44 protein-coding genes and 5 pseudogenes (1 of these 49 only partly in view) are annotated in these 57,671 nt (G+C 68.8%); 27 read left to right on the top strand and 22 right to left on the bottom strand.

Annotated elements, in window-relative coordinates:
• A protein-coding gene (locus tag HEP85_RS42530; protein ID WP_369658084.1) for an arabinofuranosidase catalytic domain-containing protein crosses the window boundary here: on the top strand, positions 1–542 show its 3' portion. Its footprint begins 967 nt before the window's first position; only the last 542 of its 1,509 coding nucleotides appear in the window; its start codon lies beyond the left edge, outside the window; its stop codon occupies positions 540–542.
• 302 nt (positions 543–844) lie between these two features.
• Positions 845–1,498 carry a DsbA family oxidoreductase gene (locus tag HEP85_RS42525; RefSeq protein WP_168532789.1) on the top strand — a complete coding sequence of 218 codons (654 nt, stop codon included), beginning with the start codon at positions 845–847 and terminating at the stop codon, positions 1,496–1,498.
• Between the two features lie 80 nt (positions 1,499–1,578).
• Here the strand turns inward: HEP85_RS42525 and HEP85_RS42520 are convergent, their stop codons facing one another.
• The 5 genes from HEP85_RS42520 to HEP85_RS42500 form a co-directional block, all read right to left on the bottom strand.
• Entirely contained in the window at positions 1,579–2,274 is a 696-nt protein-coding gene (locus HEP85_RS42520; protein ID WP_329294324.1) for an HAD family phosphatase, read from the bottom strand.
• Positions 2,271–2,948: a 3,4-dihydroxy-2-butanone-4-phosphate synthase gene (gene ribB, locus HEP85_RS42515; protein ID WP_248002393.1), complete on the bottom strand. Its 678-nt coding sequence runs from the start codon at positions 2,946–2,948 to the stop codon at positions 2,271–2,273. The genes HEP85_RS42520 and ribB overlap by 4 nt, the downstream gene beginning before the upstream one ends.
• 164 nt (positions 2,949–3,112) lie before the next feature.
• The gene (locus tag HEP85_RS42510; protein WP_168532783.1) at positions 3,113–4,918 is read right to left on the bottom strand and encodes a TIGR03767 family metallophosphoesterase; all 1,806 of its coding nucleotides are present in this window, start codon (positions 4,916–4,918) and stop codon (positions 3,113–3,115) included.
• A 396-nt stretch (positions 4,919–5,314) separates the two neighbouring features.
• Complete coding sequence (locus tag HEP85_RS42505; RefSeq protein WP_168532781.1) at positions 5,315–6,520, bottom strand: Ig-like domain-containing protein; 1,206 nt, start codon at positions 6,518–6,520, stop codon at positions 5,315–5,317.
• Between the two features lie 284 nt (positions 6,521–6,804).
• A complete protein-coding gene (locus HEP85_RS42500; RefSeq protein ID WP_348772485.1) occupies positions 6,805–7,905 on the bottom strand; it encodes a sigma-70 family RNA polymerase sigma factor in 1,101 nt (366 codons plus the stop codon).
• A gap of 174 nt (positions 7,906–8,079) precedes the next feature.
• Between HEP85_RS42500 and HEP85_RS42495 the strand changes: the two genes are divergently transcribed.
• The 4 genes from HEP85_RS42495 (at position 8,080) to HEP85_RS42480 (ending at position 13,414) form a co-directional block, all read left to right on the top strand.
• Positions 8,080–8,799, top strand: coding sequence for an IS6 family transposase (locus HEP85_RS42495; RefSeq protein ID WP_365770306.1), 720 nt, complete (start codon positions 8,080–8,082; stop codon positions 8,797–8,799).
• Between the two features lie 674 nt (positions 8,800–9,473).
• A complete protein-coding gene (locus tag HEP85_RS42490) occupies positions 9,474–10,433 on the top strand; it encodes a hypothetical protein (RefSeq protein ID WP_168532779.1) in 960 nt (319 codons plus the stop codon).
• Between the two features lie 326 nt (positions 10,434–10,759).
• Positions 10,760–11,503, top strand: coding sequence for an SGNH/GDSL hydrolase family protein (locus HEP85_RS42485; protein WP_329295349.1), 744 nt, complete (start codon positions 10,760–10,762; stop codon positions 11,501–11,503).
• A gap of 888 nt (positions 11,504–12,391) precedes the next feature.
• Complete coding sequence (locus tag HEP85_RS42480; RefSeq protein WP_168532777.1) at positions 12,392–13,414, top strand: LLM class flavin-dependent oxidoreductase; 1,023 nt, start codon at positions 12,392–12,394, stop codon at positions 13,412–13,414.
• An 83-nt stretch (positions 13,415–13,497) separates the two neighbouring features.
• Here HEP85_RS42480 and HEP85_RS42475 read toward each other — a convergent pair.
• The 3 genes and pseudogenes from HEP85_RS42475 to HEP85_RS42465 all read right to left on the bottom strand — a co-directional run.
• Positions 13,498–14,676: pseudogene (locus tag HEP85_RS42475) on the bottom strand (transposase); the annotation flags it as partial.
• Complete coding sequence (locus HEP85_RS42470; protein ID WP_168532773.1) at positions 14,673–15,257, bottom strand: IS607 family transposase; 585 nt, start codon at positions 15,255–15,257, stop codon at positions 14,673–14,675. The gene HEP85_RS42470 and the pseudogene HEP85_RS42475, both read right to left, overlap by 4 nt.
• Positions 15,258–15,716: 459 nt before the next feature.
• Positions 15,717–17,156, bottom strand: coding sequence for an MFS transporter (locus HEP85_RS42465; RefSeq protein WP_248002392.1), 1,440 nt, complete (start codon positions 17,154–17,156; stop codon positions 15,717–15,719).
• 242 nt (positions 17,157–17,398) lie between these two features.
• Here HEP85_RS42465 and HEP85_RS42460 point away from each other — a divergent pair, with 242 nt between their 5' ends.
• From HEP85_RS42460 to HEP85_RS42435, 6 genes and pseudogenes are all read left to right on the top strand, one after another.
• A complete protein-coding gene (locus tag HEP85_RS42460; protein WP_248002391.1) occupies positions 17,399–18,433 on the top strand; it encodes a sigma-70 family RNA polymerase sigma factor in 1,035 nt (344 codons plus the stop codon).
• 301 nt (positions 18,434–18,734) lie between these two features.
• Positions 18,735–19,103: pseudogene (locus tag HEP85_RS42455) on the top strand (RNA-guided endonuclease TnpB family protein); the annotation flags it as partial.
• A 6-nt stretch (positions 19,104–19,109) separates the two neighbouring features.
• Positions 19,110–20,354, top strand: coding sequence for a helix-turn-helix domain-containing protein (locus tag HEP85_RS42450; protein ID WP_348772515.1), 1,245 nt, complete (start codon positions 19,110–19,112; stop codon positions 20,352–20,354).
• 419 nt (positions 20,355–20,773) lie between these two features.
• The gene (locus HEP85_RS42445; protein ID WP_168532771.1) at positions 20,774–23,107 is read left to right on the top strand and encodes a molybdopterin cofactor-binding domain-containing protein; all 2,334 of its coding nucleotides are present in this window, start codon (positions 20,774–20,776) and stop codon (positions 23,105–23,107) included.
• A 10-nt stretch (positions 23,108–23,117) separates the two neighbouring features.
• The gene (locus tag HEP85_RS42440) at positions 23,118–23,594 is read left to right on the top strand and encodes a (2Fe-2S)-binding protein (protein ID WP_168532769.1); all 477 of its coding nucleotides are present in this window, start codon (positions 23,118–23,120) and stop codon (positions 23,592–23,594) included.
• Between the two features lie 350 nt (positions 23,595–23,944).
• Entirely contained in the window at positions 23,945–25,147 is a 1,203-nt protein-coding gene (locus tag HEP85_RS42435) for an XdhC family protein (protein ID WP_168532767.1), read from the top strand.
• On the opposite strand, the pseudogene HEP85_RS42430 reads toward HEP85_RS42435, so the two are convergent.
• Positions 25,092–25,532 (bottom strand): annotated as a pseudogene (locus HEP85_RS42430) (transposase); the annotation flags it as partial. The gene HEP85_RS42435 and the pseudogene HEP85_RS42430 overlap by 56 nt on opposite strands.
• 70 nt (positions 25,533–25,602) lie before the next feature.
• Here HEP85_RS42430 and HEP85_RS42425 point away from each other — a divergent pair.
• Positions 25,603–26,322, top strand: coding sequence for an IS6 family transposase (locus HEP85_RS42425; RefSeq protein ID WP_365770306.1), 720 nt, complete (start codon positions 25,603–25,605; stop codon positions 26,320–26,322).
• Between the two features lie 114 nt (positions 26,323–26,436).
• On the opposite strand, the gene HEP85_RS42420 is transcribed toward HEP85_RS42425, so the two are convergent.
• From HEP85_RS42420 to HEP85_RS42400, 5 genes are all read right to left on the bottom strand, one after another.
• On the bottom strand, positions 26,437–27,807 hold the full coding sequence (locus HEP85_RS42420) for a carotenoid oxygenase family protein (protein WP_329294302.1): 1,371 nt from the start codon (positions 27,805–27,807) through the stop codon (positions 26,437–26,439).
• A 109-nt stretch (positions 27,808–27,916) separates the two neighbouring features.
• Complete coding sequence (locus tag HEP85_RS42415; protein ID WP_168532763.1) at positions 27,917–28,096, bottom strand: hypothetical protein; 180 nt, start codon at positions 28,094–28,096, stop codon at positions 27,917–27,919.
• Positions 28,093–28,794: an alpha/beta fold hydrolase gene (locus HEP85_RS42410; RefSeq protein WP_168532761.1), complete on the bottom strand. Its 702-nt coding sequence runs from the start codon at positions 28,792–28,794 to the stop codon at positions 28,093–28,095. The genes HEP85_RS42415 and HEP85_RS42410 overlap by 4 nt, the downstream gene beginning before the upstream one ends.
• Before the next feature lie 89 nt (positions 28,795–28,883).
• On the bottom strand, positions 28,884–29,456 hold the full coding sequence (locus tag HEP85_RS42405; protein WP_168532759.1) for a hypothetical protein: 573 nt from the start codon (positions 29,454–29,456) through the stop codon (positions 28,884–28,886).
• 320 nt (positions 29,457–29,776) lie between these two features.
• Positions 29,777–30,229 carry a hypothetical protein gene (locus HEP85_RS42400; RefSeq protein WP_168532757.1) on the bottom strand — a complete coding sequence of 151 codons (453 nt, stop codon included), beginning with the start codon at positions 30,227–30,229 and terminating at the stop codon, positions 29,777–29,779.
• Between the two features lie 104 nt (positions 30,230–30,333).
• On the opposite strand from HEP85_RS42400, the gene HEP85_RS42395 reads away from it, so the two are divergent.
• Both HEP85_RS42395 and HEP85_RS42390 read left to right on the top strand, forming a co-directional pair.
• Positions 30,334–31,692: a hypothetical protein gene (locus HEP85_RS42395; RefSeq protein WP_168532755.1), complete on the top strand. Its 1,359-nt coding sequence runs from the start codon at positions 30,334–30,336 to the stop codon at positions 31,690–31,692.
• Positions 31,693–31,900: 208 nt separating this feature from the next.
• Positions 31,901–32,422 (top strand): hypothetical protein, encoded by a 522-nt coding sequence (locus HEP85_RS42390; protein WP_168532753.1) that lies wholly within the window; start codon positions 31,901–31,903, stop codon positions 32,420–32,422.
• Between the two features lie 296 nt (positions 32,423–32,718).
• On the opposite strand, the gene HEP85_RS42385 is transcribed toward HEP85_RS42390, so the two are convergent.
• Entirely contained in the window at positions 32,719–33,582 is an 864-nt protein-coding gene (locus HEP85_RS42385; protein ID WP_168532751.1) for an SDR family NAD(P)-dependent oxidoreductase, read from the bottom strand.
• Between the two features lie 179 nt (positions 33,583–33,761).
• On the opposite strand from HEP85_RS42385, the gene HEP85_RS42380 reads away from it, so the two are divergent.
• Positions 33,762–34,631, top strand: coding sequence for a helix-turn-helix transcriptional regulator (locus HEP85_RS42380; protein ID WP_211118178.1), 870 nt, complete (start codon positions 33,762–33,764; stop codon positions 34,629–34,631).
• A 260-nt stretch (positions 34,632–34,891) separates the two neighbouring features.
• On the opposite strand, the gene tnpA is transcribed toward HEP85_RS42380, so the two are convergent.
• Positions 34,892–35,320 (bottom strand): IS200/IS605 family transposase, encoded by a 429-nt coding sequence (gene tnpA / locus HEP85_RS42375; protein WP_168531420.1) that lies wholly within the window; start codon positions 35,318–35,320, stop codon positions 34,892–34,894.
• A gap of 22 nt (positions 35,321–35,342) precedes the next feature.
• On the opposite strand from tnpA, the pseudogene HEP85_RS42370 reads away from it, so the two are divergent.
• Positions 35,343–36,590: pseudogene (locus HEP85_RS42370) on the top strand (RNA-guided endonuclease InsQ/TnpB family protein).
• Here HEP85_RS42370 and HEP85_RS42365 read toward each other — a convergent pair.
• On the bottom strand, positions 36,575–37,732 hold the full coding sequence (locus tag HEP85_RS42365; RefSeq protein ID WP_168532747.1) for an ATP-binding protein: 1,158 nt from the start codon (positions 37,730–37,732) through the stop codon (positions 36,575–36,577). The pseudogene HEP85_RS42370 and the gene HEP85_RS42365 sit on opposite strands and share 16 nt — an antisense overlap.
• 598 nt (positions 37,733–38,330) lie before the next feature.
• Here HEP85_RS42365 and HEP85_RS42360 point away from each other — a divergent pair.
• From HEP85_RS42360 to HEP85_RS42345, 4 genes are all read left to right on the top strand, one after another.
• Positions 38,331–39,812, top strand: coding sequence for a multicopper oxidase family protein (locus HEP85_RS42360; RefSeq protein WP_211118177.1), 1,482 nt, complete (start codon positions 38,331–38,333; stop codon positions 39,810–39,812).
• A gap of 168 nt (positions 39,813–39,980) precedes the next feature.
• Positions 39,981–41,210: a phosphodiester glycosidase family protein gene (locus tag HEP85_RS42355; RefSeq protein WP_329294294.1), complete on the top strand. Its 1,230-nt coding sequence runs from the start codon at positions 39,981–39,983 to the stop codon at positions 41,208–41,210.
• Between the two features lie 264 nt (positions 41,211–41,474).
• On the top strand, positions 41,475–42,011 hold the full coding sequence (locus HEP85_RS42350; protein WP_168532741.1) for a 2'-5' RNA ligase family protein: 537 nt from the start codon (positions 41,475–41,477) through the stop codon (positions 42,009–42,011).
• 379 nt (positions 42,012–42,390) lie between these two features.
• The gene (locus tag HEP85_RS42345; RefSeq protein WP_168532739.1) at positions 42,391–43,263 is read left to right on the top strand and encodes an acyl-CoA thioester hydrolase/BAAT C-terminal domain-containing protein; all 873 of its coding nucleotides are present in this window, start codon (positions 42,391–42,393) and stop codon (positions 43,261–43,263) included.
• A gap of 135 nt (positions 43,264–43,398) precedes the next feature.
• On the opposite strand, the gene HEP85_RS42340 is transcribed toward HEP85_RS42345, so the two are convergent.
• Positions 43,399–43,983, bottom strand: a complete 585-nt coding sequence (locus HEP85_RS42340) for a GNAT family N-acetyltransferase (protein WP_168532737.1) — start codon at positions 43,981–43,983, stop codon at positions 43,399–43,401.
• Between the two features lie 227 nt (positions 43,984–44,210).
• Here HEP85_RS42340 and HEP85_RS42335 point away from each other — a divergent pair, with 227 nt between their 5' ends.
• The 3 genes from HEP85_RS42335 to HEP85_RS42325 all read left to right on the top strand — a co-directional run bounded on the left by HEP85_RS42335 (position 44,211) and on the right by HEP85_RS42325 (position 46,733).
• Complete coding sequence (locus tag HEP85_RS42335) at positions 44,211–44,582, top strand: VOC family protein (protein ID WP_168534623.1); 372 nt, start codon at positions 44,211–44,213, stop codon at positions 44,580–44,582.
• 300 nt (positions 44,583–44,882) lie between these two features.
• Positions 44,883–45,770: a GNAT family N-acetyltransferase gene (locus HEP85_RS42330; RefSeq protein WP_168532735.1), complete on the top strand. Its 888-nt coding sequence runs from the start codon at positions 44,883–44,885 to the stop codon at positions 45,768–45,770.
• Between the two features lie 159 nt (positions 45,771–45,929).
• Entirely contained in the window at positions 45,930–46,733 is an 804-nt protein-coding gene (locus tag HEP85_RS42325; RefSeq protein ID WP_168532733.1) for an SDR family oxidoreductase, read from the top strand.
• Between the two features lie 73 nt (positions 46,734–46,806).
• On the opposite strand, the pseudogene HEP85_RS42320 reads toward HEP85_RS42325, so the two are convergent.
• Both HEP85_RS42320 and HEP85_RS42315 read right to left on the bottom strand, forming a co-directional pair.
• Positions 46,807–46,935 (bottom strand): annotated as a pseudogene (locus HEP85_RS42320) (MerR family transcriptional regulator); the annotation flags it as partial.
• A gap of 74 nt (positions 46,936–47,009) precedes the next feature.
• Positions 47,010–48,011, bottom strand: a complete 1,002-nt coding sequence (locus tag HEP85_RS42315) for a HEAT repeat domain-containing protein (RefSeq protein ID WP_248002389.1) — start codon at positions 48,009–48,011, stop codon at positions 47,010–47,012.
• 358 nt (positions 48,012–48,369) lie between these two features.
• On the opposite strand from HEP85_RS42315, the gene HEP85_RS42310 reads away from it, so the two are divergent.
• Positions 48,370–48,717 carry a DUF1330 domain-containing protein gene (locus tag HEP85_RS42310; protein ID WP_168532731.1) on the top strand — a complete coding sequence of 116 codons (348 nt, stop codon included), beginning with the start codon at positions 48,370–48,372 and terminating at the stop codon, positions 48,715–48,717.
• Between the two features lie 75 nt (positions 48,718–48,792).
• Here HEP85_RS42310 and HEP85_RS42305 read toward each other — a convergent pair whose 3' ends face one another.
• Both HEP85_RS42305 and HEP85_RS42300 read right to left on the bottom strand, forming a co-directional pair.
• Positions 48,793–49,707 carry a GNAT family N-acetyltransferase gene (locus HEP85_RS42305; protein ID WP_168532729.1) on the bottom strand — a complete coding sequence of 305 codons (915 nt, stop codon included), beginning with the start codon at positions 49,705–49,707 and terminating at the stop codon, positions 48,793–48,795.
• A 71-nt stretch (positions 49,708–49,778) separates the two neighbouring features.
• Complete coding sequence (locus tag HEP85_RS42300) at positions 49,779–50,549, bottom strand: transposase (RefSeq protein WP_168532727.1); 771 nt, start codon at positions 50,547–50,549, stop codon at positions 49,779–49,781.
• A 1,342-nt stretch (positions 50,550–51,891) separates the two neighbouring features.
• Here HEP85_RS42300 and HEP85_RS42295 point away from each other — a divergent pair.
• Both HEP85_RS42295 and HEP85_RS42290 read left to right on the top strand, forming a co-directional pair.
• Entirely contained in the window at positions 51,892–56,733 is a 4,842-nt protein-coding gene (locus HEP85_RS42295; RefSeq protein WP_369658083.1) for a ricin-type beta-trefoil lectin domain protein, read from the top strand.
• A 270-nt stretch (positions 56,734–57,003) separates the two neighbouring features.
• Positions 57,004–57,483: a DUF6193 family natural product biosynthesis protein gene (locus HEP85_RS42290; protein ID WP_168532725.1), complete on the top strand. Its 480-nt coding sequence runs from the start codon at positions 57,004–57,006 to the stop codon at positions 57,481–57,483.
• Positions 57,484–57,671 lie beyond the last annotated feature (188 nt).

Genomic DNA, 57,671 nt, shown 5'->3' with positions numbered 1-57,671 from the left:
TCCTGGGCACGGGCGGCGACAACAGCAACTGGAACATGGGCACCTTCTTCGAGGGCGTCATGGTCGCCGGATATCCCACCGACGCTGCCGAGAACGCCGTGCAGGCGAACATCGTCTCCGTCGGCTACTCGGGCCAGACCAACGTCCCGAACGGCCCGCAGGGCACCATCACCGGTCCGGGCGGCCAGTGCGTCGACGTCAGCGCGGACGACACCGGCGTGAACGGCGCCGCCGTCGGCCTGTGGAACTGCCAGTCCTACGCCGAGGACCAGCACTGGACGCACAACGCGGGCGGCTCCCTCGGCACCATCGGCCGCTGCCTCGACATCATCGGCAACGGCACCGCCAACGGCACCCAGGTCGAGCTCTGGGACTGCAACGGAGCCGGTGGTCAGATCTGGCAGCAACAGGCCGACGGCTCGCTCCTCAACCCGCAGTCGGGCCGCTGCCTCGACTCCCCCGACGGCGCCACCGCCAACGGCACCCGCCTACGCGTCTGGGACTGCAACGGATCCACCGCCCAGAAGTTCGCACTGGGCTGAGCAACGCCTGGCACGTCTGCTCCTCGCACGACGCCGGGACGCCCGGCCGGATGAGAACGGTCCGGCCAGGCGGTCCGGCGGGAACAGCCGGAGCCGTGGACGACCACGCTCACGCCTCCCCCGTACACCCCTCCGCCATGCCGTGCCGGTTGCTAGTAGACGATCGGTCGTCTACTGTTTGGTTGACCGTTACACCAAGCCGCCGCGCTTCGGGCGTGACCATCCGGATCAGGCGGGCCACGCGCGCCCCGGACGATCGTTCTCCGCGTCGGCGCGCCCCACGCAGACAGGAGATCCCACCCATGCGTGTCGAGATCTGGACCGATATCGCCTGCCCTTGGTGCTACGTCGGCCGTGCCCGTTTCGGCCAAGGGCTCGCCGCCTTCACGCACCGCGATCAGGTGGAAGTGGTGCACCGGTCGTACGAGCTCAATCCACAGGCCGAGAACGGTGCCGTGCCGATCATCGAGGCGGTCGCTGCCCAGTACGGGCGCACGCGCGAGCAACAGGTCGCCCGAGAGGAGCAGGCCGCGGACATGGCGAGATCCGTAGGACTGGAATTCCGCGTCGGAGGGAGGGTCTTCGGAAACACCTTCGACGTGCACCGGCTCCTCCATTTCGCCAGGACTCGCGGCGTGCAGGACGAGCTGACGGATCTCGCCTTCCAGGTGAACTTCGCGGAAGAGCGTTCGATCTATGACACGGAGACCCTGGTGGACCTGGCCGTCGCGGTCGGGCTGAGCGGAACGGAAGCTCGGGAGGTGCTCGGCGACCCGGACGCGTACGCCGAAGAGGTACGAGCCGACGAGCGCCTGGCCGCCGAGCTGGGCGCCGGCGGAGTGCCCTTCTTCGTCCTGGACCGGCGTTACGGCGTCAGCGGCGTCCAGTCGCCCGAGGGGTTCACCCGGGCGCTGGAACAGGCTTGGGCGGGTCGGCCCGCGGCGCAGAGGTCCTGACGGACGCCGCGCGACGCCGCGAGGGAGCCCGCCCCGCTACCGGTCGCCGTTCTCAAGGAGCGCCTGGGCGCCTGGCGTCGTCACCGAGCGCCTTCATTGATCAACAGCTCGGGCCGGGGCGCGAGCAGCCGGGTCAGCAGCGGCAGGGCCTCTGCCGCGCCGTGTGCCCGCGCCGCGGGCAGGTGGGCGATCTCGGCCGGCAGTGCCATGCCCCCGCGCGGGACGGCCAGGACACACATGCCGGCGGCGGCCGCGGACCGGATGCCGTTCGGCGAGTCCTCGACCGCCAGACAACCGGACGGCGGGACGCCGACCTCGGCCGCCGCGCGCAGGTACGGATCCGGCGCGGGTTTGACCCGGACCACGTCCTCGCCGCACACGACGGCACGCAGCCCCGCCAGCAGGCCCAGCCCTTCGAGGGCCGCCAGGACGAAGCGGCGCGGACTCGCCGTGGCCACCCCGACCGGCCCATGCCGTCCGGCTTCGAGGACCAGCTCCACCGCCCCGGGCAGCGCCCGCACACGTCCTGCCGCGCATTCGTCGACCATCGCGGCAGCACAGGCTTCGACCACCTCGGCGGCGCCTACCGCACCGCCGCACAGGCCGGCGACGTACGACGCCCAGCTCCCGTTGCCGTGCAGCGCGGCGGTGTCCTCGGCGCGCCAGTGGTGACCGTGTCGGGCCGCGAAGCCCGCGCACACCCGCGCCCAGGCGTCCCCGGTGTCGATCAGCGTGTCGTCCAGGTCGAAGACCGTCGCTCGGAGCACGCGGTTCACGCCGTCGCCGTGCCCGAGGGCCGCAGCCGGTTCGCCAACTGCTCGATCGAGACCAGCGTGAGACCGTGCTCGTCGGCGAAGGCACGCAGCCGGTCGGCGCCGGCGACCGAACCGTCGTCCTCGCAGACCTCGCTGATCACCGCGACGGGCGACAACCCGGCCAGGCGCAGCAGATCGACGCCGGCCTCGGTGTGTCCACGCCGTTCGGCGACGCCTCCGGGGCGGGCCCGCAGTGGAAACACATGCCCGGGACGGATCAGCCGGTCGGGCCGGGTGCCGGGGTCGGCCAGTGTCCGCACGGTCAGGGCGCGGTCGGCGGCGGAGATCCCGGAGCCGACCCCGACCGCATCCACGGAAACGGTGTAGGCGGTCGTTTCGATTGTCGTGTCGGCTGCCGTTCCGGTTGTCGTATCGACGCCCGGAGCGGACGGGACCATCAGTGGCAGTTCCAGCCGGTCGGCGACCTCGGGGGCCATGGGCGCGCAGATGAGCCCGCTGGTCCAGCGGACGAAGAAGCCCATGGTCTCGGCGGTCGCGAACTCGGCCGCCATGACCAGGTCACCTTCGTTCTCCCGGTCCACGTCGTCGACCACGATGACCGGTCGGCCGGCCCGCAGATCGTCGACGGCGACCGTGAGCAGGTCCAGCGACTGTCGCACCGATGCTGACGTCACAGCGTTCAACCCTTCCTCGGAAAGTCCTTGCTGCGGATGCATCGGCGACCGAACAAACAAGCTTGAGAAATCTGTACGCCAACAGGCGATTCGTCAGACAAGCCGCGGTGGACCCCGGAGGTCCTACGGCACGGCCGAGGTGCGTGAGACCTTGCCCGCAGGCGTCACGGGAGGACCTTCAGCAACTCGGTGTTGCGGTCGCCCGCTCCGCCCGCCCATCCCTCCTGGACGCCCGCCCGCATACTGTCGGCGAGTCCGGGGGCGTTGTAGGCGATCTCCCGGTACAGCGACGCGAGGCCGACCGCCGAGAGATCGTCGAAGTCCGGTGCCGTGCGGTGCGGGGCGGCCGACTCGACGAGCGTGGTGAACAGGGACAGCGTCCCGTCCTTGTTGTCGACCAGTTCGAACAGCCGGGCGTGGTGCGGATAGTCGACGTGCGAGGCGGTGTTGACCTCCCAGAAGGAGCGGGCGGCCGTCGCGTGCGGGTGGGGGGTGATCCGGTTGACGTGGCTGTGACCGTTGATCCACGCGACCACGTTCGGGAAGCGGCTGAGCAGGGCGATGACCTCGGCGCCGTCGTGGCGCGGTTCGTCCGTACGGGCGGCGTCGGGGCGGCGGGTCATGCTCGGGCTGTGGTGGTGGCTGAAGACCAGGATGTGGGCGTCGTCGGCTCCGGGACGGCGGACGAGGCGGCCGTCCGCGTCGTAGGACCGGGAGCTGTGCGCGGCCAGGGTCTGTTCCAGCCAGCGCATCTGGTCATCGCCGAGTGACCCCTCGTAGTGGCCGCTGCGATACGTCGTGTCGATGCTGATCCCGATGACGTTCTCCGCGACCTGGAACGTGTAGTACATGCGGTCGCCGTCGAGGTGGTCCGGTGTGTAGCCGTGGCCCACCGGCCCGGCACCGGCGCGGTCGGGATCGAGATGCGCGGCCAGATAGTCGTGCGGGGTGAACAGGCGGCGCCGCTCGTCCGGCGTCACCGTCCGCGCGGAGGTGGCGTGCCTTTTCAGGATCGCCGTGAGCACCTCGCTCTTGGGATCGTCACCCGAACCGAGCGCCTTGGCGTAGGCGGCCGCGTCCGTGTCGGGGACCGACAGCAGTTTGCGGGAACCGACGGCGAAGTCACCGAGCGCGGGCGACAGGCAGCCGCCGGGCAGGTCGTCGTGGTTGCCGACCGTGGAGTACCAGGGGATCCGCAGGCCCGGGCTGGTCAGGGGGCGGGTCGCGGCTTCGAGGAAGCCGGGTATCAGCGGCAGTCCGCGCCGCTTGTCGAAGTCGCGCAGCGCCGGGTCGCCCGGGTGCCAGTACAGCGGAATCCCGGAGTTCTGGACGCCTTCGTACGTCTTGGGGTCCCCAGTGTTGGGGGTGATCCGTCCGCCGTTCATCAGCGTGAGGAACCACTCCAGCTCGATGGCGGAGTTGTTGTCGATGTTGTCGCCCGTGGTCATCACGAACGCCGGTGGCAGTCCCGAGTGCGGGCCGGCGCCGAGCGCGTTGACCTTCTCCACGAGCGCGACGGCGCCCGCGACGGTCAGTGCCTCCTGGGCACGCCACGCGGTGGGCGTGCGAGAGCGCAGGAACTCCGTGCGCAGCGGGTTCTGCACATCGGCGATATGCAGGTCGGTGAACTGCACGAAGCACGCGAGCGGAGTACGCCGGTCCGCGCGCCCGGCGCGGGGTGGAGCGATCTCCTCCCGTACGACCATGGGCCAGCCCGGGCCGGACTCCAGCCGCCGGTAGGTGCCGGTGTGCGGGGCTCCGCCGAGGCGCGCCGTTGTCTCCAGGGTGGTCGTCGCGTGCGGCGCGGGCCGCTGAGCGACGGCGCGTACGGCGGGCTCCACGGCGTCGGGACGGCGTTGCCGGGGCAGGAACGCTCCGGCCGATCCTGCCGCTCCGGCCGCCGCGACGGCGCCCGAGGCGAAAAGAAAACGACGGCGGTTGATGGTGGACTCGGGTTCGATCCCGGTCATGGGGCAGCCCTCCGGTGCCTCCGAGTGACTCACTGAGCGGAACCACTCATTCAGGCCCCAGGGACACAGGCGTGGCTTCGTGGTGAACGCCGCAAAAACAGCAGTTCCGGACCCTCCGGACGATCTTCGCGCTCGGGATCACCGTTCGGGGTGTCCGGCGCCGTGGTCGTCGACCGCGGCCGGACGACGTGCGAGCGCCGCCCGTCCCCGGCCGTGGCGATCAGGATGCGGAACGCCGCCACCGCGTGGGCCCAGGGAGCAGGGCGAGGGCTTCCGCATCGCCGACGACCCCGGCGGCACGGTCCCCACGCCGGGCCGACCGCACCAGAGCCTTGTCTTCCCCAACGTTCTCGTGGACCCGGTGCGCCAGGAGGGGCTGCGTGTCCGGCCTCCGTGTCAGCGCGCGGAGCCCGCCTTCCACTGGTCCCACGACATGTTCCAGCCGTTGAGGCCGTTGTCCGGGGCGATGGTCCGGTCGTCGGAGTTCCGCACCACGACCACGTCGCCGACGAGGGAGTTGTCGAAGAACCAGGCGCCGTCCTGGTGGGAGTCGCCGCCGCCCTTGACATCGTTGAGTCCGACACAACCGTGGCTGATGTTGGAGTGCCCGAACACCGAGTCGGGGCCCCAGTAGTTGCCGTGGACGAACGTGCCCGAGGTGGACAGGCGCATGGCGTGCGGGACGTCGGGGATGTCGTACTGACCGGCGAACCCGACGGTGGCTCCGTCCATCCGGGTGCTGGTCAGCTTCTCCGATATCACCATCTGGCCGTTCCACGTGGTCGAGTTCGGGGCGCCCGCCGTGATGAGCAACGTCCTCAGGGGCTTGCCGTCCCGGACGACCGTCATCCGGTGCGCGGAGGCGTCCACGGTGGAGACCTGACCGCGGCCTACGGTGAAGCGGACCGTCCTGTCCTGTTCGCCGTACGCGCCCTTGGCACCCTTGACTCCGTCGAGGTGGATTCCGACGGTGATGACGGAGTGGGCCTTCCAGTACTGCCGCGGACGGAAGTCGAGGCGCCGCGGGCCGAACCAGTGGCCGACGACGGCCTGTCCACTGCTGGAGCTGACCTCGATGGCGGACTCCACGGCCTTCCTGTCGGTGATCGCCTTGTCGAAGGTGAACGAGACGGGCATCCCCACTCCGACCGTGGATCCGCCGCCCGGGGTGAACGTGCCGGTGAAGCGGTCGGACGCGGCGACCGTGGTGAACGCGATCTCCTTCGTCGCCTCGCGGCCCCCGGCCCCGGCGGCCACCACCGTCAACCGGTAGGCGGTGTCGTGGTCGAGGACGGCATCGGGCGCCCAGGTCCTGCCACTCGAGGAGACGGCACCATGGACGACGCGACCGTTCGCGGTGGCCAGGGACACCTTGGTGATCTTCCCGGCCGCGACCGTGACACGGCCGCCGCGCCTGACGGAGACATGCTTCTGTCCGTCGGCGGCGTTCAGGCGTATGTGCGGCGTGTCCGCGGCTCGGGCCGCGACAGGGGACGCCTGTGCACGACCGCTGTCGCCTTCGGGTCCGGTGCTGCAACCGGCCAGCAGGCAGGCCGACATCGACAGGACGGCAAGGGCCGCGGCCGGGCGGGTGTGGTGCATGGGGACTCCGTCTTTCGCGTCGAGTGGTGTGTCCCACCGAGTCGGCGAAGCCGATCCCGGCGCGAACGGCACGGTGCCGACGCGGTGCGGCACGGTGGCGCGAAGCCGCGCGCGAGGAATTCACGGTCGCGACCGGGACACGCATCCAACATGACGTGCGAATATCAGGAAGTTGTCAGGCCGCGGCAGGACCCGCACACGGTCCTGAAGAACGGTGCGGTGACCGAGGAGGGCCGGAGGTCACACGGATCCGGAGCCCCGCCGCCGTCCGCCGCGCACGGTCCTCACCGCGACGGCTGGGGAAAGACCACCCGGAGCCGCTGGACTCGTCCGTCACGGCGGAACATGAGCCAGGCCAGGGTCGACGGGCAGGGGTTGAGGGCGCCCACGGGGTTGGTGACGTCCATTTCCCAGATGGTGATGGAGCGACTGGCCACCACATGACGCACGTGCTGGCGTACTCCCGCTTCCAGGGTCTGTCGCATGACCGGGGTGGGATGGGTCCGTTCTCCCTGCGGGTTGAGTATGCCGACCAGTTCGGTCTCGGCGGGCCACAACTCGGATATCTCCCGGGGCAGGGGGCCGCGCTCGGACGCCCGCAGAGTCGCCACGGCCTCGTGCCGGCTCTCCTCGGTGAGCGAGGAGGCGTCGTCGTGCGCTTCGGTGGCGGTCGACAACAGCACCTGGGCCATTTTCGCCCTGGCCTGGTTGAGCCGGCTGCGCACCGTGCCGACCGGTACCTCGCACGCGGCGGCGATCTCCTGGTAGGAGGCGATGCCGCTGAAGTGCCGCAGCATCAGCACCAGGCGGAGCTGCTGCGGCAGTTCCTCCACCGCGTCCCAGATCCAGTCACGCATCGCGTGCTGCTCGATGAACCGCTCGGGGTGAGAGGGCTCGTGGTCGCGAAGGTGCACGTGGTCGAGGCCGTCGAGACCCGGTGTCTCCTTTGTCGCGCGCAGTCGCATGCGGGCGGCGTTGCGCACGACCGCCCTCAGCCACGCCCCCACGGCCGCGGGATCCCGCACGTCGCCGATGCGCCGCAGGGCGGTCAACGCCGCGTCCTGGACCGCGTCGTCGGCGTCGGGGCCGAAGCCGAGCAGACTCAGCGCCACCGCGCGCATCGGCGCCTGATGGCGGGCGAGCAGCAGCCCGAGGGCCGCGGTCTCACCGGCCTGGGCCCTGCGGGTGAGTTCCTCGTCCGTGGGCGGGTCGAGGGGTTGCATGTCCAGCTGCCTCCGTGACTGCCGGCCACCACCCGTGTGGTGCACGGGAGATGACGTCCTCGTCGCCAACTCGGTGATGCGCGCATCGTAGACCTCGCGTATCAGGTCAAGAGGGCCCTTGGCGGGGAAGATACGCCGGGGCGGCTTCGCTGCGTCCACCATGGTGAGTACCGCACCCGGGGCGGCGTGCGGGTCTGCGCACCGGGACAGGGCACGCACCGTGGTGACGACGTGGACAGCACTCCGAACACCTCCGTCGCCCACCGGACGGGCACTGTCACGTTGACTGACTGGGTGGGATGATCTTGTGGTTGATCGTGCTGGGAGGGGTCGTCCGTGGTGAGTGCGTCGCCGTCGTACAAGGGGCACCGGTACCCGGTCGAGGTGATTTCCCACTGTGTGTGGCTGTACTTCCGGTTCCCGCTCAGCTTCCGCGAGGTCGAGGAGCTGATGCTGGAGCGCGGTGTCCTCGTCTCCTACGAGACCGTGCGCCGCTGGTGCGCCAAGTTCGGCCAGACCTACGCGAATGGACTGCGCCGCCGCCGGCCCCAGCCCGGCGACAAATGGCACTTGGACGAGGTTTTCATCAAGATCAACGGCGAGTTGAAGTACCTGTGGCGGGCCGTCGACCAGGACGGCAACGTCCTGGACATCCTCGTGCAGGACCGCTGGAATACTGCCGCGGCCAGGCGGTTCTTCCGCCGCCTGATGAAGAAGGCCCGTACGGTGCCCCGGGTGGTCGTCACGGACAGGCTCCGCTCCTACGGCGCCGCCCAACGCGAGGTCATGCCCTCGGTCGAGCACCGGCAGTCGAAGTACCTGAACAACCGGGCGGAGAACAGCCACCAGCCCACCCGCCAGAGGGAACACGCGATGAAAGGCTTCCGCAGCGTCGGCGCGGCCCAGCGCTTCCTGTCCGCCTTCAGCGGCATCTCACCCCACTTCCGACCCCACCGCCACCTGATGACCGCCACCCAGCACCGCGCCGAAATGACCATCCGCTTCGCCATCTGGGACCAGATCACCGGCGCTGCCGGCCGGCCCACCACGGCCTGAACACCGCCCGGACGGCCGGCCCACCATGCCCCGACGCACCGTCAGACCACCCACACACCCAACAACGTGACAGCGCCCTGGCCGGCGCATCACCGTCGTCGTCGGCAGCGGTCCGGCGTCCTGACGGTGGAGCGGTCGGTCGCAAGGCGGCGCGCGGCTCATGTCACGCCGGTTCGCCGCAGCGAGCATCGCGGCCGCCTGGTCGCCAGACGCGCCTCAAGCTCTTCGGCGTCGGCGTCCCGATGGCCGCCGGTGCTCCGCGGACGGGCGCCGGACGCGTCGGTGAAACGGCTGGTTCCTAAGCGACCGTGAGCACGATCTTGCCCTGGATGTGCCCTCGGGCGGCGCGTTCGTTCGTGCGCTGCTCGGGCATCCGCGAGCGCAAACGTGCTGTCGATCGAGACGTCCCGCCTGTTCGCGGGGCAAGGCCGCGCGTGTCACGGCGACCGCATGGCGACGCCAAGTTCCTTGTCGACGGCAGCGCTTGGAGCCATCTGGGGGGCAGGTACGCGCCCAATGTGACGCGCGTAAATTCTTGCCGCCGACTGCTTGCCGACCGCCTCGGAATAATCCAGCATTGAATTTGTCAGGAGCACGCCGATTTAACCCATCGGCGGACTCTCATCTCGTACCCCTGACCGGCACCAACACCTCCCCCCGCGCAGGAGGACCGTGTGCGGATCACGACATCCAGCACCGCGAGACGCGCCAGGCTCACCGCCATGGCGTCCGGCTTCTTCACGACGGCGGCCCGCACGATGGCCGCCGCCCCGACCGCCTCTTCGGCGAAGACCTCGCCGTCGGCCGCAGCCAGCCTCACCAAGTCCCCCGCCACCTCGACCGCCGATTGGCGCTACGACACCAGGGCCAAGACCACAGCCGCCGACGTCACGACGCACAGGGCCGCGCAGGATGACGGCGAGGCCGCCGGCGCGCCGGAGCTCGGCAGGCACGGCTGCGCCCAACCCGCCTCGGCCGGTGATGTCATCGGCATGCCAGGCACCTGGGCGGTTGACCCTAGGGGCAGCTCGCTCGCGGTGAGCGCCGGCACCAACGGCTCGCACCCGGAACCCGCCACACTCACGTCCACCTCCACCTCCGCCTCCCACGACGACACGGTCACCGGCAAGCGCGTGAGCGGCACCTTCACGACGCCGCGCAATCGCGGCACCGCCTCGCGCATCGACGGCAGTCGGCGCCGCTGCGCCGGCTTCGACGTCCGCAGCAGCTTCCACTCCTCGCCGACCGCGGGCCACCGCATCCCGGGCCACCCGAGGGGGTACCGCGAGACCGGTTCCAGCGCTCACACCGGACCCGCCTGCCAAGCCGGCTGCCCCGCCGACGACTGCGGCACCGTCCGCCGCGGCAGCGCCGGCATCCCCCACCCCGGCATCGTCCACCGCCGCGACGGCGCCGACACGGACATCACCCCGGACAACGGCGCGATGGTCCGCGCCCTTCCCCAGCCCGATGTCCGTGCCGAGCCGGGCGACTTCGGCGGTTCCCTGTCCGACGACACCAACACGGTCGGCTCGAATTCCTGCACGGTCGACCCGACCTCCGATGACAGCCGCAACTGCACCGGGGACGGTACGGCCTTCTTCCAACTGGTGGCCGAGACGCTGAGTACGTAAGGCGTCTGCGCGTACTGATAGTCCCAGACCCCCGACCGCACGCTTCGCCGAACGCGCCTTCGCCGTGCGCTCGATGAGGCCCAGGCAGCCCGCCTCAGTCTCACTCCACCTCAGCGCGGCGGCCGTTCACGTTCAACCCGCCCGCGCCCCCGCACCGCCGGGGCGCGCACGCGGAGTCCGGTCAAGAAACCCCCTTTGTCATGCGCGCGCCCTTCTACGCGTTGCTGCCTGCTGCCCCCCCCCCCGGCAGCCGGTTCACTACTCCGGGAGGTTCCGTGAGACCCACCAAGTCCCTGTCAGCCCTTGCCACGCTGGGCTTCGCGACACTGCTCAGCTTCGCGCTGACCGTTCCGGCACAGGCCGCCGGGCCGTCCTATGTCGCGCTGGGAGACTCGTACGCCGCCGGCAACGGCGCCGGCAACTACGACAGTGCGAGCGGTAACTGCCACCGCAGCTTCAGCGCCTACCCCTATCTGTGGAAGAACGCCCACGCCCCGTCCGCGTTCGCCGACACGTCCTGCTCGGGTGCGGTGACCACGGACGTGACGAACTCCCAGCTCGGCCCCCTGAACTCCTCCACCGGAGTGGTCTCCCTCACCATCGGCGGCAATGACGCGGGCTTCTCCGACGTCATGACCACGTGCGTGACCGGTTCGGACACCGACTGCGTCAACCGCGTCAACCAGGCCGAGAGCTACGCCCAGAACACGCTTCCCGCCCGCCTCGACGCCACCTACAACGCGATCCGCGCCAAGGCGCCCAACGCCAAGGTCGTCGTCCTCGGCTACCCGCACGTGTACACGCTCGGCGTCTTCTGCGTCGGGCTCAGCGACACCAAGCACCGCAAGATCGACGAGGCCTCGGACGTCCTCGACAGCGTCATCTCCAGCCGGGCCGCCGCCCACGGCTTCGTCTTCGGTGACGTCCGCTCCGCCTTCAACGGCCACGAACTGTGCTCCGGCGACGACTGGCTGCACTCCCTGGTGGTCTCGCCCAGCTGGGAGTCCTACCACCCCACCGCCACCGGCCACGCCTCCGGCTACTACCCCGTCCTCAACGCCAACAGCTGATCGGTCTCGTACGAACCCGTGCCAGGTAGGGCCTGTGTCCGCGGAAAACCGCGGACACAGGCCCTACCTGGCACCGTCGAGCCCGGCACCGGCACCTGTGAGGGCGCCGTTTCCCGCTCAGCCTCGGCCTCGGCAGTCGTCCCGGCCGGGGAAGCTGCCAACGCCTCGACCAGCTCCTCCCGCGCGATCACCCGCCGGTCCAGCTCGATTTCCGCGGCCTCCAGCACCTCAGCCACCGCGTGGCTTCCTCCCGCAGACCCTCCACCCGCACCCGGGCAGCCACCTCCCGCTGCTCCAGCATTCCCAGCACCGACGTCACCGCGCGCCCCTCGACCACGAAGCGGACACAAGACGACGCATGCCTCCCCGCACCCCGAGCGACCATGCCTGACGCGTAAATAGCAGCAGGTCAGGGTGAAGGTGGGCAGGGCGGGGTGCCCGGCGGTCGCGGAGGGCCGCAGGGTATCCGGGCTGCTTGTCAGGGAGTTGCGGCCTCCCTCGGGTTGAGGGTGACGGTGTAGCCGAGCTGGTTGAGCTGGGTGATCGCTTGGCGGGTGGTACGTGCTGGTGGCACACATCTGAGCACGCCGCCCCAAAAAGCGTCGCCACGTGGGCGCCCGCGTGGGTCCCGGCGCCGTTCCACGCGGGCGGCCCGGGGGCAGGTGACTGCGGTGGCTCGGGTCGGGGGCCGGGGTCCGCGGATTCAGCGCACCGGCGGGAGCGTGCCATGGGCAGGCGGGCGCGCCGGTGCGGTCACATGGCCAGCAGTGCGCGGAACCGGCAGTCGCACCCCTGAGGGGGATCCCGATGGCCGCACCGACCGTTCGGCTTGGTCGCACCGTGCCGACGCGGGGAATCAAACGCGGCCGCCGGATGGTTTGACCTCGAGTGAAGAAGATAGGTTTCCTCTCGTTCGGCCACTGGTCGCCAAGTGCGCACTCCAAGACCCGGTCCGCGGCCGACTTCCTGCACCAGTCCATCGACCTGGCGGTCGCTGCGCAGGAGCTCGGCGTGGACGGTGCGTACTTCAGGGTGCACCACTTCGCGCGGCAGGCGGCCAGCCCGTTCCCGCTGCTCGCGGCCATCGGTGCACGGACCTCGAAGATCGAGATCGGCACCGGCGTGATCGACATGCGCTATGAGAACCCGCTGTACATGGCCGAGGATGCCGGCGCTGCCGACCTCATCTCCGGCGGCCGGCTGCAACTCGGCATCAGCCGCGGATCACCGGAACAGGTGATCGACGGCTGGCGATACTTCGGTAACACCCCCGCGGAGGGCGAGACCGGCACGGACATGGCCCGCCGACACACCGAGACCTTCCTCAAGGTGCTCGACGGCGAGGGCTTCGCGAAGCCGAACCCGCGGCCCATGTTCCCCAACCCGCCGGGGCTGCTGCGCATCGAGCCGCACTCCGAGGGGCTGCGCGAGCGGATCTGGTGGGGCTCCGGCTCGAACGCGACCGCCGTCTGGGCCGCGAAGCTGGGGATGAACCTGCAGAGTTCCACACTGAAGGACGACGAGACGGGCGAGCCGTTGCACGTCCAGCAGCGCAAGCAGATCGAGGCGTACCGCGAGGCGTACAAGGCGGCAGGCCACACACGAGAACCGCGTGTGTCGGTCAGCCGCAGCGTCTTCGCCCTGACCAACGACCTGGACCGGGCCTACTTCGGCCACGACCGCAACTCGCGGGACCAGCTCGGCATGATCGACGACACGACCCGGGCGATCTTCGGACGCTCGTACGCCGCCGAGCCGGACGTACTGGTGAAGCAACTCCAGGAAGACGAGGCCATCCAAGCCGCGGACACCCTGTTGCTGACCATCCCGAACCAGCTCGGTGTCGACTACAACGCCCATGTACTGGAGAGCATCCTCACCCACGTAGCACCGGAGCTCGGCTGGCGCTGAGTGTCTGCCGCCCTGCGTGCGGGCCGGCTCGGCACCATCGTGGTGCTGCGGTGTTGCGACAACCACTGGAACTCGAGGACGGCCTTGCGTATGCGGGCGTTCACGGACTCAATCGCGTTCGTCGAGCAGATGACCTTGCGGATCTCGACGTCGAAGGAGAGGAAGGGCACGAACTCGGCCCAGGCGCTCTCCCAGAGGACACAGCACAGTGTCCCTGTTCGTGATGTTTCTGCAGATGAGCTTCTGGGGACCGCGTTGGCTTTCTCCCAGCGACGGGACGGGGCCTGTCCGGTGCGCCGGTTGGGGCCGCGTCGGCGGGAGACGGTCCGGGAGGCCTTCCGGAGCTGCGTGAGTGCCTGGTCGTAGTGTTTGGGGTTCGCGACCTCGCGGACCTCGCCGGCCGAGTCCGCCATGACGAGGAGAGCCTTGACGCCGAGGTCGATCCCGACTGCCGTGCCGGGGCGGCCGGCAGGGGCGATGGTGTGGCGTTCCTCGGTCTGCAGGACCGCGAACCAGCGGCCCCGCTCGGACCGCACCGTCACCGACAGAATCCGCGTCCCGCCTTCGGCGATGGGTGCAGATCCTTTGAGGGGCCGCCCCACGTCGCTGGCCTGCTGCGCTGAAGAAACGGCCTGCTCGTGGACCTTGGAACCCTGATTGGATCTGCACCCTTCGGCGATCGCGTCCACGAGGGGCTGGACGTCCTCGTGGAGGCGGATCCGGCCGAGGCGGGGCAGGACGATATGCCGCCGGTCATCGAGGCGGATGGTGCCGGTGGTGAACTTGCACGCCGGACGAGTCTTCCGCTTCGGCTTGAAACGGGGTCTGCCCATCCGGGCGCCCTTGCGCTCGCCGCGCCGGGACTTGACGTAGTTGTCGAACGCGGCGGCAGCGTTCGCGAGGCCGGTGTTGTAGGCCTCCTTCGAGTTCTGCGCCCACCACTCCCGCAGGAACGGGTCGTTGTGTTTGGCCTCGTTGAACGCTTTCCGCAACGACGGCAGCGACCACGACCGCCACGCAACGCGCTCTGCCTCGGGAACGCCGTAGGTCTCCTCCGCTGCGCGCTGCGACCAACTCGCCAGCACATGCCGCACCGCCCAGTTGTAGGCGACCCGCGCCGCCCCGCAATGCGAGGCCAGAGCCTGCAGGGCGGACGCGCTGGGGTCGAGGGCGAGCCTGTGGCCCACGACGTGGAAGCCGGGCCGCGCCTCGAACCCCCGGCGCTTCTTCTTCCCGCTCCCGGCAGGCTCCGCCCCGCTCACCCGGTCGTCTCCGCCGCCGGAGCGGTGGCCTCGGCGATAGCGCGTGCGGCCCGGTTCTTCGCCGCTCGCTGCCCATACAGCCGGGCACACGTCGAGGTGAGGACTTCAGTGATGTCCCGGACCAGGTCGCTGGTCGTCTCCTGCGGATCGAGCACCACCAGACGCCGGCCGGAAGCCGACAGTGCCGATTCCAGATGCTCGACACCGAAACGGGCCAGCCGGTCGCGATGCTCCACGACGATGACGGCAACGGCCGGGTCCGACAGGACACGGTGCAGCTTGCGCCGATTCCCGTTCAGTCCCGACCCGACCTCGGTCACAACCTCGGCAACGGCGAGCCCCAGCCCGATGGCTCCCTGGACGACATGGGAGACCTGCCGGTCAAGATCCGCCTTCTGGTCGCCGGACGAAACACGGCAGTACGCCACCGTCCTCCCAACGACCTCGGGAGCAGACTCTTCGACCAGCCACATACCGGACGGCGTCTGCACGACAGGGACCGGCATACGGCCCTCCTTCGCCCAGGCCCACGCGGTCTGGTAATGCACGCCGTTGCGCGCCGCCCACTCGGAAAGCTTCACGCAATCATGATAAAGACTGATGAAGGCAGATAACTACTGACGAAAAATGCGACTGTTGTACTGACCGGAGGGAACGGGGGGGGCACACCAGCGACGACGCCACCTTCCTCGTGATCGAGTGGCACGGCGGCTCCGCCGACCACCTCGCAGTTCTTCACTGGCAACCTCGACGTCAACCGAATCCTCACCGGCCAGCACCACCCACGCGCACGACCGCCCGGGGCCGTGCTGCATGCAGCAGGCGTTGCTCCCCGGCCAGTAGCACGGTCTCCGTCCCGGCGGCTGCATAACAGTCCGCAGGACACCCCATTACCAGGAGACCAAGAAGGCCTGCCCAGGGCCTGCTCGCAGTTCGCCAGGACCGGGCGGGCGGTTCACCTGCGCAGGTCCTCCGGCAGTTTGAAGGGGCTCGACCGAGCCCCTTCGGCATCTGTTGAACCGCGCCCCTGCGGCCGCCGGTTACGAGATGTCCACCCGGTCTGCGTCGGCCGGTGCTCCCGTCGGGGCGCGCAGAGCCGGTCGCCGCGGGGGCGGCAGCAAGGTGCCCGCCAGCGTTGCGGCGACGCCGAGGCCGGCGGCCACCGCCATTGCCGCTCCGAAGCCGTCGCTGAAGGCCGCAGCGGAGGTGTAGCCACCGGTGGCGGCGAAGACCGCGGCGGTGATCGCGACGCCGAAGGCTCCGCCGAGCTGTCGCATCGTGCTGTAGGCGCCGGAGGCCTTGCCGATGTCGGTGGGTGTGCTGGTGCTGACCACCGCTTTGGTGACGGCGGGGATCGCCAGGGCGAAGCCGATGCCCGCGAGGCTCAGCGGGATGACCTGGGTCGTGTACGAGAGGTGCGGGGCGGCGATCAGGGCGATCCAGGCCGTGCCGATGGTCTGCAGGGCGAGGCCGGCGACGACGAGAGAGCGTTCGCCCCAGCGGTCGGCGAGTGCTCCGGTGCGCGAGGCGAGCAGGACCACGAAGGTGCCCCACGGGAGCAGCCGCAGACCGGCGCCCAACGGGCCCTGGCCCAGGGTGACTTGCTGATACTGGGCGATGAAGAACACCGAGGCGGACATCGAGCCGCTGAGCAGGAACATCACTGCGTTGCCCGCCGAGAACGCCCGGGAGCGGAACAGCCGCAGCGGCAGCATCGGCGTACGGGCCCGGGACTGCCACACCAGGAAGACAACGACCAGGACCGCTCCCCCGGCCAGCGCGCCCGTCACCTCCACGCTGCCCCAGCCCGCCGCATCCGCCCGGACCAGGCCCCAGACGAGCCCGAACGCGGGCAGGGTGAAGAGCAGCAGGCCCGGGAAGTCCACCGCCGTGCCCTGGCCGAAGCCCTCCTTGATCCGGGCGAGCACGAAGGGGATCGCGGCCAGGCCGACCGGTACGTTCAGCCAGAAGATCCACTGCCAGGCCAGTCCCTCGGTGATCACGCCGCCCAGGACCGGGCCGAGCAGCACAGCGAGGCCGGTGACGCTGCCGTAGATGCCGAGCGCCCAGCCGCGCCGCTCGGGCGGGAACGCGGCGTTCAGCAGGGTCAGGGCGAGCGGCATGACGGTCGCCGCGCCGATGCCCTGGACGGCGCGTGCCGCGATCAGGGTGCCGGTACTGGGGGCCAGCGCGCATGCGGCCGACGCCACGGCGAATAGGGTGAGCCCGGCGACGAACAGCCGCCTGCGACCGAAGCGGTCGCCGAGCGACGACGCGGTCATCAACAGGGCCGCGAAACTGAGGGTGTAGGCGTTGATCGTCCACTCCAGGTCCTCGATCGACGCATGCAGGTCGCGCTGGATCGCGGTCAGCGCCGTGGCCACCACCAGCAGGTCGAGGACGACCATGAACGAACCCACCGACGCCAGCGCGAGCGTCCACCGCTGCGCCGCTGTGACGGACTTCTCGTTGCTGTTCACTGGTGCTCCCGTCGCCGTGTGTCTGCAGTCGTGCTGTCGGTGGTGGAGACACGGGGTGGTCCGGAAACTGGGCGGCGAACGGTCGCGGATTCTGCGATCGGCTGTGGATTGCGCGGACGGTCGGGATGCGGCGACCAGTTTCGGCCGCCGTGGGTGTCATAACTGTCGACGGACTCGAATTGCCCAAACCGTCGACGAACCGGAGCCTGGGAGGCGACGTAATGCCGAGCGAGGAGACGCCGATGCCGATGCCCATGTCGACGCTCACGCTGGAGCGGGCGCGGGCGGGCGACGGGCAGGCGTTCCGTGAGCTCACCGAGCCCTACCGGCGCGAGCTGCAGGTGCACTGCTACCGCATCCTCGGCTCGGTGCAGGACGCCGAGGACCTGCTGCAGGAGACCCTGCTCGCGGCCTGGCGCGGGCTCGACGGGTTCGAGGAGCGGTCGTCGCTGCGCTCCTGGCTGTACCGGATCGCGACCAACCGCTGCCTGAACGCGCTGCGGGACGGCAGCCGCCGGCCCGGCGAGGGCTGGGCTTACCGCTTGGAGGTTCCGTTGCCCGAACCCACCCGCCGCGGCGACCCCAGCTGGCTGGAGCCCTATCCGGACGTGCTGCTCGCCGGGCTGCCGGACGCCGCACCCGGCCCGGAGGCCCATTACGAGACCAAGGAGGCGGTCTCCCTGGCGTTCCTCGTCGCGCTGCAGCACCTGCCGCCCCGGCAGCGGGCGGTGCTGGTCCTGCGGGACGTGCTCGGTTTCCGCGCGGCCGAGGTCGCCGCAATGCTCGACACCAGCGTCGACTCGGTCACCAGCGCGCTGAAACGGGCCCGCGCCACGCTCGCGACCCGGCTGCCCGCGCACGCCCACGCCGAGACGGAGCTGCCGTACTCACCCCGCGAGCGCAAGCTCGTTGACGACTTCTCCCTCGCCTTCGAACGCGCCGACGTCGACGCGATCCTCGCCCTGCTCACCGACGACGCGTGGCTGACGATGCCGCCGCTGCCGTACGAGTACCAGGGACTGGAGGCCATCGGCCACTTCCTGAGGACGGTCGCGCTGCGCGACGGCCGCCGCTTCCGGCTGGTGCCCACGCACGCCAACGGCCAGCCCGCGTACGGCGTTTACCTCGTCGATCCGAGGACGCCGATCGCGCACGCCCACGGTCTGCTCGTCCTCACCCTGTCCGGCCACCGCGTCTCGGCGCTGACCCGCTTCGTCGACAACGGCCTGCTCCCCCGCTTCGGCCTGCCCCGCTCGCTACGCGCCACCGGCGCCTAGTCGGATTGCTTCTCGAACTGGCCTGCCGCCGCCCCGGGTTGGATACGGACGACGGCCGGGCTGAGGAAAAGGCGATGGGTGTAGATCTTCTGAGGGTTGGTCATAGGCCTGTGCCCAGCAGGTTCGTCGTTGGTGGCTGATCAGGGAGGGCTCGCGCCCTGTCATTTCGGCACCGGAACATCCGAGCTGTGGTGACGAGTCGCGCCGACCAGCACGGACGCCGCCTGCTCGAGGCGCCCCACAGGACAGACGGATGTGTGACTGCGCAGGTCACGCCGGTCTTGTACGCACCCTCAGAAGATCTGCACCCATCACCTTTCGACCCGAGGCCGCCCAGCCGTATGACGACCGGTGCCTGAGCTGGCAGTACGACCAGCGGACCGTGTCCATCTGGACCGTGGACGGCCGGGTCAAGAACATCCGCTTCGTCTGCTCCGCCGACGCGCTCAAGATGCTCTAGGCACACCGGCAGGGCGAATCCGACCTGATCGAGCGCGACGGCGTGTTCTACCTTGTCGCCACCTGTGACGTGCCCGAGGCCGAGCAGTACGAGCCGGACGGCTTCATCGGGGTCGACCTAGGCATCGAGAACATCGCCACCACCTCCGCCGGTTACCTCGCCGCCGGGCGGGGGCTCAACCGGTACCGCAAACGACAGCACCGGATCAAGCCCATAATGCCGCACGCTTTGTGCCCGCACACAATCGCGTGCGTCTATCATCCGCGCATGACCATGCCGCTGGGCGCTGACGCGTGCATGACCGATCTGCTCGACCGGCTCTTGGTCTCGGTGGACTCACTGACCGACGAACTGACCGCCGAGATCCTCAACGGCGAGCGCTCGTACGCCGAGGGCATGCTGCTGAGCCACGAGCAGTTGCGCGCCCCCGTGCACGACAACCTGCGCACGCTACTGACAGCCTTGAGAAACGGGGGTGTGCCCACCAACATGGACGCCCCGCGTGCGGCGGGCCGACTCAAGGCCGAACAAGGCATTCCGCTGGCCGCTCTGCTGCATGCCTTCCGCCTCGGCGGGCGGTTCGTCTGGGACCGGCTGCTGGCGATGGCCCTCGCCAAGGAGAGCGCCGCCTGGCTGCTGCACAGGGCCTCGGACATCTGGTTGATCATCGACGAGTGCTCCAGCGCCGCTGCCGAGGCCTACCGCGCCGCGGTGGAGGAACAGGCATGCCACGATGCCTCCGCACGGAGCATCATGCTCACCACGCTGCTCGACGGCACCGCAGGGAACAGCTCCAGGGCCTGGGAGGCCATGCGGGTCCTGCGGCTGGACCTCAGAGGACCGTTCCTGGTGGTGTGCGCCGAGAACAACGACGGCGTCGGCCTTCTGCCGACGGTCGAGGGACGGCTGCGGGCGGTCGACATCGACGGCGAGTGGATCCACCGGGCAGGCAGCCTGCTCGGCCTCCTCGCTCTGCCGAACGAGCATCTGGTCGTCGCGGTGGAGGAGCGTCTCGGCGGCATCGCGCTCTCCCGCGTGGGCATCAGCCGGCCCTTCGCCTCGCCCATGGACGCGCCGAACGCTCGGCGGGAGGCCCAACTGGCGGCCCAGTGCCTGCCGCCCGGGGCCTCCGGCACGCATGTCTACGGGAGCTCGCCGATAGCCCTGCTTGCGGCGGCCTCACCGGACGCCGCTTCCGAGGTGGCCCGTACGGTCTTCGGGCCGCTGCTCACCCTGCCGGCGGCGGAACGAGCCGTCCTGCTCGACACCTTGGGCGTCTGGTTCGCCAACGGCGGCTCGACCACACGGGCCGCCGAGCACCTGCACTGCCACCGCAACACCGTCCTGTACCGGCTGCGCAGGATCACCGAACTGACCGGCCGGCGAACCAGCGACGCGGGCTCCTGCGCGGAGCTCTACGTTGCCCTGCAGGCCGTGCGACTGGGCTCCCTCCCTGAATGAGGCTCGGCTGGCCTGGACACCGGTACGCGCGGACGCGCCCCGGCGATCACGCCGAAGGCAGGCGCGGCGCGTCTTCCGGTGGCCCGGGAACTGGCGGACTGAGGCACCCCCGGCGCTGACAGGCCTCTGACTGTCTCCTTTCACAGTCCCCTTTCACTGTCCTTTTTCACTGTCTCCTCATTCCACTCTCTCCTCGTGCGAATACCGGCTTTCCATTGTGCTCACGCACAATCGGCTGCCCCGCTTCGCTGGTGCTCGGCCCAGTGACCAGGACTTTATGCGGTTCTAGGCTCTGATCCGCTCGCCGATGGTGAGCCGACAACTGGTTGTGCCCAGTGCTCCCTGCCGCGTTGCTCCCGGGAACGCAACTGTCTGCCGATCTCGAGAGCGGACGACTGGGAACAAGAAAGGAATGGCCGATGACCGACGTCCCTGCCAGGAGTGGCCGCACCACTGGACGTGGTGAGCGCGCGGGGGTCGGCCGCCGCGCGTTCATCGGCTATGTGCTGGGTGGAGCCACGCTTGCCGTGGCCGCCGACCTCGGGCTGGGCACCCCTGCCTACGCCGCGGTGCCCTCAGCACCCCAGATCCCGGAGCTGTACGACCTCGAGGATCTGCAGACCGACGCCGCGCTCCCCACATCCGCGCTGATCAAGATCGTGATCAACGAGGACGGCACCGCTTCGTTCGAGCTTCCGCGGATGGAGGTCGGCCAGGGAATCACCACCTCGACAGCGATGATCATCGCCGAGGAGCTCGACCTGCCAGTCGACAAGGTGCACGTGGCCTTGGCGCCGGCCCGCGCCGAGTTGATGCTCAACCAGCTCACCGGCGGATCGAACACCACGGTCTCGACCTTCACACCTGTACGAGTCGCCGCAGCCATCGCCAGGAAGGCGCTGCTGGAAGCCGCGGCGATCGAGCTCGGCTCGGCAGTGGCGCTGCTGAAGTCCAAGGAAGGGGTGATCTTCACGCCAGACGGGTCATCAATGACCTACGGCTCTCTGGCCACCAAGGCAGCCAGCCGCACCGTCAAGGCGGTGGAGGTCGAGCTCAAGGCCACTTCAAGCTTCTCGGTGATCGGCAAGCCCTACCGGCGGGAGGACGCCCAACTTGCGGTCACCGGGCGGAAGAAGTTCACGCTGGACCTTCACGTGCCGGACGCGCTGCCGACCATGGTCTGCCGCCCGCCCACTCTGAACGGCTCGCCGAAGTCGGTACGCAACCGAGCCACGGTGCTTGCCATGCCGGGCGTAACGGATGTGGCGATGGTCGACACGGGAGTCGCTGTTCGCGCGGAGGCATTCGGGCAGTGCATCGACGCGGTGCGTGCCCTCGACGTGGAGTGGAACCCGGGCCCGGTCGCGGGCGAGTCCGACGAGACGATCCTGGCCCGGCTGAGAAAGGCCGAACTGCCGCTGGCGATCCCGAAGGTCCCTCTGCTGGCGGGCACGGTGGAGGCGGACTTCACCTTCATGTTCCGCAGCAGCGCGGCGCTCGAGCCGAACTGTGCGATCGCCGACGTCCGGTCGGACCGCGCGACCGTGTGGGCGGGACTGAAGGTGCCGATCGTGGCGCAGGCGGACATCGCCAAGGCCGTCGGCCTGCCGCAGAACGCGGTCACCGTCAACGTCGTCACCGGCGGAGGGTCGTTCGGACACAAGCTCTTCGCTGACCCCGCCATCGAGGCCGCCAAGATCTCCAAGGCGATGGGCAAGCCGGTCAAGCTGATGTGGCATCGCGCCGACGAGCCTCGACAAGGGCGGGTACACCCCATGGTGACCTCGCGGATCCGGGCCACGTACCTGGCCGGGCAAGTGCTGACCTTCGAACAGCGGCATACCAGTGTGGTCACCGACTTCAGCCACGGACTCGGCGAGATGATCACGGCGACGGCCGACAGGCTGCCCACCGGGCTCGGCGCGCTGGGGTTCTCCGAGACCATCTTCACGCTAACGCAGGAACTCCCCTACAACTTCGGCGTCGTCACCCAGCTGCTCAACGAGACCGACGCGCGCTTCAACACCGGGAGCATGCGCAACATCTACTCGCCCGATGTGGCGTGTGCCAATGAACTGGTGGTCGATCAGCTCGCCCGGAAGATGGGCAGGGATCCGCTGGCATTCCGGCTTGCGTTCCTCAAGAACGACAGGGTCAAAGCGGTGCTCCAGAAGGTCGCTGACGTGGGCAAGTGGGGCAGGACGATGCCCGCCGGGACGGCGCAGGGCATCGCGATCCACAGCGAGTACAAGGGCGCGACCGCGGTGCTCGTCGAAATCGACTGTCGACCCGAGACCGTGAACCGCAAAATCTACAACGCGGTCACCGGGCCCCGGGTGACCAAGGCCGTGATCGCCGTGGACGCCGGACTGGTGATCAACCCCCAGGGCCTGGAGGCCCAGATGCTGGGTGGTGTCTCGGACGGGATCGCGCTCGCCCTCACCAGCAGCCTGCACCTGCGCGACGGGCACTTCCTCGAAGCCAGCTGGGACAACTACTTCTACACCCGGCAGTGGAACGTCCCCTCTGACTTCGAGTGCATCGTGATGCCCTCCGACTCCGAGCAACCCGGTGGCGCCGGCGAAGCCGGAGTGGCCGCGTCCGTCGCCGCGGTCGCGGGCGCCTACGCCCGTGCGACCGGCACGATGCCCACCCTGTTCCCGATCAACCACGGCACGGTGTCCTTCGAGGTCAAGCCCTTCATCCCACCCGTTCCCGAGTCACCGTCCGACGGCCTGAGCCACACCTACTGAGGAGCGCACCATGAGCACGCACACCTTCATCCTCAACGGCAAGCGCGTCACCGTCGACGTCGATGACAACCTTCGACTGCTGTGGGTCCTGCGTGACGTACTGGACGTCACCGGGCCGAAGTACGGCTGTGGCATCAATGTCTGCAAGGCCTGCACGTCCCACTTCAACGGCAAGGCCTTCAATCCTTGCTCGGTGAAGGTCAAGGACGTAGGGCCGGAGGACGAGATCACCACGATCGAAGGCCTGCCCGACACGGTCGGCAAGGACCTGCACCCGATGCAGGAGGCCTGGCTGGAATACGACGTGGCGCAGTGCGGCTACTGCCAACCCGGGCAGATCATGGCGGCGGTCGCCAAGGTCAGGCAGGCACAGGCTGCCGGTCATGAGATCAGCGACTCCGACCTCGACGAGATCCGCAACATCTGCCGCTGCGGTACCTACAACCGCATTCGGGAAGCGATCAAGGCGGGCGCTGCGCACATGTGACCCGCCCTGCCCGAGTGTGCGCCGCACAGGGCATGACGCGGCACCTGAGTCAGCTCTCGCAGGCGACCCTGCACGTGGTGACCACCGTCAAGGGCCTCGTCCCACGGCCGGCAAGACCCTGCGCCCGCCGCGGGAAGCATGCCTGGTACGCGGCGTCGCACGGTGCGGCGGCCGGACCGGACGAGTCATGGCCACCATCGCCGAGGTCAGGTAACTCCGGCGGCCACGAGAACGGCGACCCGGGCCACGCCGAGTCGTCTGCCGCTGTGGCTCCCTCCGCCGTATCCGCGAAGTCATCGCGGTGAACGCGCGAAAAGCGCAGGGCGCCGCCGAACACGGAAAGGAGCATCGTGCTGGACATCGCTGACCAGTTGTCGCGCTGGTGCGAGCAGGGGCGGGCCTTCGCTGTCGCGACCGTGGTCGCGGTCCACGGCAGCGCTCCCAGGCAACCGGGCGCGGCGCTGGCCGTCGACGTCGACGGCGCCGTCATCGGGAGCGTGTCAGGAGGATGCGTGGAGGCGGCCGTGTACGACCTCTGCCGTGAAGCACTGGCGTCCGCCACCTGCACGCTCCAGCGGTTCGGCTACTCGGACGAGGATGCCTTCGCGGTCGGCCTGACCTGCGGCGGAGTGCTGGACATCTTCGTACAGCCGGTCATCCCCACCGAGCGCGCGGAGCTGGTGGGGGCCCTGGCCACCGCAGCTGCGGCAGATGCGGTGGCAGTGGCCAGGGTCGTCCGCGGGCCGGCCGACCTGATGGGCGGGGCGCTGTTCGTACGGGCAGACGGCTCTTGTGCGGGCGGCTTCGGCGATCCAGCCCTGGAAGCGACGGCGCGTGCCGAGGCCACTGTGTTCCTGGACACAGGGCGTACGGGCACGATCGAGATCGGTGCCCGAGGCAGCCGGTGCGGTGAGCCACTGACGCTGTTGGTGGAATCGATCGCTCCAACGCCTCGTATGTTGGTCTTCGGCGCCATCGACTTCGCCGCGGCACTCGTACGGATCGGCAAATACCTCGGCTACCACGTGACCGTGTGCGATGCGCGCCCCCTCTTCGTGACTCCGGCACGCTTTCCGGAAGCGGATGAAGTGGTCGCCGACTGGCCGCACCGCTACTTGGAGTCACAGGCATTGGACGGCCGCACCGTGATCTGCGCGCTCACCCACGACGCCAAGTTCGACATCCCATTGCTGCAGCGGGCGTTGCGGCTCCCGATCGCCTACATCGGCGCGATGGGTTCGCGTCGGACCCACCTGCAACGGCTGGGGCTGCTCCGGGAGTCCGGTGTCACCGAGGCGGAGCTGGCACGGCTGCACTCGCCAATCGGCCTTGCCCTCGGCGCGCGCACACCGGAGGAGACAGCCGTGTCGATCGCGGCCGAGATCGTGGCACACCGCCGGGGCGGCAGTGGCCGGCCGCTGACACACACCGAGGGCCCGATCCACCGCGCCACAACATCGCAGCCGTCAAATCGGGCTCTCCTGCCGGATGAGTGGGTCACTCTGTGGCGGGTTGGCGGCCGGGGAGGGTGGGACGTTCCCCGGCGAGGGTGAGCATGACGAGGGCGATGATCGCGTCCGCGCTGTGGAAGCCGAAGCCGCGGCGGATGATCAGTCGGGTCTTGGTGTTCGTCGACTCGACCAGGCCGTTGCTCATGCCCGTCAGCAGAGCCGCGCGGATCGCCTCGCGGTGACGGCGGACGCGGCGTTGGAGGTCGACGAAGGCGGGGATGCGGCAGCGGCGGGCCCAGCCGATCCACCGGTCCAGAGCCTGTAGCGCCGCGATGGGACGGGTCTTGGCCAGGGTGAACACGGCCCGCAGAGCTTCCTTGAGGCGGTAGGCGCGGTGGAGGCGGGGGTCGGTCGCGGCGATCCAAGTGAGCTTGGCGGCCTGACGGTCGGTGAGGTCGGCTTCGTTCTTCCACAGCGCGAACCGGGAGTCCGGCACTGTCACGTTGACTGACTGGGTGGGATGATCTTGTGGTTGATCGTGCTGGGAGGGGTCGTCCGTGGTGAGTGCGTCGCCGTCGTACAAGGGGCACCGGTACCCGGTCGAGGTGATTTCCCACTGTGTGTGGCTGTACTTCCGGTTCCCGCTCAGCTTCCGCGAGGTCGAGGAGCTGATGCTGGAGCGCGGTGTCCTCGTCTCCTACGAGACCGTGCGCCGCTGGTGCGCCAAGTTCGGCCAGACCTACGCGAATGGACTGCGCCGCCGCCGGCCCCAGCCCGGCGACAAATGGCACTTGGACGAGGTTTTCATCAAGATCAACGGCGAGTTGAAGTACCTGTGGCGGGCCGTCGACCAGGACGGCAACGTCCTGGACATCCTCGTGCAGGACCGCTGGAATACTGCCGCGGCCAGGCGGTTCTTCCGCCGCCTGATGAAGAAGGCCCGTACGGTGCCCCGGGTGGTCGTCACGGACAGGCTCCGCTCCTACGGCGCCGCCCAACGCGAGGTCATGCCCTCGGTCGAGCACCGGCAGTCGAAGTACCTGAACAACCGGGCGGAGAACAGCCACCAGCCCACCCGCCAGAGGGAACACGCGATGAAAGGCTTCCGCAGCGTCGGCGCGGCCCAGCGCTTCCTGTCCGCCTTCAGCGGCATCTCACCCCACTTCCGACCCCACCGCCACCTGATGACCGCCACCCAGCACCGCGCCGAAATGACCATCCGCTTCGCCATCTGGGACCAGATCACCGGCGCTGCCGGCCGGCCCACCACGGCCTGAACACCGCCCGGACGGCCGGCCCACCATGCCCCGACGCACCGTCAGACCACCCACACACCCAACAACGTGACAGCGCCACCGGGCGAGCTCCCTTGGCCTGGGCGGTCGGGCGATTCAGAACCGGGCGACGGGCTCCGGCAACCAGCTCCCGTGGAAGCCGGCCGGAACCGGGTACGGAAGTTCCACCACTGCTTGGACCGAGAGCTCCACGGCGTCGAGGACGAGGAGTTCCCCCGCCGCTCCGTCCTCGTCCGAGACGAGCGACAGGAGCCAGCCCTCGTCCTCGCCGGTGGCCCCGGCCGCCGGCACGAAGACCGCTTCCCCGGCGTGGCGGGTGCCAGGCGTCTCGTGGACGTGACTGGTGCGGTGCGCGAGGTCGTGTTTGGCGATGCCGTCACCGGAGACGGTGTACAGGTAGCGGTTCGACCGTCCGGTGAGGGTTTCGTTGTGGGTGGGGAACTCGGCCGCACGGTCGTCCAGTTGGGACTCGGTGACACGGCCGGTGACCGCGTCCAGGGTCCAGCGGTGCAGGACGGCGGGTGCCTGGGAGTGGCCCGGTTCCATCGCGCCGACCAGGCCGCTCGGTCCCGCGGATCCACCGATGTCCGTCCAGGCGTACTGGAACCCGGCCCGGTCGTAGCGCACGGCGTCCAGCACGACGTGCCCCTGCGCGTTCTCGTAGGCGTTGCCGACGTGGAAGACATAGCAGGGATCGACGTCGTACCACCTCACCTCGGTGCTGCCGGGCGTACGGGGCATGACCCCGAGCCGCGCGCCGTACCCCTCGTCCCATCGGTAGGGCATGCCGGCGCGCCCGGCCAGGACGGGGTCGAGGACGACGGGCAGATCCATCCAGACGATGTGGTGCTCGGTGATCGCGAAGTCGTGCATCATCGTCGGGCCCGGTACGTCGACCGGCCGGCTGTCGAGCAGCCGGCCCTCCGCCGTGACCCGGTGATAGGTGAGGTAGGGCGGGGCGAACCCGGAGCCGAACAGGTGTAGTTCACCCGTGTCCGGGTCCTCTTTGGGATGAGCGGTCATCGAGGTGGTCAGCCGCCCGCCGAAGTCGAACGGTCCGATGGTTTCCAGCGACTCGGAGACCCAGTAGGGAAGTCCCACCTCGCACAGGGCCAGCACGGTGTCGGCGTGCCGGATCACGTGGGTGTTGGCGGGCGTCGCGGTCAGGTCGAGGGTGAGGTCCTCGCGGATGAACGGGTGGCCCTCCAACTCCCTCGTACGGATCCACCGGTTGCGGTACCACTCGGCGCGCCCGGCGCGCAGTCGGATGCCGTGGAGCATGCCGGATCCGGTGAACCAGTGGCCCTTGTCCCCGCCGGGCAGCGGGTTGGGGCCGTTGCGCAGATAGCGGCCGTCCAAGTCCGGTGGCAGGGAGCCCCGCACGGTGAGGCCGGCCGCGCTGTGCTCTTCGGGGACCGGGGCGAAGCGGCCGCGGAGGTAAGGGGGAAGCATTGTGTCGTCGGTCATTCCGCTTTCCTTGATCGAGCCCCCGTGGATTCCGTGACGGTCACGGAATCCACGGAGGACGGCGAACATCGGGTGGCACCAGGTCAGTTGTGGGCCGGGCCGTGGGTGCCTATTCCGCCGTGGTGCGGGCCGCGTCCTCGATCATGCGGGTGACGGTGCCCGGGTGACTGACCATCGCCGCGTGCGAGGCGCCGCGCACCTCGACGGCACGGGCGTGGGCACGCTGGTACTCGAAGCGCTCGAGAGCGGAGGGATGCAGGGCACGCAGTCGCTTGCGGAGGATTCTCATCCGGTGGCTCCGGCGGCGGCCTGCTTGATGAGCGCCACGACCTCGGCGGGCTTGGACACGTAGACGGCGTGGCTTCCGCCGGTCTCGCTCACCGTGGCGCCGGCCCGCTCGGCCATGGCGCGCTGGGCCGGCGGAGGGATCATGCGGTCGTCGGTGGCGACCAGGTAGAAGCTCGGCTTGGCGCGCCAGGCGGGCCGGTCGACCGTCCCGCCCAGGGCGTCTAGCCCCCAGGGGACTTGGGAGTCGGCCAGGAACCGGGCCTCGTCGACGGGCAGGTCCCCGGCGAAGGACGCGGCGAACTTCTCCCGGTCGAGGAAGAGGAATCCTTCCCTGGGGGGCAGGATCGGGGGCACGGGCGCTCCGGGCGGCGGGTCGGCGATGAGGGTGTTCACGGACTCCCCCTTGTCGGGCACGAACGCGGCGACGTAGACGAGCGCCGACACGTTCTGGTGATTGCCCGCTTCGGAGATCACCGCGCCGCCGTAGGAGTGTCCGACCAGTACGGTCGGGCCGTCCTGAGCGTCGAGCACCAGGTTGGTCGTGGCGACGTCGCCGTCGAGCGAGAGCGTGGGGTTCTGCACGACGCTCACGGTGTAACCGTCCGCGCGCAGCAGTTCGTAGACCCCCTTCCAGCCCGATCCGTCGACGAATCCGCCATGCACGAGAACGATGTTCCTTGCTTCCGGGACGGTGCTCACGATGTGCCTGCTCCTTCGTGTGGTGAGTTGTCGGTTTCGAGAGGTTGCGAACGTCCTGCGAGGAGACGGCCTATTGAGGAGACGGCCTATTAGGGAAGGGACGTCACCGGCGCCTGGGCCAGCAGGCGCGCCTGGGCCCGGGCGGGGTGGACCTTCGTGAAGACGGCGGGGCCGACGAGCCCGGCGACATGGGCGGCGATGCCGACCCAGGCCGGGGCGTCCACCGCCCCGCAGACGGCCAGACTGACGCCGATGAAGGTGAAGCCGGCGCCCCAGGCACTGGTGATGCGGTTGTTGACCTGGATGAACTCCGGCATGTCCCAGTACTCACGGGGTGTCTGGCGCCGGGCGATGCCCAGGGTGAAGGGGCGCCGGATCGCCAGGGTCCCCCACGCGGTGAGCGCCAGCCAGCCGAAGGAGACCACGTCGGTGTGGTCCGCCAGGGCCGAGCCGGGATCGGCGACGGCCAACGCGCCGACCGCCACGAAGTACACGACGGTGCTGATCTCCAGGATCAGCGCGTCGAGGCCGACTCCGCGACGACGGTCCTGCCACAGGAGCAGCAGCCCCGTGACGAGTCCTCCTACCGCGCCCCAGCGCCAGTCGAAGGACGAGACGACGCCGGAGACGATCCAGGGGATGAATCCGCGCAGATAACCCATTGAACTTCCTCGGTGGAATGGAATGGGCGGCCGTGGAGGTGCTGTTGTGCGGTCGCCCGGTGACCCGACGCCGACTAGATGCGTGGCGGGCGTCGAAGTTCGAACATCGAGGTGTGATGCCGGTCACAGTTCCGCTGGGTTGAATGGCGCGCTGCCGCTACTGGACTTGATCGAGTGATGTCGGTGCCGTTCGCCTGACCGTTCGCCGTGCTCACCGGGGGCTCCGGGGCCGTGAGGAGCGCGCGGGGCGGCGGCTTCGGCCGGCGGGACGCAGGAGACAACTCCGGCCCGGCGGGTCCCGGACAGGGCCTGTAACGACGTCAGGCGACCGCGGGATCCGAGTGCTGCTGCCGCAGGCGACGCCGCCGCAGTACGCGGATGGGAAACGCCCACAGCCAGGCGGCGACGGCCAGCCCGGCAGCGCTCACTCCGATGAGGTCGTGCCACCAGGCGTCGCCCCCGCCCGGCGGGTAGACCTCGTCACCACCCGTGTCGACGGCCGGCGCGGCTTGGCCGATCGCGAGGTCCGGGCCTCCGAACATGCTGATCCGCGTACGCCGGTCGCCGCCGTCCGCGGACAAGAAGGTGCCGATTTCGTTGCAGCCGTTGTGGCCGCAGAGGATGTTCGTAGCCGTCCAGCGACCCTGTCGGCCGTTGCCTTCGTGCGCGGAAAGGGCTGGGATCAGCAAGGCGATCAGAGCCGCGAAGACCACTACTGCGCCGGGGCCGGCGATGTAACGCCACCAGAAAGTCCGCCAGCCCGGGAAATACACGTCACGCACTATACGTGCCGGTCCGGGCTGTGTGGCAGGGTCCCGGCGCCGCTCATCGCCCGTATACGTACATGGATGTCCCGACCATCCAGCAGGATGGGCGCATGAGCGAGGGGCGTGGGGACTTGGATCGGTTGGGCGGGGATGAGCGGTTGGCACGGGAATGGCTCGGTGGGCTGACACTGAACCCTGCTCTGCCCGCGTCGGTGTTGACACGGCTGCTGACCGTGGAGGAACTGCCCGCCTACTCCTCCTCCTGGCTGGCCAGGTGCCCTCTCGACCGGGAGCGCACGGCTGTGCTGGTGGCCGCCCCGCGGATCGACCACCGCCTTCAGGCAGTGGAGAACCCGACCGCCGACGTCGACGTCCTGGCACGGCTCGCCCGCGATCCCGAACCTCGGGTCCGGTTCGTATACGCGGCGATCGCGGGGGACTTCGGCCGACGCGTACCGGAGGGAGTGCCGGAGGTCCTGGCCGGCGACAGCGAGGCGAGAGTCAGGCGCATGGCGACGCAGTGGGACCTGCCGGTGGCGGTGCGGGCGCGGCTCGCCGAGGACGAGGACGCCCTGGTGCGGGCCTCAGCCCTCACGGCCGACCTGTGGCCGCGGCTTTCGGCCGCCGTACGCGAAGCGCTGCTCGCCGACCCCGAGCCCCGAGTCCGGGACGCCGTCGCCCAGTTGTTCCCACCCGAGCCGGTGCCGCGAGCCGAGCCCGACGAGCGCGTCCAGGACCCCGACCCCTTCGTACGAAGCAGAGCGGCCCAGGATCCCGAGGTACCGACCGCCCTGGCCCTGCGACTCGCCGAGGACCCCGACGACTCCGTCCGGCTCTCCCTCTCGATGCGCGAGGACCTCACCGAGGAACAGCGCTCCGCCGTCGCGTATGTCGTGCCGAACGGGTACCACACACCCCCGCGCTGGATCGTGGAACGGGGCCACCAACCGGACATCGCCCGCCGGGCCGCCGCCTCCGGTCACGTCCTGCTGCGACGGAGCATCGCCATGCAGCGGCACCTGCCCGCCGACGTGGTGGATCGCCTAGCCGAGGACGAGGACTTCTTCGTCAAACTCACCCTGTGCCAGTCGTGCCAGGAAGCCCCGCACGCACTCGTGCTGGAGATGTACGCCCACTGGCACGGCCTCAAATGGACCTTCCTGCGCTCCCACCCGAACTTCGCGAAACCCGGCCTCGCCCGCTTCGTCGACCACCCCGATGCGCGGCTGCGCCGAGCCGCCCTGGACGATCCCGAGGCCGGCCCCGAGCTTGTCCTGCGGCTGATCGACGATCCGGAAGTCGGCTGGTGGGCTCTTCGGGACCCCCGACTCCCCAGCCAGGAGCTGAATCAACGCCTCAACGTCCCCGCCTCCGCACGGAACGCCGCGGCCAATCCCGCTCTGCCGCCCGAGACCATGCACCGGCTCCTCGATCTCTCCGGGGTGGCCAACCCTGCGGGAAGTCACTGAGATGGCGTGTCAGCACCGCTTACCCGCCGTGTTCCGCCACGGCACACCGCTCGGCGGCTTTGACCATCCGCCTCGGGCTCAGCACGGGCGGTGGCCGGCCGGATCGTCGGCCGGATCCTTGCGTGCCGGAGGGGACTTGGCGGAATCACCGCCGCCGACACGGACCACCCGGTAGAGCGTGTATCGACAGTGTTCTAGGTTGGCGCGCGTGAGCGCACGGAAGCGGTGTTATCGGTACGTCGGTCCGGTCGACCTGATAGCTGAGGTCCGACCTGGCAGCGGTGGCTGCCGAATCGTCTCAGCGGCTGACTTCGACAGCTGGGTCACTGAGCGACCGGCGGCGGAACTGGTCGAGCCGTTCACCTTTGTGGTCGACACGGACGGCGTACTTCGGCTGGCGCCGCGGCGGAGTGAGCATGTGGCTTGTGCCGGCGGAGGGCTGGTCAGGAGCGCCGGCGAGATCAGTTTCTCGCGTGAGGCAGGCCGATGGGTGGTCGGCGACGTCAGCAATCAGTCAACCGGATACTGCCCGGACGTCAGCTCCTGGTCGGCGGTCGCCGAGGCTCTGGATGCCGTTGGGCTCGGGCGTCCGTCCGGCTTCACCCACGACGTGGTGTTCCGGCGATGTCCCGGCTGCCAGGAGCACAACATCGTGCGTGAGGACGACTTCGTCTGCGTCTTCTGCGGCAGCGATGTGCCCGAGGCATGGAACCTGGACCCCGCAGAATGAGAGCGGGCGGCCATCACCACTCGTTGATGGCCGCGATGAGCACGGTCGCCTCTTGGATCAGCACGGTCGCCCCTTGAAGGACCGCCGGCTTGTCCCACCTCGTGGCGGCGGCTCGGTACCTCGTCTGCCTTGTCCGAGATGGCGCATTCAATGCCATGTCCACTCGGACGGGAGCTGTTCTTGCGGGAGGCATACACGTTGTCGGCGCGCCCATCCGCCGCGGCGTGGTGCCCGGTGGCCCCAGACCTAGTCGGTGCACCCTGAGGCGGCCCAGGACGTCCTCGGCGGTCCCCCCGTCAGCTCATCGGACGCGATCCCACGAGGTCGGCAGTCGCGTCCCACAGCCGAGCGGCCATGACCGGGTCGAGGCCGACCCTGCCCTGCCGGCGGACTGCCGGGGAGCCCCGGAAGCCGCCCAGGCCGTCCGGCCCGATGTAGGAGTTGCCGGGGACGTCTTGGGTCGCGGCGTAGAGCAGTGACAGCGCTCCCCGCTCCGGGGAGTTGGTGAGGAACGTGAGCCGGTTGATGACGTTCGACCGGGAGTGGGCCGCCAGCGCGGTGCGGGCTATGCCCGGACTCGCGAGCACCGAGCGGACCGGGCTGCCGGCAGCGGTCAGTCGGCGCTGCAGCTCCAGCGAGAACAGGACGACAGCGAGCTTGGACGCCTCGTAGACAGGCATCCCGTGATACCTGCGCGTCCGCCAGTCGAGGTCGTCCAGGTCGATCCTGCCCCGCCGGTGCAGCTCGCTGGTGACGTGCACCACGCGGTCGGTGATGTGCTCGAGCAGCAAGGTGGTCAGCAGAAACGGACCCGTGTAGTTGGTGGTGGTCTGCAGATCGAGGCCGTCGGCGGTACGCGCGGCGGGGATGTCCATCACACCGGCGTTGTTGATCAGGATGTCGATGTCGCCGGACCAGGAGTCGGTGAAGGCGTGCACCGAGGCCGGATCCGACACGTCGAGCGGGCGGATGTCGAAGTTGCCGGGAAGGCCGGCGACGGCGCGGCGGCCCTTTCCGGTGTCGCGTACCCCCAGCACGACTCGGGCACCGGCACGAGCGAGCTCGCGTGCCGTGATCAGGCCGAGGCCACGGCCGGCGCCGGTGATCACCACCGTACGGCCGGTCAGATTCGGGAGGTCGTTCGCTGTCCAACTGGTCATGGGTCCTGGCTCCGTTGTTCGCGGTTCGCGGTTGGCGGTTGGCGGTTTCTGGTTCACGGTTCGCGGTTCGTGGCGACCAGTGATCGCGTCGCCAGTGAACTCGCCCTCCACGGGCGCTGGAAGGACACGCGCAACCGCTGACTGGCAGGTCGTGGCTATGCCGCGCCGGATGGCCAACGATGGGGACCATGGACCATACGTTCGACCGCTCGTCCCTGGGCGCTTTCCTGCGCACCCGCCGTGCGGCGCTGCAACCGGAGGACGTCGGGTTGCGCCGCGGACCACGCCGACGCGCTCCGGGCCTGCGCCGCGAGGAGGTGGCGGAGCTGTGCACCATGTCCGCCGATTACTTCGCCCGGCTGGAACGCGGCGACGGCCCGCAACCGTCGGAGCAGATGGTCACGGCCATCGCCCGCGGCCTGCGCCTGACGCCGGACGAACGCGACCACCTGTTCCTGCTCGCCGGTTACCGCACCGCCCGCCGTGACCTGCGGCTTCAGCACGTGAGCCCCGGGCTGATGCGTGTCATGGACGGCTTGGCCGGTACCACCGCGCAAGTCATGGGCCCGCTGGGCGAGACGTTGCTGCAGACGCCGTCCGCGGTCGCACTGCTCGGCGACCAGACCCAGTACACCGGCAACTACCGCAGTGCGACGTACCGTTGGTTCACCGATCCGGCCGAGCGTGAGCGGTACCACCCCAAGGAGCACGACAACAACAGCCGGATCAACGTCGCGCTGCTGCGCGCGGCTGTCACCCGGAACGGGCCCGACTCCCCCGCAGCGGACCTGGCGGACATCCTGCTCCGCACCAGCGACGAGTTCACACGATGGTGGGAGCGCCACGAGGTGGGCCTCCGGTGGAGCGAGACCAAACGGTTCGTTCATCCCCAGGTCGGACAACTGGAGCTCTACTGCCAACTCCTGCTCGACCCGGACCAGGGCCAGTCACTGCTCATATTCACCGCCACGCCGGGGACGGCGAGCCACGAGCGACTCGCCCTGCTCGCCGTGCTGGGCACCGACCATTTCGTCGCCGACCCCGAGTGACGACACCCGCGGCCTCGGCGGCACCCGCTGTTCACGGGTCTCGCGGACGAAAGCCGGTGGCCCGTCGCCCCGGCACCGCTTTCGGTGCGCCGGTCCACAGCGCTTCGGCAGCCCGCCGCCAGGGCCCTCCAGCGCTGTTCGGTCCTTTTCAATCCTCTTCAGCATGATCTAGCGCGGAGCCCTGGGCGTTCACGCGCGGGAGGAAGTGCTTCTTAACGCTGCTCTGACCCGCGCGGGTGCACGGGTCTGCGGTATTGGCCTCAGCCGGGATGTTTCTGGTTTTCGATGTATTCCTTGATGGCGGCGAGCGGGGCGTCCCCGCACGAGGCGGCGAAGTAGGACGGCGACCAGAAGTGCTCACCCCACAGATACGTGCGGATGTGGCCGGGGAACTCCTGCCGCAGGCGACGGGCGGAGACACCCTTGAGGGAGCCTACGAGCCGGGAGATGGCGACCTTGGGCGGGTAGTGCACGAGCAGGTGGACGTGATCGCATTCGCCGTTGAACTCCCGCAGCTCCGCGCCGAAGTCGGTGCACACGTCGCGCATGACCTCTTCGCAGCGCCGAAGGATCTCGTCGGTGAATGGTCCGCGCCGATATTTGGGGGTGAAGACCAAATGCGCCTGGAGGGTGTGGACGACGCTACGACCCCTGCGGATATCGGGGTTTGGCTCCCAGCGTGGTGACATAGATCAATGTCACGGTACGCCCATGAAGATCGTGACGCAGGTCAAACTCATGCCGGATGCCGTGCAGGCATCCGCGCTTGAGCGCACCCTGAGCACGGTCAATGACGCCGCGAACTGGGTGTCGGAGGTGGCGTTCGAGCACGGCGTGCCGCGTGAGTACGAGCTGCGCAAGCACACCTACGCCGAACTCAAAGCCCGTGGGCTGGGAGCGCAGGCCGCGCAGCACGTCACCAAGAAGGTGCGCGACTCGTACACCACGCTCAAGGCCAGCATCCGTGCCGGGAACCTCGGCAAGGAAGGCTCCAGGCGTCGCCGCAAGGCCGAGTCCAAGCCGATCGCGTTCCGGCCCCAGGCCGCGCAGCCGTATGACGACCGGTGTTTGAGCCGGCAGCACGATCAGCGGACCGTGTCCATCTGGACCGTGGACGGCCGGGTCAAGAACGTCTCATTCGTGTGCTCCCCGGACACGCTCAAGATGCTCCAGGCGCACCGGCAGGGCGAATCCGACCTGATCGAGCGCGACGGCGTGTTCTACCTCGTCGCCACCTGTGACGTGCCGGAGGCGCAGCAGTACGAGCCGGACGGCTTCATCGGCGTGGACCTCGGCATCGAGAACATCGCCACCGCCTCCACCGGCTACCTCGCCGCCGGGCGGGGACTCAACCGGTACCGCAAGCGACAGCTTGCCCTGCGGGCCAAGCTCCAGAAGAAGCGCACCAAGAGCGCCAAGCGGCGGCTCAAGGCCCGTGCCCGCACAGAGGCGCGGCACGCCGCCAACCAGAATCACATCATCTCCAAGACGATCGTGACCGAGGCTGAACGCACCGGACGCGGCGTGTGACTCGAAGAACTCAAGGGCATCCGCAACCGGGTACGGCTCCGCAAGCCCCAACGGGTCGCACTCCACTCCTGGGCATTCGCCCAGCTCGGAAACTTCATCGTCTACAAGGCCAAGCGGGCCGGGGTGCCCCTGGTCTTCGTTGATCCCGCATACACGTCGCAGACGTGCGCCGAGTGCGGCCACATCGACAAGCGAAACCGGGTCGACCAGGGGCTTTTCATCTGCCGGGGGTGCGGGGTCGTTGCCCACGCCGACCGGAATGCTTCCCACAACATCGCCACCCGTGGCGAAAGCGTGTGGAACGCGGGGCGTGAGTCACGCGTCCCTGCCACCCCATCAGGGTGTCTGGACGGAGGAGTCCACCCCAGCAGCCAGCTGGGCACTACCTCCAAGCCCGGCCCTTCAGGGCCGGGTCAAGTTGACTCCTGATCGACGCCCCGGACGATTCGGTCGACGATCTCCGCGGCCCGCTCCGGCCGCTCCTCGAACCAGTTGCCCAGGTACTCCCGGACGGCCTCGCCGACGCACACCCGCACGTCGGTGTCGCCCAGCAAACCGTGCGTGGCGCCGAGGTATTCGGGACGGTCGAGCTTCACCGACACAACCGCCGTGAGACCCACGCCGATTCCGTCCGCGCGGAGGTCCGGGTCCGCTGCCGTCAGCAGTCCCAGTTCCCGTGCGGTCGCGGTGACCGCGGCCGCCACGCCGTCACGGAAGCCGTCCACGTGCGTGCCGCCCTCGGGCGTTGCCCGGCTGTTGGCGAAGCTGCGCATCCGCTCCTCTTGGCCGCCCTTCCACAGCAGCGCCACCTCCATCGTCCCCGCCATCCGCGGGTCGTCCCGCTCGAAACCGATGGGCTCCGGATGGAGGCCCACCCCCGTCTCCGCGTCGAGGGCGGCCACGAAGTCCCGTACCCCGTCCGGGAATCGGAACGCCACCACTCGGGCCTCGCCTGCCGGGCGTTCGTCGGTCAGGGAGATCCGCAGCCCCCGGTTGAGGAAGGCCACCTGCCGGAATCGCTCCGCCAGCACGGCGAACGAGCACCGCGTCGTCTCGAAGATCTCGGCGTCGGGCCAGAAGGCGATGGTCGTCCCGCTTCCCGTCGCCGGCTCCATGACGGCGGGCGGTACGACCGCGACACCGCGCGCGTACTCGTGCACCCGGCGGGCCCCCTCGGACCGCACCTCGGCCGTCAGCCTGCTCGACAGAACGTTGGCGACGAACAGTCCCCATCCGAAATGGCCCACGGCCGCGTTGTACCGGCCGACGGGCTCGGACCCGGCGCAGAAGCTGGTCAGCAGCGCTTCGAGGTCCCGGCCGAAGGTGGCCCCGGCGGTCTCGAACGGGTCCCCGGGACCGTCGTCGGCGACCCGCACACCGCCGTCGGCCGTGAGCGTGACGTCGACAGATCCGCAGCGGCCGGCCAGGAACCGGTTCACCGCCCGGCCGACGACCTCCAACACCAGCTGGTGCAGGCCTCGTTCGCCGGTCGAGCCGACATACATCCCGGGCCGTCTCCGAACCGCTTCCCGCCCCTCCAGGACCTCGATCCGGGCAGCGTCGTACCCCATGCCATCTCCACTCATGAAGACCCCTCCCATGGTGTCCCGCAGACCTCACCACCCTAGCCAGAATCCATAAAAACACCAGGTCAGAGCCATTTCGTCGAGGCTGCGGACGGGCCCGTCAGGGCACGCCGGGGACCGGGCGGCCCAGGGGTCGACGCCCACTGCCGAAACGTGTTCAAGGGCTCGCCGAAGCCGTGTACGGCCCCGCACCGGGCGCCCCTGAGGCCCTCAATTCCGGTACGTGGCAACCGATCCGGAAGTCGGTGGTCGGTGATGGCGACCAGCCCGCGACTCACGGCCGATGCCCCGCCGGTCACCTGCTCGCCGGACCTACTCGCTGAGTCGCCCTGGGGCCGTCGCCACTCTCGTGTGCGGAGCACGTGTCCGCACCTGCCGACGGGTCCGAAGTCATCGGAACTGCCGCCATCCGTGTAAAAGTCGCACTGTTCTTGAGTGGTTGCCGCCGTTCCGAGGGCGTGGCGGGCAGGGTGGCGGTGTCCATCGTTTCTACATTCCGGCTGACGGGCCGCCGGTGGACCGTCGTGGCTTCGGCTTCCCTGGGCGTGGCTCCGCCCGGTCGCTCGGCTTCCCTAGGAGTGATGTGCCCCGGTCCCGTGTCCGTACCTCGTCGGCCTGGCTCGTCGCCGGCTTGCTCTCCACCACCGGCTGGCTGGCCGGCTGTGGGGGTCAGGCTCCGACCGGACCATCCCACTCCACCCGTCAGCCCGCGCCGAAGGACGGGCACGACCCCGCGGCCGGCCCTCGGCTGCAGGACCCGCCGGAACTGGTCAGCCGCAAGGGCCTCTTGAAGGCCGCCATCACGGTCGAGCGCCGCAAGGTACGGGTGGGTGACCGACAGCTGTACGCCACCACGTACAACGGGACCTATATGCCGCCCACCTTGCGTGTACGGCCCGGCGACCGCATCGACCTCACCCTGACCAATCACATCGACGAGGACACCAACCTGCACACGCACGGCCTCCACGTCTCGCCACGCGCCCCCGCCGACGACATCTTCATCGCCCTCAAGTACAACCACTCGTACCACTACTCGTACCGACTGCCGCTCAACCATCCGACCGGCACCTACTGGTACCACTCGCACGCGGACATGACGTCGGCACCGCAGGTCGCCGGGGGCGAGTCGGGCGTCATCATCGTCGAAGGCCTGCGGCAGTACCTGCCACCGGCGCTGCGCGGCATCACCGAGCACACGATCGCGCTCAAGGACTTCCAGGTCCAGGGCGATTCAGTGAAGACCCACCCCCTTCGCATCGGAGCGGCCACCAACCGCACCGTCAACGGCCAGCGGAACCCGGTGATCGGCATCCGGCCGGGTGAGACCCAGCTCTGGCGGCTCGCCAACATCGGGGCCAACATCTACTACAAGCTCCACCTCCCGGGCACCCGCTTCCGCGTGATCGCCCAGGACGGCATCCCCGTCCCCAAGGCGTACGACCAGGACACGTTGCTCATCGCGGCCGGCGCGCGTTTCGACGTCCTCGTCCAGGGAGGCCGGCCTGGCACCACGCGGCTGGAGACCCTCCCGTACGACACCGGCTCAGCCGGAAACCGATTCCCCCGAGCCGACCTGGCCACCGTCGTCAGCGGCGGCAAGGCCATGAGCCGCGCCGCGCTCCCGACCGACTTCGCCCCCCACGAGGACCTGAGCGACGCGACGATCACGGCCCGCAAGACGGTCGTCTTCACAGAGAACGGGCCGGGCACGAAGTTCTACATCAACGGCCGGATGTACGACCCGCATCGGATCGACTTCACTTCCATCCTCGGCAGCGTCGAGGAGTGGACCATCCGCAACCACGCGAAGGAAGACCACTCCTTCCACATCCATACCAACGACTTCCAGCTGATGAGTATCAACGGGAAGCCCCACGACCCTTCCCACGGCTGGTACGACACCATCAACGTGCCCGCGCTCGGCGAGGCGGTCATCCGCATCCACTACACCGACTTCACCGGCAGGACGGTGCTGCACTGCCACATCCTGAACCACGAGGACATGGGCATGATGGCCGTCCTGGACATCGTCGGACCCCACCAGAATCCCCCGGCCGCCTGATCCCGCGCCCACGCCGGCGATGATCGCTCCGCCGTCGGGTGCGGTGCCGCCGCGCCACCAGAGTTCGCCGTCCCGTCGGTGCGCCGTCGTCCGATGTTGCGTCCCGTCCTGTGTCATGCCGTCTGTCGAAGATCCGGTACACAAGAAGATATGACGGGACGTCACGTGATGAGATCTGCTGTTCGTGCTCGTAGGGTCGTCGCCGCGGCGGCCACCGTGGGTGCGGTGGTCGCGGGTGCGGGTGTCGGGCAGGCGACCGCGCTGGACAAGGTCCGGCTGGCCGACGATCTGCCCGTGGCACCGGGCATCGGTTACCGGGCGTTCTCGGTGACGGGCTCGCACGGGGTGGTGTCCGGGCATCTGGTCACCGCTGATCTCACCAACCGGCATGTGGCGGTGGACCTGCTCACCCCCGGCACCGTCTCCAGCCGCGTCAAGCTGTCCCAGATGGTCGCCGCGCAGGGCGCGGTGGCGGGCATCAACGCGGACTTCTTCAACATCGAGGAGTCCCAGCACGTGGGGGTGGCCCCCACCAACTCGGCGGTCGGCCCGGCGATCGCCCACGGTGAGGCACTCAAGGCGGCCGTGCCGAACGGCCAGCGGTTCGGTCCCGGCCTGCCGCCCGGCACGTCGACGCGCGATGTGATCGGGGTGGGCTACAACAAGCGGGCCCGGCTGGACGAGCTGACGCTCAAGGGAAGCGTCCACACCAAGTCCGGTTCGTTCGACCTCGGCGCCTTCAATCAGTACGCCATCCCCGTGGGCGGGGTGGGCGCGTTCACTCCGAAGTGGGGCGACGTCTCCCGGCAGCGGTCGGTCTGCGGGACGGACACCGTCCGGGCCGCGGCCTGTTCCGCGGACACCTACGAGGTCACCGTCCGCAACGGCCGGGTGGTCTCCGGATCCGCGACGATCGGGGCCGGCGCGATCGCCGAGGACACCGTGGTGCTGGTCGGCCGGGAGGCCGGCGCTGACCGGCTGCGCGCACTCCGGACCGGGGACAAGGTCAAGGTCTCCGACCGGCTCAAGACCGCGAGCGGCAAGCGGTTGCAGTTCGCCGTGGGCGGCTTCCCGGTGCTCCGGGACGGCGTGCCCCTGCCCGGCCTCGACACCAAGGCCGCGGCGACCCGGACCGGCGCGGGTGTCGGCGACCACGGTCGGCGCCTCTACTTGCTGGTGCTGGACGGAAGTGCGGAGAGCGGCTCGGGTCTGACGGTCGCCGAGGTCGCCGAGGTACTCGACACCGTGGGCGCTGACGCCGGCGTGAACCTGGACGGTGGCGGTTCGTCCACCCTGGTGACCCGGGACCCGGTGACCGGCGCCCCCGTCGTCCGCAACCACCCGACCGGTGGCGCCGAACGCCCGGTCCCGGAGGGCATCGGGCTCTTCTCTCGCTGATCCCATGACCGGGCGGGCCATGGGGCCGTGGCAGGCTCTGCCGTGCGCCGCGTGGCCCGCCCGGACACGGCCGGCGGGAGCCACGGACGCCGAGGTCAACATCGCCAGAGGAACGCCTCCTCGGCGCACGGTGGACGAGCGACGAGGTAACCGAGGCCCCTGGGACCGGTGGCCGACCGCACGTTGGGTGCCGACCGCCGGTTCCACCGTCCGCGGTCGTCAATCGGGTCGCTGGCGTTGTGTGCTCGCTGATACATATGTGCGATGACAGGCGACGACTCCGGTGGGTTTCAAGCAGGGCGGTCGGGACTCATCGTGAGGGTCCCCGAGGCGGAACCCGCCGTGCGAGCGTGGCGTGACCGATTGGACCCCTCAGCCCGTGCGGGCGTTCCGGCCCATGTCACCGTCCTCTTCCCGTTCCTCGACGAGAGCCGCATCGACAACGGCGCTTGCGCTGCCATCAGAGACGTGATCGGCCGTCACCGGCCCTTCGAGGCCCGGTTCGAGCGCTGCGGACGCTTCCCGGGGATCTTGTATCTCCTCCCCGAACCGGACATCCCGTTCCGCCGTCTGACCGAGGCGATCGCGCAGCGGTGGCCGGAAACCCCGCCGTTCGGCGGCCAGTTCGACGAGGTCGTCCCCCATCTGACCGTCGCCCAGGGCCAGGACGATGCGGTGCTGGAGGAGGCCGAAGCCGACGTTCGCGGCCGGCTTCCCGTCACGGCCCGCGTGTCGTCGGTCGAACTCATGGTCCACGACGGGACAAGGTGGCAGCAGCGAGCGTCGTTCACGCTCCGGTGACCCCTCTGTCGGTCATCAGTTGGAGTCGTCTCCATTGGCGGCCGGCAGCCTGGACATTCACTGGTGGACACGGTTCGGTCGCTGTTGTATGCCTTGGCGAGCGACTACTGGACACCCCTCCCGCACACGGTCGAACTCAGGGTGCGGAGGCCCTGGCCCGCTTGCCGGCTGACGGCTCCGATTCCTATGAGGACTTCAGCGACATGATGCTGCCGACGCCTGCGATCGACGGGGAGGGCGATGGCTCGCTCCAGAGCGGCCAGCCGTTGACCGTGCATATCGCTGCCGTGCTGCCGGCTTACGAAGCGGCTCCCCACGCACCTGTTCGCCGAGGAACGTAGGCTGCTCAGGCTGGCCGTGGGGCGTCGAGAGGGCATACATGGAGGTCACTGAGCGCGAGTTGACGAATCCGTGGGAAGGCGTCCTGGTCACACCCACTCGTGGGAGTGACATCGGCGTTCTGGTCCTCGGAGGTTCGAGTGGACGCATCGAGCACGAGAGGACACGGATCCTCGCCCGGCAGGGTATGACGGCCTTGTCGATCCGCTGGTTCGGCGGTCCAGGACAGCCCCCGGGTATCTGTGAGATCCCTCTGGAGACGTTCACCGAGGCCATCGGTCTTCTCCAGACGCACGGGGCCCGACGCATCGGTAACCTCGGCGTCTCGAAGGGAGCTGAAGCCGCTCTGCTCACCGCGGTGCACGAGCCGCGCGTGGACGTGGTCGTCGCGTTGTCGCCCACGTCGCGGGTTTGGTGCAACGTCGGTCCGGGGCGGGACGGACGAGAGCGCCCATACCGCGCATCTTGGGCTTGGCAGGGCCAGCCCCTGCCGTTCGTTCCGATGGACGACGCCTGGGCCCCCGCCGAACCGGGCAACGGCCAGGTTTCCGTCCGCGGATGGTACGAACAGAGCGAGCTGACCTTCGCGGGCCTGCTTCCCGCCGCAGAGATCGCTGTGGAGAAGGTTCGAGCCGATCTTCTGCTTGTCGCAGGTGGCGACGACGCGATGTGGCCGTCTCTTCGCTTCGCCGGACAACTGGCGGAGCGCCGTCGCTCCGCGGGAGCCTCGGTGCACGTCATCAGTCGGGAAGACGCCGGCCACCGCCCACGTCTCCCCGGCGAGAGTCCCGCCCAGGCGTCCCGGCGATTTCTGTACGGAGGCACCCCTCAGGCCGATGCACTCCTGGGCGCGGCGGCCTGGCCGCACATTGTCCACGCGCTCCACGGTCATAACGGTCCTGTGGCTCGATGACACGTGCCACGGACGCATATGCGGAGTCGGCCCGGACGATCGGGGTCTCGGGGTGCATGAGAGCGAGACGGAACAGCAGGTCCTCGGCCACGCCGCCGTCAGCCACGTCGGCGGCTGTGGCAACCTGAATTGCCCTTACCCATCGCCTTGTCGAGCGACCTCAGCCACCCTCGCCTTCCACTGGTCCGCAGTCATCCGCCAGATGGCATCAGTCCCCACTTCACCGGGCGCTTGGGGCCCCTCAGGTGCCTGTATGCGCTCGACCTCGGTGAATCCCAAGCGTCGGGCGACGGCTCCGCTGGCCGAGTTGGCGATATCGTGATGGATCTCGATGCGGTCGACGTCCGCCAGTTGGAAGCCTTGGCGGACAAGGGCAGCAGCGGCCGTCGTGGCCAGACCTCGTCCGGTCCAATGAGGGTGAAGCCAGTAGCCGATTTCGAGGCCGCCCGCTCCGATACGGCGCATGAGGCCGCAACTGCCGATCACCGCCGCGTCTGACGTGATCGCGTAGCCGAAGGTCTGCCCGGTCTTCCACTCTTCCTGGTTCCGGGCGAGGAAGTCGGAGGTCTGCTGCCTGCCGGAGTCGGCCGCCCAAGGCATCCACGGCACCAGATGGTCCAGCGACTCGTAGATCGCCCGATCCAAGGCGTCGAGATCGCTCATGCGCCACCGGCGCAATTCAACCTGGCCAGAACTGAGGACTTCGGCAGGCTCTTCCATGCACCGGATGCTCTCAAGCGCAGCTCAGACCGGCAACGCATTATCGGTTCCCGTCAGCGCCTGTTCCGGGTCCGGGCATGAGAGGGCGTGCTGTCGTCAGCCGTTCCGGCCTGGCGTGCGGTGGCTACGGTTGAGTGGCGCAGGTCGCGTTCGGCGGTCCCCTCAACCGTAGGCTGCCGCCTCTAAGGTGTTCATCGGTGAAGTCCGTCGACCGGCCCGGAGATGCCATGCCTGTGCAGATGAAGTTGGTTGCGATAACGCTCGATTGCCCCGATCCGCTCGCTTTGGCTGCGTTCTATCAGCAGGCCACCGGCCTTGAACCGCACCCGAAATCGGACGCCGACTTCGCGGGCCTCAACGGCGAGTACGGGCTCCTCATCGGTTTTCAACGGGTCGACGGCTACCGGGCTCCGAGCTGGCCCGACCAAACCGTTCCCCAGCAGCTTCACATCTGCTTCCAGGTCGAGGACGACTTGGCCGAAGCCGAGGACCGGCTGCTGAAGCTCGGTGCGGGCAAGCCGGATCACCAGCCTCACGGGGACAAGGCACGGGTTCTCACCGATCCAGAGGGGCATCCCTTCTGCATCACCAGACGCTGACTGCCCGAAGAGGACTGTTGGTTCGGGGCCTGGCCGGCTGACCATCCAGGGCACGATGGAGCGGATCGTCGCTGCGGGCTCTCCGGTCTCGACCAACTGACCGAACAGCTCAGCAGACTGCTTCAGCATGTTGACTCAGGCGGTGAGGCCGGCCCTGATACCGGGGCGCGCCTACCAGCAGATCAGGCCCTCGCGGTGCAAAGAGCGCGAGCCGCCGGAACGTTCCATGGTGGGGAAGTCGTGCGGTCCAGCTCTGGCGGAAAACCATGATGTCCACCCGCAGTACGGAGATCATGAGGCATGCGACCGGATGACTGGCAACTCACCGAAGACGTCGACGGCTTTCTCGCCCGGGCCGGAGACTTCCTGCGCTCGCGGCCCGGCCCGCACATCATGCAGTCGACCTGGGCCGAGAGAGTACGAACGCGTGGGGCGGAGGCGTTCGGCACCGAGGCCCCCGTCTTCGGCATGCTGGAGCGAGCGGGCGCGGTCCACGCCACCTTCTACCGTCTCCCGCCCCATGGTTTCGGCCTTTCTCCTCTGACGTCCGAGCAGGCCGACGCCCTCGCTGCCCATCTGGCCGCCCTCGGTCACGTTCTCCCCTCCGTCAGTGCGGACCGCAGCACGGCCGCCGCTTTCGCCGAGGCCTGGCAGCGGCATACCGGCGCGACGCCGAAACTGCGCGACACACGACTGCGTCTGTACCGCCTCGGCACCCTCACCCCGCCGGACCCGATGCCGGCGGGCCGAGGCCGCCTCCTGGGCGAGCAGGACCTTGAGGAAGTCATGTACTGGTGCGGCGAGTTCGCCAATGCCGTCGGTGAGGACGTTTCCATCGACACCGGCACGTGGGCCGACACCCGCTTCGCCGACAAGCGCTACGCGCTCTGGGAGACCCCGGACGGCACCGGCGTCTCCATCGCGGGCATGAACCCGCTGATCGGCGGCCAGATCCAGGTGGACGTCGTCTACACCCCGGTAGATCTGCGCGGTCGCGGCTACGCGGGCGCCGTGGCAGCGGAGGTGAGCCGGGCCGCGCTGACCGCGGGCGCGAGGGACGTCGTCCTGTTCGCGGACCTGTCCAACCCCACCAGCAACGCCCTCTACCAGCGCCTCGGCTATCACACGCTCACCGACTGGGCGGTGTACGAGTTCTCCAGCGCCCCACCGGAAGCGACCACGGCGTAGTGCCCGCGCTCGGACCCGAGGATGGAGGTGACGGTAACCGGGGACGGGACGCAAGTCCGCTCAGCGCGGGCCGCCCGCAGTGCTGAGGCCGATACCGGGCCGCAGGGTGCCGGGAAAGGCGATTGACGCTCCGGTTCGGGTCAGGAACGATCTCTGACCGTGACGACGAGCAGCGATCACGACCCGTCCGCCCACGGTCGACCCCACCCCGCCACCCGTCCGCTCGCCCTGGTCACCGGCGTGGGGCGCACCGTCGGCATCGGCGCCGGCATCGCCCTCCGGCTGGCAGCGTCAGGCTGGGATATCGCCTTCACCCATTGGACCCCGTACGACGACCGCATGACCTGGGGCAGTGAGCCCGACGCGACCGAAGTGATCAGCCGGGCTCTCACCGCACATGGTGCGTCCATCGCGGCGATCGAGGCGGACCTGGCCGACGCGGACTCCCCGGCACGCGTATTCGACGAGGTCGAAAGGCGGCTGGGGAGTGTCACCGCTCTGGTGATGTGCCACTGCGAGTCGGTCGACTCCGGTCTGCTCGACACCACGGTCGAGAGTTTCGACCGCCACTTCGCCGTCAACGCGCGCGCCACCTGGCTGCTCATCCGCGAGTTCGGACGCCGCTTCGCCGCAGACCCGGGAACTGGCCGGATCGTCAGCCTCACCAGCGATCACACCGTCGGCAACCTGCCCTACGGAGCGAGCAAGGGAGCCCAGGACCGCATCACCCTGGCCGCCGCCCGCGAACTCGCCCACCTCGGCGTGACCGCGAACGCGATCAACCCCGGACCGGTCGACACCGGCTGGATGTCCGAGGAAATCCGCGAGGACTGCGTCCGCCACACCCCGCTCGGCCGCCTGGGCACTCCGCAGGACACCGCGCACCTGGTGGACTTCCTGTGCTCCCGGGAAGGCGAGTGGATCAACGGTCAGCTGCTGATGAGCAACGGTGGCATCGCGTAGCGCTCTGCCGCCCCGCAGCCAACCGCGTTGTCGTCGACGTCAGTTCAACAGCGGCGTTCTCGCACGGGATGGTTCAGGCGACGAGCAGGCGGAGGCCGAGTTCCGCCGCGTCGAGGGCGACGAGGTCGCGGTTGCGCTCCGCCCACCGGCCCGAGGAAAGGTCGTCGCGGAGACTGTTCACTGCCCGCTTCTCGGCCGAAGGGCGGCGATTTCCCACTGCGTTGTGGCGTGGGGGTCTGCCCGGTTCCCGGCCGTACGGGTCGTGCCGGCGCACGGTCAGGACCACGGGTCGTCCGAGCGGTCTTCGGCGTCAGCTGTGTCGGGCTGCAGCATTGCGTGCAGGCAGCGGTGCAGGCCGTTTCTGTGGGTGCTCTCGGCCGCACGCATCCACGGCAGCTGCGCCATTGGCCGAGTTGTCTCGGGGGTGGCGAAATCGTCCAGCATGGAGGGCAGTTCGTCCGGGACCGGCAGGTCCGTGAGGCACAGCCACCCCAGTGCGGCGCTCACCCGTACCTCGGGCGGCCGTGCGGGGTCGGGCCAGCAGGCTCGCAACCACTCCACCGTCGACGAATCCTGGTGCGCCCGAGCCAGCTGTGCGATCGCCAGTACGAGGCCGGCGCGTACGGCCGGGTCCTGTTCGGCGAGCAAACGAGCCTGGAACGCGGAGAGGATGTTCTGCGCGCCTGCGGAGGCGGCCGCCAGTGCGTAGGCGGCGGCGATGCGCACTTCGGGGTCGGGGTCATCGAGCAGGGGCAGGAGGAGATCGGTGTCCGCGGCGATCGCGTCGCGGGCGGCCTGCACCGACCAGTTCTGCAAGTAGCCAGTGACCTCGAAGAACCATTCGTCGTCGCCACGGAACCGCATCATGTCAGCACGCGTGCACACACCCTGGTGCTGCATGCGGGCCACTTCGGCTGTCACCGCCAGAGCCTCGGCGCGGTGGTCGGACTCCGGGTCGGTACCGACCCGGATCAGGAAGGGCACCGTCGGCGCCACCGCGGCCCTCATGTCGTTGGCGCACAGGCCGTTGAGCATGCCGAGGGAACCGCGGACGGCGTCGCCCGAGCGCAGACGCTCCATGTACTCCCGAACGCTGACGCCTTCCGGGAAGCGTTCCCACGGCACCTCCTCAAGCAGGAACCCATCCCTGGCCTCCGTACGGATGCCCGCCACCACCGTACGGACGTCCAGGGGCCCTCCCGCCTGATCGAGCGGATCCCCGTCCACGAACGCCCGCGCCACCGCCTGGTACGCCAGGTCCCTGTCCCGCGAACTCACCGGCAACCTCCATTGAGAGCTCCCCCTCGGGCCCCGCACCGAGACGCTGAAGGAAGGTCGACCATGCAGCTGATCATGCCAGCCGCCGCCGACAACACACCGGGCCGATGACCCGCCGCCTGGGCAAGGGTGGATGGGTTGTCGGCCAGCGGCTTGTGGGGGTTCAGCGAGTTGAAGGTGCGGCTGGGCTCGGTGGAGGTCCTGGCCGAGGCGCCGAAAGACTCGGCCCAGGCGGTGGCGACCCTGATCTTCTCCGATGTGGCTCCCGGCAATTACCCCCGAGGTAATCGCACTGCCCAACCACCTTCACCTACGTTCTGGTCATCGCTCACACCCCCGGAACGAAAGGAAGCTCGTGATGCCCGCTTACGGCTTCGCTCATCTCCGCAGCCGCCGGAATCACTCCGACGTCATCGAGTACCTGGAACGCATCCAGGCAACCCTCGACCCCTTCGCCGGCCGCTTCGTCATCCACGGTCCGCCGGTCGACGTCGTAGAAGGTACGTGGCCCGGCAGCATGGTGCTGATCGAGTTCCCCAGCCTGGCCGAAGCCCGCGCTTGGTACGACTCTCCCGCCTACCGGGCCATCCTGAGATTGCGTACCGACCACGTGGAGGGCGACTTGGTGCTGATCGAGGGCGTCGGTCCGCACTACGACCCGGCCGAGCGAGCTCGCAAGTTGCGAGCGGGCCAGAACGGCGGATGACCCACCCAATGCGGTTGATCTGTCAAGTCAGGTAGCAAGCGGGGGCGCCGGTTCGTCGTGCCGTGGTGAGTCGCGTCAGGCCGCGGAGCGGGGCAGGCTGATGGAACGGCTTTCCTCCACGACTTGATAGCCGACGCTCGTGTAGAGGTTCATGGCCACCTCGTTGCCGCCCCACACTGTGAACATCAGCGCCGAGTCCCCGCCTGCGAGCGTGGCCTGTTCGCCGGCCACCATCGCGGCCCGCCCGTACCCTTTGCCGCGGTGCCGCTCCTGGATGTGCAGCGAGTAGCCGTAGGTCACCCCCGGGAGGAACCCGTGCTTCAACCAGCCGGTGCCGATCTGTTCGCCCACCGCCTCGAGCACCAGGAACGTGTTGTCGGGCGTCGCCAGGCCCTCGGGAATCAGCTTCGCGAAGTCGCGGTCGGACTTGCGTACGGCCTCCTCGGGGCTCAGGGCTCCCGCCCGGACGATGTCGCCGACGTAGGCGACCTTCTCGGAGACGAGCCACTCGGGATATTCGGCCTGTGTCATCGGCCGTGCGGTGACGCCGTCGACGGGTTCGGGCGGGGAACTGACGTGCCGCGTCCTGAGCTGACCACGGACGCGGTAACCGTCGAACAACTCGCCCGCGGGCTCGGTGAGTCGTATGTCCAGCCGGAGTGCGCCGCGCTCCGCGCACCACCCCTCGGCCCAGTCTCGGGCGGCCTGTTCGTGCCCCCGGTCGGTGTGGGGTTCATCGACGCGGAGGTCGCCGATACGGCCCGCGAGTGTGCCGCTGTCGTCGGCCACGACCACGGCGACGTATCCCACGCGGCTCCCGGCGTCCGTGATCTCCGCGACGGTCCAGTCGCCGATGCCGGCGCTTCTCTCGTCGAGCATGCGCTCCGCCGCGGCCGCGCCGAGCCCGGCCGCCGTGTACGAGGTGCGTAGCCGCCGCTCGAAGTCCTTCTGCCAATTCGTGCTGTCACCAAGGATGTTGAATTCCGTCACCTGATCACACTAAGGCTTGTCCCGTAAAGATCTTCGAGCGACCGTGATTGGCTGCTGCCCGCTCTGCTCGTCTATCGGCCAAGGGCGAGGTTGTGCACGCGGGCGATTCCACTCATCGCGTGATGGACGCCGTCGTCCTTCAAGCGGCAGTCGCGGAGGATCTTCCAGGTCTTCATGCGGGCGAAGGTGTGCTCGACACGGGCGCGGACCTGGCGGTGAGAGGTGTTGTGCTCCTCCTTCCAGGCAGGCAGTTCATTCTGCCCGCGCTCGCGGCGGTGCGGGATGATCAGGCCGGTGCCGCGGTAGCCGCCGTCGGCGATGACGGTAGTGCGGCCGACGGCGTCCTTGGCTCCGGACAGTGCCCACGCTTTGCAGTCGTTGCGGTTGCCGGGCAACGGTCGGCCGACCACGACGACGAGTCGGGTGTCGGCGTCGATGACGACCTGATGGTTGGTGGAGTAGGGATAGTTCTTTGACTGCTCGGCCACCGTGTGGTCGCGGGTGGGGACCAGGGTTCCGTCCACCATGAGCACGGTGCCCTTGCGGAACCGCCTGCGGGGCTTGAGCGCGAGCAGGGGGCCGAGGTGGCTGATGATGCGGTCAGCCGCGGACTTTGAGACGCCGAACCGTGGTGCGAGCTGCCGCAGCGTCAAGTTGGTTCGCCAGTAAGCCGTGACCAGCAGCACCAGGTCCTCCAGCGGCAGGCTCCACAGCCGGCCTCTTCGGACCGCGTCAGCTCCTTCGTGCCGCAACTGTGCTACCAACGTGCCGAAACAGCGGGAGCTCAACCCGGTGAACGGGACTATCCAGGACGGCTGCGACGCCGTGATCACACCAGTCACGGCGGGAGCCTCACACGGATCCCCCAGATGCCACGGTTTAGACGAGCACCTATCCTGCCCAGATTTCTGGCCCCTGCTTGACGATGACGAGTCCATGAGCCCGGTCGGATGGCCAGAGATCTACCTGATACAGGAAGTGGTCACCAGGGCCCCCATTGGTGTCGGACGTTGGTGGTCCGGCTGGAACGTAGGAGACCCGAACCCGCCGATGGAACTGGCGTGTGTGCCAGGTGAAGCCACGCCAAGGAACGCAGCCGGTCAACGCCACCGTGTTCAAACCCGTGACCGGACCGGTCCGCTTCGTCTTTCCGACCTTCCACGTCGCAGACCACCGGTCTGACCAGCCCCGATCGAGGTCAAGCTTCGCCCGGCCGACAGCCAGGTCCTCCTCACCGCACAGGAGGGCCAGGTCCTCCCAGCCGCGCACATCCGACCAGAGCGGGCCAGCCACCCTGCCCTCAAGCACGCGCGGGCCTACGGACCCTTCCACGCTGATCTGCTCCATGAGCAGAGAAGACAAAAATAATCAGAGGGCACGGAGCGATTCGACCAAAGAGGTGCCAGCAAGCCAGAAACGCGCGCAAGGGGCCATCCTTCACCGATATTCAGTGCCAACCAGCAGTCACAGAATTCATCGACGCCGCAGGCCATCGTCCACACCTTGTGCCATCCGCGACTGAAATTCCCAGCTCGTGAGCCGCCAGGGCGCCTGCAGACTCGTCCTGTTCGGAACGGGCCGGCTGCTGGCTGAGCACGCCAACGCACATTCGCCTTCAGAGGCGCCGGCTCCCGCGGGCGTATCGCCCTCTCCGATTTTGTGTCGTGACTTGTATCACCTGGTGGCTTGTTTCGGGAAGCGTCGGAGGCTCCAACGTTCGTTCCGTTTCACAGAAACAACACAGGTTTTGCATGGGGTGCACACGTGAACGACGTATTCCGGAACGGGTGTCGTCTCCCCGAAGCGGCGTGTGAGTGTGTCTGTAGGCCCTGAGTTTTTCCTGTTCCGGTCACGTGTTCTGTGTCTATGGTGAGCGCCGCGTGCGGTGGATCTTGACCAGTCCGGACACACGCGTCTGTCATTCGGCGACCGGGGAAACACCGTCGCCCACGGGGAGGGTTGCTTCGCCATGCCGTCATACCGGCCGTCCGCGCACGCTGCTCCAGCCTGCGCTGTGCGCCCCTGACTCCCGCTCAGGACCGCTGTCCTCCCCCTGTCTTCGACCGGGCCTGACTACGCCCGCCCCCCTTGAACGAAGAAAGAGATGCTCTGTTGCGCCCCAGACCGTGGTTGCGTACGCCCGGATCACGAAGATCCGGATTCCTCACTCCCGTCGTCACGTCCGTGGCCGCGCTGGCCGTCCTCGGCGGCCTGGCTGTCCAACCCGACCTGCTCGGCCGTGGAGCGGACGCCGACCCGGCGGCAGCCTCGTACGACTGGAATGTGGACACCGCTGCCGAGCAGTTGCGGCAGGACCAGTGCCTCATGGCCGATGTGCTGCGACTGGGCGGCCCGTCCATGGCCGCTACCGCGCAGGACGGTCTGAACCAGCCCGCGGACAAGCTTCATACGCTCGCCGACCGGAAGAGCTGGGAGAAGACCCCGCTCGCGACCGCGTACCAGACGGACCGGGACGCGGCGGGCAAGGAGCTGGACGCCCTCCATGCTCTCCGGGACGGATGGCAGAAGCCTGCCGTCGGTCTGACGACACCGGCCGGTTTCACCGAGACCGACTTCCACTGGCCTCCGGGGTCACCGGGGGACGGCAAGGAGGACTTCTACGGCCAGACCGGTCTGACGAAATGGACCGCCGACCGGTTCTGGAAGAGCGACGGCGACTTCTATGCCGACTCCACGCCCAAGGCGGACGCGGCGACCCTCAAGGCCGTCGACGACCTGGGCAGCCCTCTGTACGGCAAGGACCCCGACCCGGTCGGGCTGCCGGCCGGCGAGTGGAACCGGGCCCTCGCCGAGCGGGACGCGTTCAGATGGCTGCACGGGGCTCCGGGGGAGAACGCGGGCGCGGACAACGCCCGTATGTTCCTGGCGTCGGGGGGATTTCCCCGTAGCGCCCCGGAGCCGGGCACGGCGGAGTACCGCATCGCCGTCGAGGATTTGAAGTCCCGGTTCGCCGCGTGCGCGTGGCGTGACCCGATCGATCCCGACAACGTGCTGGGTGACGTCTCCGGCACGGCCGCGACGGAGTGGCAGCAGGAGATCGCCTCTCAGGCCACGCAGCGCAACCAGATCCTGAACGCCAACAAGGACGCCACCAAGTCCCTGGCGGCCGGCGCCAAGGCACTGGGTGACCTGCTGGGGTACTCGTGGGTCGCAGACCACCTCGCACGCTGGCAGGACTACTGGTCCGCGGGCGGGGCCGGCTGGGTCGGCGACGCGCCGGCGGTGATCGAGGTGCACGCCGCGCAGGGCAAGTGCCTCGACGTCGAGGGTGCGAATAAGGACAACGGCACCCCCATCCAGCTGTACACGTGCAACGGTTCGGCGGCGCAGGAGTGGAAGGTCTACGGCGACGACCGGGGACTGCACCTGCAGAACGTCAACTCCCAGAAGTGTCTGGACGTTTCGAACAACAACCCGGCCAACGGCACGAAGATCCAGATCTGGACGTGCAGCGGATCCCCGGCGCAGACGTGGGAGTTCAACCTCCGCGCCACCGGCAGCCTGCGCAACGTCGGCACCGACAAATGCCTCGACCTGCACGAGTACACCAACGGCTACAACTCGTGGCTCTACACGTGCAACGGCAGCGGGCCGCAGCAGTTCGACGTCACGCCCTCCGGACACACCGGCACCGTGCCGCCCAAGGCCCAGTTCGACAAGGCCAAGGCCGGCATCACAGCCGCCCAGACGGCGGCGAAGAAGCAGCTCGACGCCCTCAAGACCCAGCTCGCCGCCGTGAAGAAGGCCGCCACCGCCTCGGACACCGCCGAGCAGGCCTCCTACACCATCGCCGACACCAACGGCGCGCCGCGGGGGCGCGGTCTGCTCGTCGGACAGCAGAAGGCTCAGGTCACCCAGGGTGCGGCGGCCGCGCTTGAGGCGATGGTGAAGGCCGGCGAGACCGCCGAGGCCGCCACCCGCGCCTCCGGCGGCGACAGCCAGACCATCGCGGAGCGCGCGCTCGCGCAGGCCGCCCAGGTGAAGGCGGAGTTCCGTAAGAAGGCCGCGGAGAAGGCCGAGTTGCAGGCCAAGGCCGCGGCCGATGCCGCGAAGGTGCACCGCGACAACGCCAAGAAGGACAAGGAAACCGCGGAGGCGAAGCTCACCGACGCGCTGAAGGCCGAGGGCGATGCGAAGGCGGCCGCCGCCGACGCACACGCCAAGCGGCTCGCCGCCGAGGCCGAGGAGAAGACGGCCAAGGCGGAGAAGGAGAACGCCGCCGCCAGCCGGGCCGAGGCCGCCGAGCATCGCAAGAACGCCGAGTCCGAGGCGACGAAGGCGAAGGACGCCAAGGACAAGGCGGAGGCGGCCGAGAAGACCGCCGGGGACCGGCGCGACGACGCCGTCGCGGCCAAGGACAACGCCAAGGCGATGCGCGACGACGCCTGGGACGCCGAGCAGAAGGCCGACGCGGCCCGCGCCAAGGCCGACGCCAAGGACGCCTACGCCGACTCCCTCGACTCCGGCGACGCGGCGACCGCTGCCCGGGCCGCCGCGAACGACGCGGACAAGTCGGCCGACGACGCCGAGACCGCGGCCGGCAGGGCCCGCTCCGAGGCCGACGCCGCCACCCAGGCTGCAGCCGACGCGGACGCCGCGGCCACCCGTGCCGAAGCCGCCGCCACACGGGCCCGCTCCGACGCGGACGCCGCACAGGCGGCCAAGCTGAAGGCCGACGCGGCGGTGAAGACCGCCACCAGCGCGGTCGCCGACGCCATCAAGGCCTCCCAGGACGCCTCCGCCGAGGCCAGAGCCGCGGTCAAGCTCGCCGACGAGGCCCAGCAGCACGCCAAGGACGCCAAGACCCAGGCGAACGCGGCGAACACAGAAGCGGGCAAGGCACTCGCGGCCGCGGCGAAGGCGGCCGGGTTCGCGCACGTCACCGCCCAGGCGGCCGTGGACGCGGGCGAAGCGGCCCAGCAGGTCGCCGATCCCGCCAACGACGCGATCCAGCTCGGCTCTTCCTACGTCGACACCGACTCCGCCGCCGGCCTCGTCGTCCTGACCGGACAGAACTCCAAGACGATCGCCGAACAGCAGCAGGCCGTCGCCGACGCCCACGCCAAGAACGCCGCCGCCGAGGCCCAGGCCGCCAAGAACATCGCCGACCAGGCCAAGGGCGACGCCAAGGAGGCCTACCAGCACGCGGCCAACGCCGCCCAGTACGCCGCCGACGCCCGCACCTACTCCAAGGACGCCCTCGGCTACGCCGCCGACGCCGCCAAGGCCGCGGCAGCAGCCTCAGCGTCCCTGGCCCGCACCATCGACTACGACCAGCAGGCCACCACCGACGCAGCCGCCGCCGACAAGGCCGCAGGCAACGCCGAGGGCTACGCCAAGGACGCCCGCGACAGTGCCGACGCCGCCGAACTCGACGCCTCCGCCGCCCGCTCCGCCGCCACCCAGGCCGAACAGGACGCCAAGGACGCCCGCAGCGCCGCCGACCGAGCCGACGCCGCCGCCACCGAAGCCGAACAAGCCGCCAAGGACGCCGACAAATACGCCAAGGACGCCCAGGACGCCGCCGATCGCACCGAACGGGAGGAAGCCAACAAGGAAGCATCCCAAGGGGCCGGTACGGGCATTCCCGGTGTGTTCGCCGTTCCGGACGAGTCCACCGCCGAGATCGTCAGCAGCAAGCAGATCGGCACCTGCCCGGGGATGCCGGAAGCGGCCTTCCAGGGCTGCAACGCGAAGTACAACCTGGTCGTCACCTACGAGGCCGACTTCTACCTGTGCACCGACGACCAGGCCCAAGCCACGGCGGAGGGGTGCCCGAAGTCGGCATGGCAGTTCCTGAAGCGGGCAACGCTGAAGAACGTCGAGATCGACGGCTGGGCACATCACTTCTCCGGCAAGGACATCGTCCGCGCCGGATGGCAGAACCTCTTTGGCGATACCGCCGGATCGATCCTGTTCTCCGTCTTCGCCGAAGACCTCATGGACTGCATGCACGGCAGCAAGACCGCCTGCGCCTGGAGCATCGCCGCGTACCTTCCGCTCGAGAAGCCTCTGGCCGCACTCGCCGACGCCGTCAAAGCAGTCGACGCCGCCGAAAGAACCGGTATCGGCTTCACCGACGCGTGGAAAGGCCTACGCGCCGTCGACCTCTCCGACGAGGCCATTGCCGGTATCGCCAGGAGAGCCAGCGAAGCTCTTGCCAAGACATGCGAACGCAATAGCTTCCCCGGCACCACGCGCGTACTGATGGGTGACGGCACGACCAAGCCGATCGAGGACGTTCGGATCGGTGATGTGGCTCTAGCCACTGACCCTGAAACGGGTCGTACCGAAGGCCACACCGTCATCCGCACCATCTATACGCCGGACGACACCGACTTCGCCGACATCACGATAAACATCGGCAAAGCACAGATCACCGCCACACAGCACCACCCCTTCTGGTCACCCAGCGCCCACCGATGGATCGACGCCGGCGATCTCAAACCCGGCCAGACCCTGCGCACCAACAACGGCGAGACCGTCACCGTGGTCCGCGTCCACCACTTTCACCGCCTCCACTCCGCCTACAACCTCACGATCGACAACCTCCACACGTACTATGTGGTCGCGGGCGACACGCCCGTGCTGGTCCATAACACGAACTGTACCGATGTGGCACTCGGTGCGCAGGATATGGGGACTGTCAAGTGGGCTTATGACAATGGCTTCACCCACTACATGGGCAAGCTCCCAGACGGGGGAACTTGGCAAGAGTCGGTCATGGCGGCTATCGACAACCCCAATATTCACATTCACGTCAATACCAAGGGATTCGCTGGCGGCTTTACCGGTTCCGCGCTGAGAGGGATGTCGACGGGATCGAAAGCGACCGAGCAGGAGATGGCATGGCTTGCAAAGTCGGTGGTCTCAGGTAAACGGTCATGGAAGTCGATAACCCTCTACGATGCAAACGGAGACGTGCTGCCGTTGGAGGAGCCAGCCTGGTCGACAGACCCCGCCCTTTCCAAGATGTGGCTACTGTGGGGTCCTGATGAATCGTAACCAACAGCGTGGAGAGGCCTGAGAGCCGTGGATATGTCGATGGCTAGCTTCGCTGAAGCTCCAGACGCAAAGTACTACCCAGAGCTAGTGGCGTATGGTGGTCTGTCTCAGGCGCTTCGGCGCCTTGAGGAAGACCGTGGTCTCGACCTTGGAGACGTACGACCTGCCTCGGATCGAGGGCTCAGCGTGTATCGCACTGCCGAGGCTGCTTCGAGTCGTGGACTCATCAGAATTAGCACGGTCCTGAACCGGAGATCCTTTTCAATCTCCATGGACAGTGCCGAGGGTGATTTCGTCTGGGCAAACGGGAGCACGACCGCTCTGGGAGACGTTGCAGAAGTTATCGACGCATGGCGGAGCGGTGTACTTCTTGCGCCTCTGCGTGAGCGCTTTCCATTCATCGAGTTTTCCAAAATGGCTGAAGGCTACGAGTGCGGCGAACCTGCGGAAACCGCTTGGGGTATCCTTTTGGCGGATGATAACCGCATCTCTCATCGTGAGATGCTGGCCGCACTGCGGTCAAACTCTCGCTTGAGTGGCATGTTTCCGTTCTTCTCTCACGACGTCTTGCGGTTGGCTATTGATCCCTTTAAGAGGGATGCTGGTGAGATATGCATCGAACCGCAGGGTAACGGTCGCTTTTCTGTGCAATCATCGTCTGATGGTGAGATTCTGGCTGATGTCGAATTGGCTGATCTTGCCGACATGGCTTCATCATTTTTCGATTCCCGTGGTGAGCTGCGATCGTAAACCTGCACAGCGCAATTGGTCGCTCGGGAAACAGGCGAGAACCCTTCGACGGGCACAGCCTGCCCGACCAACGACAGCACCGCTTCCCCAGCCGAGGAGTGTGGCAGGAGACCTATCACATGGGTGCTTGACAGCAACTGAGTGAGGGTCGTCAGCGAGGCGTCCTCCCGTGCAACGCACGGGAGGAC

It is taken from the genome of Streptomyces sp. RPA4-2 (assembly GCF_012273515.2).
Lineage (GTDB): Bacteria > Actinomycetota > Actinomycetes > Streptomycetales > Streptomycetaceae > Streptomyces > Streptomyces kaempferi.
The sequence above is the reverse complement of the archived record's forward strand: the minus strand, read 5'-3'. Positions and strand labels throughout refer to the sequence as shown.

Coding starts and splice junctions, on each gene's coding strand:
- HEP85_RS42525 (WP_168532789.1), top strand. CDS start 845: ATGCGTGTCGAGATCTGGACCGATATCGCCTGCCCTTGGTGCTACGTC.
- HEP85_RS42510 (WP_168532783.1), bottom strand. CDS start 4,918: ATGACCGGGATCGAACCCGAGTCCACCATCAACCGCCGTCGTTTTCTT.
- HEP85_RS42505 (WP_168532781.1), bottom strand. CDS start 6,520: ATGCACCACACCCGCCCGGCCGCGGCCCTTGCCGTCCTGTCGATGTCG.
- HEP85_RS42500 (WP_348772485.1), bottom strand. CDS start 7,905: ATGGTGGACGCAGCGAAGCCGCCCCGGCGTATCTTCCCCGCCAAGGGC.
- HEP85_RS42460 (WP_248002391.1), top strand. CDS start 17,399: ATGCCGATGCCCATGTCGACGCTCACGCTGGAGCGGGCGCGGGCGGGC.
- HEP85_RS42450 (WP_348772515.1), top strand. CDS start 19,110: ATGCCGCACGCTTTGTGCCCGCACACAATCGCGTGCGTCTATCATCCG.
- HEP85_RS42445 (WP_168532771.1), top strand. CDS start 20,774: ATGACCGACGTCCCTGCCAGGAGTGGCCGCACCACTGGACGTGGTGAG.
- HEP85_RS42440 (WP_168532769.1), top strand. CDS start 23,118: ATGAGCACGCACACCTTCATCCTCAACGGCAAGCGCGTCACCGTCGAC.
- HEP85_RS42420 (WP_329294302.1), bottom strand. CDS start 27,807: ATGACCGACGACACAATGCTTCCCCCTTACCTCCGCGGCCGCTTCGCC.
- HEP85_RS42415 (WP_168532763.1), bottom strand. CDS start 28,096: ATGAGAATCCTCCGCAAGCGACTGCGTGCCCTGCATCCCTCCGCTCTC.
- HEP85_RS42405 (WP_168532759.1), bottom strand. CDS start 29,456: ATGGGTTATCTGCGCGGATTCATCCCCTGGATCGTCTCCGGCGTCGTC.
- HEP85_RS42395 (WP_168532755.1), top strand. CDS start 30,334: ATGAGCGAGGGGCGTGGGGACTTGGATCGGTTGGGCGGGGATGAGCGG.
- HEP85_RS42385 (WP_168532751.1), bottom strand. CDS start 33,582: ATGACCAGTTGGACAGCGAACGACCTCCCGAATCTGACCGGCCGTACG.
- HEP85_RS42380 (WP_211118178.1), top strand. CDS start 33,762: ATGGGGACCATGGACCATACGTTCGACCGCTCGTCCCTGGGCGCTTTC.
- tnpA (WP_168531420.1), bottom strand. CDS start 35,320: ATGTCACCACGCTGGGAGCCAAACCCCGATATCCGCAGGGGTCGTAGC.
- HEP85_RS42365 (WP_168532747.1), bottom strand. CDS start 37,732: ATGGGGTACGACGCTGCCCGGATCGAGGTCCTGGAGGGGCGGGAAGCG.
- HEP85_RS42355 (WP_329294294.1), top strand. CDS start 39,981: ATGAGATCTGCTGTTCGTGCTCGTAGGGTCGTCGCCGCGGCGGCCACC.
- HEP85_RS42350 (WP_168532741.1), top strand. CDS start 41,475: ATGACAGGCGACGACTCCGGTGGGTTTCAAGCAGGGCGGTCGGGACTC.
- HEP85_RS42345 (WP_168532739.1), top strand. CDS start 42,391: ATGGAGGTCACTGAGCGCGAGTTGACGAATCCGTGGGAAGGCGTCCTG.
- HEP85_RS42340 (WP_168532737.1), bottom strand. CDS start 43,983: ATGGAAGAGCCTGCCGAAGTCCTCAGTTCTGGCCAGGTTGAATTGCGC.
- HEP85_RS42335 (WP_168534623.1), top strand. CDS start 44,211: ATGCCTGTGCAGATGAAGTTGGTTGCGATAACGCTCGATTGCCCCGAT.
- HEP85_RS42330 (WP_168532735.1), top strand. CDS start 44,883: ATGCGACCGGATGACTGGCAACTCACCGAAGACGTCGACGGCTTTCTC.
- HEP85_RS42310 (WP_168532731.1), top strand. CDS start 48,370: ATGCCCGCTTACGGCTTCGCTCATCTCCGCAGCCGCCGGAATCACTCC.
- HEP85_RS42290 (WP_168532725.1), top strand. CDS start 57,004: ATGGACAGTGCCGAGGGTGATTTCGTCTGGGCAAACGGGAGCACGACC.